51 protein-coding genes, 1 tRNA gene and 2 pseudogenes (2 of these 54 cut by a window edge) are annotated in these 57306 nt (G+C 64.7%); 26 read left to right on the top strand and 28 right to left on the bottom strand.

Annotation, left to right across the window (positions count from 1 at the left end; genetic code table 11):
- The 4 genes from XI02_RS00775 to XI02_RS00760 form a co-directional block, all read left to right on the top strand.
- Positions 1-1081, top strand: partial view of an MFS transporter gene (locus XI02_RS00775; protein WP_172646221.1) — the 3' portion only. The gene continues 548 nt to the left of window position 1, outside the view; 1081 of the gene's 1629 nt are visible here — the last part of the coding sequence; the start codon falls outside the window, past its left edge; the stop codon is at positions 1079-1081.
- 153 nt (positions 1082-1234) lie between these two features.
- The gene (locus XI02_RS00770) at positions 1235-2287 is read left to right on the top strand and encodes a type III polyketide synthase (RefSeq protein ID WP_172648984.1); all 1053 of its coding nucleotides are present in this window, start codon (positions 1235-1237) and stop codon (positions 2285-2287) included.
- Positions 2284-2796 carry an isoprenylcysteine carboxyl methyltransferase family protein gene (locus tag XI02_RS00765; RefSeq protein ID WP_172646222.1) on the top strand — a complete coding sequence of 171 codons (513 nt, stop codon included), beginning with the start codon at positions 2284-2286 and terminating at the stop codon, positions 2794-2796. Before XI02_RS00770 ends, XI02_RS00765 begins: the two co-directional genes overlap by 4 nt.
- A 62-nt stretch (positions 2797-2858) precedes the next feature.
- Positions 2859-4361 (top strand): DHA2 family efflux MFS transporter permease subunit, encoded by a 1503-nt coding sequence (locus XI02_RS00760; protein WP_172648985.1) that lies wholly within the window; start codon positions 2859-2861, stop codon positions 4359-4361.
- Positions 4362-4458: 97 nt separating this feature from the next.
- Here XI02_RS00760 and XI02_RS00755 read toward each other — a convergent pair whose 3' ends face one another.
- The 3 genes from XI02_RS00755 to XI02_RS00745 all read right to left on the bottom strand — a co-directional run bounded on the left by XI02_RS00755 (position 4459) and on the right by XI02_RS00745 (position 7832).
- The gene (locus XI02_RS00755; RefSeq protein WP_057020368.1) at positions 4459-5211 is read right to left on the bottom strand and encodes a sulfate transporter family protein; all 753 of its coding nucleotides are present in this window, start codon (positions 5209-5211) and stop codon (positions 4459-4461) included.
- A gap of 104 nt (positions 5212-5315) precedes the next feature.
- Complete coding sequence (locus XI02_RS00750; protein ID WP_172646223.1) at positions 5316-6728, bottom strand: MFS transporter; 1413 nt, start codon at positions 6726-6728, stop codon at positions 5316-5318.
- Positions 6729-6908: 180 nt separating this feature from the next.
- A complete protein-coding gene (locus tag XI02_RS00745; RefSeq protein WP_194483348.1) occupies positions 6909-7832 on the bottom strand; it encodes a LysR family transcriptional regulator in 924 nt (307 codons plus the stop codon).
- 170 nt (positions 7833-8002) lie between these two features.
- Here XI02_RS00745 and XI02_RS00740 point away from each other — a divergent pair, with 170 nt between their 5' ends.
- A complete protein-coding gene (locus XI02_RS00740) occupies positions 8003-9172 on the top strand; it encodes a CaiB/BaiF CoA-transferase family protein (RefSeq protein WP_172646225.1) in 1170 nt (389 codons plus the stop codon).
- A 7-nt stretch (positions 9173-9179) separates the two neighbouring features.
- Positions 9180-10127 (top strand): hydroxymethylglutaryl-CoA lyase, encoded by a 948-nt coding sequence (locus XI02_RS00735; protein WP_172646226.1) that lies wholly within the window; start codon positions 9180-9182, stop codon positions 10125-10127.
- 108 nt (positions 10128-10235) lie between these two features.
- Here the strand turns inward: XI02_RS00735 and nikR are convergent, their stop codons facing one another.
- Positions 10236-10679 carry a nickel-responsive transcriptional regulator NikR gene (nikR, locus tag XI02_RS00730; RefSeq protein ID WP_069279056.1) on the bottom strand — a complete coding sequence of 148 codons (444 nt, stop codon included), beginning with the start codon at positions 10677-10679 and terminating at the stop codon, positions 10236-10238.
- A 147-nt stretch (positions 10680-10826) separates the two neighbouring features.
- On the opposite strand from nikR, the gene XI02_RS00725 reads away from it, so the two are divergent.
- A complete protein-coding gene (locus XI02_RS00725; RefSeq protein WP_370143871.1) occupies positions 10827-13031 on the top strand; it encodes a TonB-dependent receptor domain-containing protein in 2205 nt (734 codons plus the stop codon).
- Between the two features lie 3 nt (positions 13032-13034).
- Here the strand turns inward: XI02_RS00725 and XI02_RS00720 are convergent, their stop codons facing one another.
- Positions 13035-13916: a YiiX/YebB-like N1pC/P60 family cysteine hydrolase gene (locus tag XI02_RS00720; RefSeq protein WP_244980875.1), complete on the bottom strand. Its 882-nt coding sequence runs from the start codon at positions 13914-13916 to the stop codon at positions 13035-13037.
- A 198-nt stretch (positions 13917-14114) separates the two neighbouring features.
- Here XI02_RS00720 and XI02_RS00715 point away from each other — a divergent pair.
- Positions 14115-15528: pseudogene (locus XI02_RS00715) on the top strand (flavin monoamine oxidase family protein).
- Between the two features lie 268 nt (positions 15529-15796).
- Here the strand turns inward: XI02_RS00715 and XI02_RS00710 are convergent.
- From XI02_RS00710 to pheS, 5 genes are all read right to left on the bottom strand, one after another.
- Entirely contained in the window at positions 15797-16741 is a 945-nt protein-coding gene (locus XI02_RS00710) for an MBL fold metallo-hydrolase (protein WP_172646229.1), read from the bottom strand.
- 35 nt (positions 16742-16776) lie between these two features.
- Positions 16777-17553 (bottom strand): sulfite exporter TauE/SafE family protein, encoded by a 777-nt coding sequence (locus XI02_RS00705; protein WP_172646230.1) that lies wholly within the window; start codon positions 17551-17553, stop codon positions 16777-16779.
- Positions 17554-17795: 242 nt separating this feature from the next.
- Positions 17796-20204 (bottom strand): phenylalanine--tRNA ligase subunit beta, encoded by a 2409-nt coding sequence (gene pheT / locus XI02_RS00700; protein ID WP_172646231.1) that lies wholly within the window; start codon positions 20202-20204, stop codon positions 17796-17798.
- On the bottom strand, positions 20201-20635 hold the full coding sequence (locus tag XI02_RS00695) for an endonuclease domain-containing protein (protein WP_038372709.1): 435 nt from the start codon (positions 20633-20635) through the stop codon (positions 20201-20203). The genes pheT and XI02_RS00695 overlap by 4 nt, the downstream gene beginning before the upstream one ends.
- A 191-nt stretch (positions 20636-20826) precedes the next feature.
- Positions 20827-21909 (bottom strand): phenylalanine--tRNA ligase subunit alpha, encoded by a 1083-nt coding sequence (pheS, locus tag XI02_RS00690; RefSeq protein ID WP_172646232.1) that lies wholly within the window; start codon positions 21907-21909, stop codon positions 20827-20829.
- 207 nt (positions 21910-22116) lie between these two features.
- Between pheS and XI02_RS00685 the strand changes: the two genes are divergently transcribed.
- A complete protein-coding gene (locus XI02_RS00685; protein WP_244980876.1) occupies positions 22117-22527 on the top strand; it encodes a hypothetical protein in 411 nt (136 codons plus the stop codon).
- A gap of 15 nt (positions 22528-22542) precedes the next feature.
- Here XI02_RS00685 and rplT read toward each other — a convergent pair whose 3' ends face one another.
- The 3 genes from rplT to infC all read right to left on the bottom strand — a co-directional run bounded on the left by rplT (position 22543) and on the right by infC (position 24154).
- On the bottom strand, positions 22543-22902 hold the full coding sequence (gene rplT, locus XI02_RS00680; RefSeq protein ID WP_018269297.1) for a 50S ribosomal protein L20: 360 nt from the start codon (positions 22900-22902) through the stop codon (positions 22543-22545).
- A gap of 75 nt (positions 22903-22977) precedes the next feature.
- A complete protein-coding gene (rpmI, locus tag XI02_RS00675) occupies positions 22978-23178 on the bottom strand; it encodes a 50S ribosomal protein L35 (RefSeq protein WP_008539890.1) in 201 nt (66 codons plus the stop codon).
- 436 nt (positions 23179-23614) lie between these two features.
- The gene (infC, locus tag XI02_RS00670) at positions 23615-24154 is read right to left on the bottom strand and encodes a translation initiation factor IF-3 (RefSeq protein ID WP_026192043.1); all 540 of its coding nucleotides are present in this window, start codon (positions 24152-24154) and stop codon (positions 23615-23617) included.
- A gap of 229 nt (positions 24155-24383) precedes the next feature.
- Here infC and XI02_RS00665 point away from each other — a divergent pair, with 229 nt between their 5' ends.
- Both XI02_RS00665 and XI02_RS00660 read left to right on the top strand, forming a co-directional pair.
- Positions 24384-25175 (top strand): carboxylesterase, encoded by a 792-nt coding sequence (locus XI02_RS00665; RefSeq protein ID WP_172646233.1) that lies wholly within the window; start codon positions 24384-24386, stop codon positions 25173-25175.
- Between the two features lie 156 nt (positions 25176-25331).
- On the top strand, positions 25332-25799 hold the full coding sequence (locus XI02_RS00660; RefSeq protein ID WP_016839977.1) for a nuclear transport factor 2 family protein: 468 nt from the start codon (positions 25332-25334) through the stop codon (positions 25797-25799).
- A 121-nt stretch (positions 25800-25920) separates the two neighbouring features.
- On the opposite strand, the gene XI02_RS00655 is transcribed toward XI02_RS00660, so the two are convergent.
- From XI02_RS00655 to XI02_RS00645, 3 genes are all read right to left on the bottom strand, one after another.
- On the bottom strand, positions 25921-26718 hold the full coding sequence (locus XI02_RS00655) for an acyl-CoA thioesterase domain-containing protein (RefSeq protein WP_172646234.1): 798 nt from the start codon (positions 26716-26718) through the stop codon (positions 25921-25923).
- 133 nt (positions 26719-26851) lie between these two features.
- Complete coding sequence (gene queG, locus XI02_RS00650; RefSeq protein ID WP_172646235.1) at positions 26852-28048, bottom strand: tRNA epoxyqueuosine(34) reductase QueG; 1197 nt, start codon at positions 28046-28048, stop codon at positions 26852-26854.
- On the bottom strand, positions 27997-28689 hold the full coding sequence (locus XI02_RS00645) for a glutathione S-transferase family protein (RefSeq protein ID WP_016839974.1): 693 nt from the start codon (positions 28687-28689) through the stop codon (positions 27997-27999). The genes queG and XI02_RS00645 overlap by 52 nt, the downstream gene beginning before the upstream one ends.
- Positions 28690-28952: 263 nt before the next feature.
- Between XI02_RS00645 and XI02_RS00640 the strand changes: the two genes are divergently transcribed.
- Positions 28953-29759: an undecaprenyl-diphosphate phosphatase gene (locus XI02_RS00640; RefSeq protein WP_016839973.1), complete on the top strand. Its 807-nt coding sequence runs from the start codon at positions 28953-28955 to the stop codon at positions 29757-29759.
- A gap of 183 nt (positions 29760-29942) precedes the next feature.
- Here XI02_RS00640 and XI02_RS00635 read toward each other — a convergent pair whose 3' ends face one another.
- Positions 29943-30911: a complex I NDUFA9 subunit family protein gene (locus XI02_RS00635; protein WP_172646236.1), complete on the bottom strand. Its 969-nt coding sequence runs from the start codon at positions 30909-30911 to the stop codon at positions 29943-29945.
- A 146-nt stretch (positions 30912-31057) separates the two neighbouring features.
- Here XI02_RS00635 and XI02_RS00630 point away from each other — a divergent pair.
- Positions 31058-31144 (top strand) — tRNA-Leu (locus XI02_RS00630).
- Positions 31145-31600: 456 nt separating this feature from the next.
- Here the strand turns inward: XI02_RS00630 and XI02_RS00625 are convergent.
- On the bottom strand, positions 31601-32128 hold the full coding sequence (locus XI02_RS00625; protein ID WP_069279045.1) for a flavin reductase family protein: 528 nt from the start codon (positions 32126-32128) through the stop codon (positions 31601-31603).
- A gap of 129 nt (positions 32129-32257) precedes the next feature.
- A pseudogene (styA, locus tag XI02_RS00620) lies at positions 32258-33507 on the bottom strand (styrene monooxygenase subunit StyA).
- Between the two features lie 93 nt (positions 33508-33600).
- Here styA and XI02_RS00615 point away from each other — a divergent pair.
- Positions 33601-34497: a LysR family transcriptional regulator gene (locus XI02_RS00615; RefSeq protein WP_172646237.1), complete on the top strand. Its 897-nt coding sequence runs from the start codon at positions 33601-33603 to the stop codon at positions 34495-34497.
- 57 nt (positions 34498-34554) lie between these two features.
- Here XI02_RS00615 and XI02_RS00610 read toward each other — a convergent pair whose 3' ends face one another.
- The gene (locus tag XI02_RS00610) at positions 34555-35823 is read right to left on the bottom strand and encodes an MFS transporter (protein ID WP_172646238.1); all 1269 of its coding nucleotides are present in this window, start codon (positions 35821-35823) and stop codon (positions 34555-34557) included.
- A 450-nt stretch (positions 35824-36273) separates the two neighbouring features.
- Here XI02_RS00610 and XI02_RS00605 point away from each other — a divergent pair, with 450 nt between their 5' ends.
- The 8 genes from XI02_RS00605 to ptsN all read left to right on the top strand — a co-directional run bounded on the left by XI02_RS00605 (position 36274) and on the right by ptsN (position 46067).
- Complete coding sequence (locus XI02_RS00605) at positions 36274-39057, top strand: autotransporter outer membrane beta-barrel domain-containing protein (protein ID WP_172646239.1); 2784 nt, start codon at positions 36274-36276, stop codon at positions 39055-39057.
- A 230-nt stretch (positions 39058-39287) separates the two neighbouring features.
- The gene (locus XI02_RS00600; RefSeq protein ID WP_016843549.1) at positions 39288-39902 is read left to right on the top strand and encodes a ribonuclease D; all 615 of its coding nucleotides are present in this window, start codon (positions 39288-39290) and stop codon (positions 39900-39902) included.
- A gap of 155 nt (positions 39903-40057) precedes the next feature.
- The gene (gene lptC, locus XI02_RS00595; protein ID WP_018269292.1) at positions 40058-40786 is read left to right on the top strand and encodes an LPS export ABC transporter periplasmic protein LptC; all 729 of its coding nucleotides are present in this window, start codon (positions 40058-40060) and stop codon (positions 40784-40786) included.
- Between the two features lie 5 nt (positions 40787-40791).
- Positions 40792-41514 (top strand): LptA/OstA family protein, encoded by a 723-nt coding sequence (locus tag XI02_RS00590; protein WP_028341725.1) that lies wholly within the window; start codon positions 40792-40794, stop codon positions 41512-41514.
- A gap of 342 nt (positions 41515-41856) precedes the next feature.
- Positions 41857-42843, top strand: a complete 987-nt coding sequence (gene lptB, locus XI02_RS00585) for an LPS export ABC transporter ATP-binding protein (protein ID WP_069279039.1) — start codon at positions 41857-41859, stop codon at positions 42841-42843.
- A 90-nt stretch (positions 42844-42933) separates the two neighbouring features.
- Entirely contained in the window at positions 42934-44589 is a 1656-nt protein-coding gene (rpoN, locus tag XI02_RS00580; RefSeq protein ID WP_016843545.1) for an RNA polymerase factor sigma-54, read from the top strand.
- Positions 44590-44774: 185 nt separating this feature from the next.
- Entirely contained in the window at positions 44775-45374 is a 600-nt protein-coding gene (gene hpf, locus XI02_RS00575; protein WP_016843544.1) for a ribosome hibernation-promoting factor, HPF/YfiA family, read from the top strand.
- Positions 45375-45605: 231 nt separating this feature from the next.
- A complete protein-coding gene (gene ptsN, locus XI02_RS00570; RefSeq protein WP_016843543.1) occupies positions 45606-46067 on the top strand; it encodes a PTS IIA-like nitrogen regulatory protein PtsN in 462 nt (153 codons plus the stop codon).
- A gap of 214 nt (positions 46068-46281) precedes the next feature.
- On the opposite strand, the gene XI02_RS00565 is transcribed toward ptsN, so the two are convergent.
- A complete protein-coding gene (locus XI02_RS00565) occupies positions 46282-46920 on the bottom strand; it encodes a TetR/AcrR family transcriptional regulator (RefSeq protein WP_050383465.1) in 639 nt (212 codons plus the stop codon).
- 329 nt (positions 46921-47249) lie between these two features.
- On the opposite strand from XI02_RS00565, the gene XI02_RS00560 reads away from it, so the two are divergent.
- The 3 genes from XI02_RS00560 (at position 47250) to XI02_RS00550 (ending at position 50873) form a co-directional block, all read left to right on the top strand.
- The gene (locus tag XI02_RS00560) at positions 47250-48053 is read left to right on the top strand and encodes an SDR family NAD(P)-dependent oxidoreductase (protein ID WP_172646240.1); all 804 of its coding nucleotides are present in this window, start codon (positions 47250-47252) and stop codon (positions 48051-48053) included.
- A 36-nt stretch (positions 48054-48089) separates the two neighbouring features.
- Positions 48090-49220, top strand: a complete 1131-nt coding sequence (locus XI02_RS00555; protein ID WP_172646241.1) for a DUF5938 domain-containing protein — start codon at positions 48090-48092, stop codon at positions 49218-49220.
- A 123-nt stretch (positions 49221-49343) separates the two neighbouring features.
- Positions 49344-50873: an AMP-binding protein gene (locus XI02_RS00550; RefSeq protein WP_172646242.1), complete on the top strand. Its 1530-nt coding sequence runs from the start codon at positions 49344-49346 to the stop codon at positions 50871-50873.
- Positions 50874-50992: 119 nt separating this feature from the next.
- On the opposite strand, the gene XI02_RS00545 is transcribed toward XI02_RS00550, so the two are convergent.
- The gene (locus tag XI02_RS00545) at positions 50993-51550 is read right to left on the bottom strand and encodes a cytochrome P460 family protein (protein ID WP_028337528.1); all 558 of its coding nucleotides are present in this window, start codon (positions 51548-51550) and stop codon (positions 50993-50995) included.
- A gap of 287 nt (positions 51551-51837) precedes the next feature.
- On the opposite strand from XI02_RS00545, the gene XI02_RS00540 reads away from it, so the two are divergent.
- Entirely contained in the window at positions 51838-52185 is a 348-nt protein-coding gene (locus XI02_RS00540) for a DUF6665 family protein (RefSeq protein WP_016843537.1), read from the top strand.
- Positions 52186-52257: 72 nt separating this feature from the next.
- On the opposite strand, the gene XI02_RS00535 is transcribed toward XI02_RS00540, so the two are convergent.
- The 6 genes from XI02_RS00535 to ugpB form a co-directional block, all read right to left on the bottom strand.
- Positions 52258-52527, bottom strand: a complete 270-nt coding sequence (locus XI02_RS00535; protein ID WP_016843536.1) for a DUF1150 domain-containing protein — start codon at positions 52525-52527, stop codon at positions 52258-52260.
- A 50-nt stretch (positions 52528-52577) separates the two neighbouring features.
- Positions 52578-53003 (bottom strand): Hsp20 family protein, encoded by a 426-nt coding sequence (locus XI02_RS00530; RefSeq protein ID WP_021082592.1) that lies wholly within the window; start codon positions 53001-53003, stop codon positions 52578-52580.
- A gap of 170 nt (positions 53004-53173) precedes the next feature.
- A complete protein-coding gene (locus XI02_RS00525) occupies positions 53174-54256 on the bottom strand; it encodes a sn-glycerol-3-phosphate import ATP-binding protein UgpC (RefSeq protein WP_172646243.1) in 1083 nt (360 codons plus the stop codon).
- Entirely contained in the window at positions 54256-55104 is an 849-nt protein-coding gene (gene ugpE, locus XI02_RS00520; RefSeq protein ID WP_137478385.1) for a sn-glycerol-3-phosphate ABC transporter permease UgpE, read from the bottom strand. The genes XI02_RS00525 and ugpE overlap by 1 nt, the downstream gene beginning before the upstream one ends.
- Positions 55104-55985 carry a sn-glycerol-3-phosphate ABC transporter permease UgpA gene (gene ugpA / locus XI02_RS00515; protein WP_172646244.1) on the bottom strand — a complete coding sequence of 294 codons (882 nt, stop codon included), beginning with the start codon at positions 55983-55985 and terminating at the stop codon, positions 55104-55106. The genes ugpE and ugpA overlap by 1 nt, the downstream gene beginning before the upstream one ends.
- A 163-nt stretch (positions 55986-56148) precedes the next feature.
- On the bottom strand, positions 56149-57306 hold the 3' portion of the coding sequence (gene ugpB / locus XI02_RS00510) for a sn-glycerol-3-phosphate ABC transporter substrate-binding protein UgpB (RefSeq protein WP_018269285.1). 159 nt of this gene lie beyond the right edge of the window; 1158 of the gene's 1317 nt are visible here — the last part of the coding sequence; the start codon falls outside the window, past its right edge; its stop codon occupies positions 56149-56151.

Below are 57306 nucleotides of genomic sequence, written 5' to 3'. Positions count from 1 at the left end.
CGTGGTGATCGCGCCGCTGATGGGGCTGATGGTCTATCTCGGCACCCCGAACGAGCCGGTCAACCGCGACCTGCTGCACCATGCCGATTGGGGCGGCATGCTGCTGCTCGGCGCCGGGGTGTCGATGGTCTATGCCGGGCTCGATCAGGGCAACCGGCTGGACTGGCTCTCGTCGGGCACGGTGATGGCGCTTCTGATCGGTGGCGGGCTGTTGATCGTCGCCTTCATGATCAACGAGATGGTCGCGCGCCGGCCCTGGGCGCATTTCAACGTGCTGTTCTCGCGCAATATCGGGCTCTCGCTGATCGTCATCCTGCTGTACACGCTGACCAGCCTGTCGAATTCGTCGCTGGTGCCGAACTTCCTCGGCACTGTCGGCGCGCTGCGGCCGGAGCAGTCGGGCGTGCTGCTGTTCACCTACGGCGCGCTGCCGATGTTCGTGCTGGTGCCGATCTCGATTTTGCTGCTGCGCCACCTCGATCCGCGTATCGTCGTGGTGCTCGGCTTCTCGGCGTTCGCGGCCGCCAATCTCTGGGGCACGCAGCTGAGCCATGTCTGGGCGCGCGAGGATTTCGTCGGCATCGTCCTGCTCACGTCGATCGGGCAGGCGTTCACGCTGCTGCCGATCATCATCATGGCGCTGTCGAATTCCGATCCGTCGCGGGCGACGGCGTTCACGGCCTATATCCAGATCATGCGCCTTGGCGGCGCCGAGATCGGCGTCGCGCTGATGGGCACCTGGCTGCGGGTCCGCGAGCAGATCCATTCCAACTACCTCGGACAGCATGTGCAGAACGGCGATATCGACGTCGTGAACCTGCTCAAGCGGCTGGCAGGTGAATTTTCCGGCCACGGCATCGGGACAGCGACGGGGCGCGCCGTCGGCACGCTGGCGGCGCTGGTGCAGCGCGAGGCCAACACGCTCGCCTATATCGACGGCTTCTGGCTGTGCTTCTGGCTTGCGATCCTGGCGCTGGTCCTGGTCGCCTTCATCACGCGCGCGCCGCAGGGCCCTTTGTCGCCGGCGCCGCTTGGCTTCGTGAAGAACGTGATGCGCAGGCTGGGCGCCGCCGCTTCCTGATTTGCGAGGAAGGCGCGGATATCGCCGCCGGGTCAATTTATGCCGGGTCAATTTATAGTGAATGCGGCGCTCGCGCTATGTCGCAGGCGTGTTGAAATATTTTGCTCATCGCGCGGTTCCAAGAGCGGGGGAAATGGAGCCACGATGATCGAAATGAAGCAGACGGCCGCGCTTGTTTCCCTGGCGACGGCGGTTCCACCGCATCTATTCCATCAGGGACAGGTCCTGCAGGCCGCGCGCAATCTCCTCGCCGACCGCTATGCCGAATTCGAGACGCTCTCCAGCCTCTTCGCCAACACCGGCATCCAGCATCGCTACGGCGTCAAGCCGATCGAATGGTATCTCGAACGGCGCGGCTGGCCGGAGCGAACGCGGGCGTTTCTCGAGGGCGCGGAGACGCTGTACGCCGACGTGGCCCGCAAGGCAATTGCGCGCGCCGACCTGACCGGCAGGGACATCGATATCGTGGTCACGGTGTGCTCGACCGGCATAGCCACGCCGTCGCTGGAGGCGCGCGTCGCCGGCAAGCTCGGTCTGCGGACGGATGTGTCGCGCGTGCCGGTGTTCGGCCTCGGCTGCGCGGGCGGTGTGTCCGGCCTGTCGATCGCGGCGCGGCTGGCCGAAGCGCGGCCGGGAGCGAACGTGCTGCTGGTTGCGCTCGAGCTCTGCACGCTCGCGGTCCGGCACGACGAGCTCACCAAGGCAAATATCGTTGCGGCCAGCCTGTTCGGCGATGGCGCGGCCGCGATCGTGCTGCGAGCCGGGGACGGTGGTGCGACGCGGATCGAGGCGACGGGCGAAAAGCTGTGGCCGGATACGCTCGACATCATGGGCTGGACGGTCGATCCGGAGGGATTCGGCGTGGTCTTTCAGCGAACCATTCCGGATTTCGTCCGCAACCATGTTGGTCCGGCCATCGCCGAAATCCTCGCGCGGATGCAGCTGACGGCCAATGACGTCGACCGCTTCCTCTGCCATCCCGGCGGCGCCAAGGTCATCGCCGCGCTGGAGCGGGCACTCTCTCTCGATCAGGGCACGCTCGATCACGAACGCGACGTCATCGCGGCTTGCGGCAACATGTCGGGCCCGACGGTTCTCTTTGTTCTGGAGCGAGCCTGCGCCAAGGGATTGCCGCCGCGCTCACTGCTCACGGCGCTCGGGCCGGGCTTCACGCTCAGCTGCGTTGCGCTCAGGCACGCGGCGTGAGCTTCGCGTCGGTCATCCTCGCGCTGGTCACGCTGCAGCGTCTCGGCGAGCTCGTGCTGTCACGTCGCAACACCGAGCGGCTTCTCGCGCAAGGCGCGGTCGAGATCGGCGCCAATCACTACCCGCTCATTGTCCTGGTTCACGCCGGCTGGCTGACCGCGCTGTGGATCTGGGGCCGCAACCAGGACGTCAATCTGGCCGCGCTGGCGGGTTTCCTAGTGCTGCAAGGCTTGCGGGTGTGGATCCTCGCCGCGCTCGGGCCGCGATGGACCACGCGAATCGTCGTGCTGCCGGGCGCGCCGCTGATCGCATCCGGGCCGTACCGATATTTCCCGCATCCAAACTACGCCGTCGTGGTCGGTGAAATCGCGCTGCTACCCCTCGCGCTGCACCTGCCGCGATTGGCGCTGATCTTTACCCTCGTCAATCTCGCGGTGCTTGCGCTCCGGATTCGGGTCGAGAACCGCGCGCTCTCCGTTTCCGAATGGCCACGCACAAGCACGCCATGAGCAAGGGGGCGGATCACCGAACTGACGGCCCATCGGCTGCGACCTGGACCGGCTTCCTCTTGATGTGCTTCGGCATGTTCATGGCGATTCTCGACATCCAGGTCGTCGCAACCTCGTTGCCGACGATCCAGCGCGCGCTTGCGATCTCGCCGTCGGCGATGAGCTGGATCCAGACCGCCTATCTGATCGCGGAAGTGATCGCGATCCCACTGACCGGCCTGTTCACGCATGCGCTGTCGTTGCGATGGCTGTTCGCGCTTGCGGTGAGCCTGTTCACCGTCGCGTCGGTCGGCTGCGCCCTCAGCGGCGGCTTTGCCGCGCTGCTGGCGTTTCGGGTGCTGCAGGGATTTTCCGGCGGCGTGCTGATCCCCGCAGTGTTCTCCGCCGTGTTCACGCTGTTCCCGGCGCGGCTTCATCCGGCGGCCACCACGATCGGCGGCGTCGTCGCGGTGCTCGCGCCGACCGTCGGACCCGTCGTCGGCGGCTGGATCACGCAAACCTGGTCCTGGCCGTGGCTATTCCTGATCAATCTGGTTCCGGGAACGGTGGCAGCCTCGGTCACGCCGTTGCTGCTTCCGAAGGAAGGTGTGCAGCTTCGCGCGCTCTCCAGACTGGATAAATGGTCGCTGGTCCTGCTCGCAGCGACGCTCGCAAGCTTCATGATCGGTCTGAAGGAAGCGCCGCAACGCGGTTGGGCGTCGATGCCTTGCCTCGGCCTGCTGATCGGAAGCATTGCCGGGATGGTGCTGCTGATTCGGCGCACGCTCCGCGCGGCCTACCCGATCGCGCAATTGACGCTTTTCAAGCGGCGTCCGTTCGCGATCGGTTGCGGACTGAGCTTTTGCCTCGGCATTGGCCTGTATGGATCGACCTATCTGATGCCGGTATTCCTCGGTTTCGTCCGCCGCCATGACGCTTTCGAGATCGGCACCGTCATGCTGGTCACGGGAGTTGCGCAGCTCGTCGCGGCGCCGCTTGCGGCGATCCTCGAAAGCCGCATCGGCGCGCGGCGGCTGACCGGCGCGGGCTTCGCCTTGTTCGCGCTCGGCCTCGGCTGGAGCGCCATTCAGCCGCGTACGGCGGATTTTGCCGAGATGTTCTGGCCGCAGGTCGTGCGCGGCGTCGCGATCATGTTCTGCCTGCTGCCGCCGACGCGCATTGCACTGGGCGCCCTGCCGGAGGCGGAAATTGCCGACGCCAGCGGACTGTTCAACCTGATGCGCAATCTGGGCGGCGCGATCGGGATCGCCCTGATCGATACCATCCTCTATGGGCGAAGCCCGATCTATGGCGAGGATTTCCGCGTGCGCCTGCTGGCGGGGGATGTCACCGCGGCGCAGGCGATCGGGCTCGATCCGAAGTTGCTGATCGATCGCCCGCCGGGTCTGCCGGACGACGCGACGGTGGCGTTCATCCGGCCGTTGGTCGAACGAGCGTCGCTCGCACTCACGGTCAACGAGGCATGGGCGATGCTCGCCTGCGTGGCGATCGTCGGACTGCTGCTCGTGCCCTTCGCAAGCGATCGGGTACCGGCATCGCTGCCGGTGCCTCCGGATACCACCTAGAGCGTTTTCGAGCGAAGTGGATACCGGTTCGCGTGAAGAAAACGCGTCAAAACAAGAATCTAGAGCCCCGTTCCGATTCCATCGGAACGGGAAAGCTCTAGACCGAGGACACGTTGGTTCGCCGCGCCGGCTCGATCAGCTCGCGCCGCGGGCCCGACAGCCGCTTGTACATGTGCACCATGAAGGCCATGCCGAACAGCGGCGTCGCCAGATTGACGATCGGGATCGAGACGAAGGCGGCGATGAACAGGCCCGCGGTAAAGACTGTCGCTGCGTTCTCCTTGCGCATCGCCTTGGCGTCATCAGGCGAGCGGAACCGCATCGCCGCAAGCTCGAAATATTCGCGGCCGAGCAGCCAGGCGGTCGCGAGGAAGAAGATGATGAAGCCCGCGCCCGCGAACAGCACGAACGGCAGCGCGACCAGATAGACCAGGATCGTCAGCAGCGCGGTCTTGACGCCCTCGATCGTCGCGAGCGTGACCGGCAGCGCCACGCCGGGATGGTCGGCCGGATAATGCTCGCGCTCGACATGGTCGGCGACGTCGTCGACAAACAGGCTCGCCACCAGCGAGGTGATCGCGGGCATCAGGAAGATGCCGCCGAGCACGACGCCAAGCCCCGCCGAGATCGAGACGATCCAGGACAGCACGTGCAGCGTGGAATGGAAGTTGGGGCCGAGCATGCCTTCGGCCCAGACCTCGCCGTAGTCGGCAAACCAGCTCAGCAGCCGCTGCAAGCCGATCGCCAGCACGGTGATCAGCACCAGCGCAAGCCCGATCGAGCGCCACAGGATCGAGCGCATCGGCGGCGACAGGATTTGCGAAAGCGCCTTGACGGCGGCGGCTAACATGACCGGGTTACCTCTGCACAAATGACCCGCGAGAGGTAGACACCCAATATGGCTTCGGCAAGTGCCGTTTGTGCCGCGGTGCGAGCGTTTTCGAGTGAAATGCTCTAGGCGTCGAGCGGCCTGCCGCGGACGTTCGGCCCCCAGACACCGATAGCAATGATCACGATGACCATCGCCGCGGTGATCAGGCCGAATACCCCGTCGACGCCGGCCTCCTTCAGCATGAACGCCACGATGAAGCCGGAGAAAGTCGCGCTGAGCCGGCTCATCGAATAGACGAGACCCGCGGCGCGCGCCCGGATCGCGGTCGGGAACACCTCGGTCTGGTAGGCGTGATAGGCGTAGGACAGCGTCATGTTGGCCCCCGTCACCAGCACGCCGCTGGCGATCAGCAGCACCGGCTCGGTGAGCTGCGAGAAGGCGAGGCCGAACACCGAGATCGCGGCAGCCGCGCCGCAGATGATCCATTTGCGCTCGAAGCGGTCGGCGAAGGTTGCGGCCAGGAGCGGCGCGAGCGGATAGGCGAAGGCGATGATGAAGGAATATTGCAGGCTCTTGGTGACGTTGATGCCCTTCTGCACCAAGAGCGCCGGCACCCAGTTGGAGAAGCCGTAGACGCCGAATGCCTGGCAGAGATTGAAGATCATAAACAGCACGACGAGCGAGGCGTAGGGTGGCCTGAACAGGTCGGCATAGCCGGTCTCGGTCGGCGCACGTGCCGGCACCATCGCCGCCGTAGCGGCGGGGCGCGGCGCAGCCGTCGGCGATGCGGCCTCGAGCGTCCGCATGATCCTCTCGGCCTCGGCAGCGCGGCCATGGCGGGCCAGCCAGAGCGGGCTTTCCGGAACGTAGAGCCGCAATACCCAGATGATCATGCTGGCGGCGGCGCCGATCAGCACCACCCAGCGCCAGCCGTCGATGCCATAAGGCGAGAGCGGCACCAGCCACCACGACAGCGCGGCGACAACAGGCACCGCCGATAGCATCACCGCCTGGTTGATTGCGAAGGCCCGGCCGCGCATCCAGCTCGGCACCAGCTCGGTGATGTACGCGTCGATGGTGATGACCTCGATGCCGATCCCGATCCCGGCGATGAAGCGCCACAGCAGCAGGCCGCCCGGTGTGGTCTGGCACGCCATGATCACCGATGCCGCGGTGTAGAACAGCAGCGACCAGGTGAAGACCGCCTTGCGCCCGAAACGATCGGCTAGGAAGCCGAGGCAGAAAGTGCCGATGAACAGGCCCGCAAAGGTCGCCGCGACGAAGGCGCCGATGCCGGAGAAGCCGAAGAACGCCTGCGTCGTCGTGGTCATCAACCCGCTGCGGGCGAGGCCCGGCGCGATATAGCCGGTGAAGAACAGATCGTAGATTTCGAAGCAGCCGCCGAGCGAGAGCAGGATCACCAGCCGCCAGACAAGGCCGGAGGTGGGCAGCGCCTCGAGCCGTCGCGAAATCTGGTCGGGTCCGCTGGTCGTGTTGGCGAGATCGGCGACCGAGCCGAGTTCGACGGCACTCATGATGGTCCTCCCCGAATGGTGCAACGGCCGCCCCTCTTGCGAGGGCGTGCTGGTCGCGCATGTTTGGCAGCCGGGAGCCAGAAATCCAGACGAACATATCGAAGGAATCGTTCGATATTTTCGATGGCGCTGTTTCTGACTTCTTAGCGCGAACCGGCGCTCACTTCGCTCGACAGCGCTTCAGATCAGGAGCGTCGCCTCCCAGGCGCCGCGGCCCACCTGATCTGCGATCAGGGCGCGGATCAGGCGGCACATCTCCTCCATGACGTAGGTCATCGGGCGGTTGCGCAAGCGGCAAAGATAGAGGGTGCGGGTCAGCTTTGGTTCGATGACTTCGCGCGCGACCAGCAGTCGTGCCTTCAGCGGCTCGCTGACGAAATGGGTGGTCGCAATCGTGCAGCCCAAGCCCGCGGTCAGCGCGCCGATCATGCCGCTGGTCGAGTTGAGGTGCATGATCGCATTGGCCTCGAGCCGCTTCAGCAGCACGGGATCATCCAGCAGTGCGCGCGCCGATAGTCCGTACCGCAACAGGATCAGGGGCAGCCGCGTCACCTCCTCGAAGGTGATTGGCGTTTTCTTGCCGATCAGCTTCTCGGTGCCGACGCAGAACATCTGTTCCTCCAGCACCGGCTCGGCGATCAGGTCCTTTCCCGACGGCGGATTGTAGACCAGCGCGAGGTCGACCTCGGAACTCAGCAGATGCAGCAGCGTCGCGCCGGAGAGACTCTCGGTCAGCGACAGCTTCAGGTTCGGATATTTCGTCAGCACGGTCCGCATCAGCGGCACGCCGATCGCCTTCATCCCGGAATTGGCCATGCCGATCGAGATGTCGCCGGCGATCACGCTGGCGCCTTCCTTGATCTCGCGCTCGGCCGCCGCCATCGCGCGCAGGATGATGCGGGCATGTTCATAGAGCCGCTCGCCCGCCGCGGTCGGTTCCATGCCGCGCGGCTTGCGCTCGAACAGTGGCGTGGCGAATTCCGCCTCGAGATTGGCGATGTGGTGGCTGAGCGCGGATTGCGCGACGTTGGCCTGGTCCGCGGCCCGGGACAGGTTGCGCTGCTCGTAAACCGCGATGAAATAGCGAAGCTGGCGCGAATCCATGAGGGTTCAGCGTTCTAGAACCACGAATACACTATTCGACAGATTATATTTTTCAGATAGCGTGCGGAAGCCTAACCTGCGCCGATCACAAAGCGTTTTCGAGCGAAGCGGATACCGGTTCGCATGAAGAAACGCGTCAGAACAAGAGCGCAACGAGCACGGAGAAACCGATGACCGGGAGCGGACTGCCGCTGGAAGGCGTGAGGGTCGTCGAGATGACCCACATGGTGATGGGGCCGACCTGCGGCATGATCCTGGCGCAACTCGGCGCCGAGGTGATCAAGGTCGAACCGCCCGCTGGCGACAAGACCCGTTCGCTCGGCGGCATGGGGGTGTCGTTCTTCCCGCTGTTCAACCGCGGCAAGCGCAGCGTCGTGCTCGACTTCGCCAAGCCCGAGGATCGCGACACCATGCACCGGCTGCTCGCCAGCGCCGACGTGTTCCTGGAGAATTTCCGCGACGGCCAACTCGACAAGCAGGGGCTTGGCGCCGAGGAGCTGCGCCAAAAATATCCGCAGCTGATCATAGCCGGCCACAAGGGCTTTCTGTCCGGTCCCTACGATCATCGGCCGGCGCTCGACGAGGTCGTGCAGATGATGTCGGGGCTCGCGGCGATGACCGGCACGCGCGACAAGCCGCAGCGCGTCGGTTCCTCCGCCAACGACATCATGGGCGGCATGTTCGGCGTGATCTCGATCCTCGCCGCGCTCTATCAGAGGCGCGGCGGTCACCAGAACGGCGCCGACATCCGCATCGGCCTGTTCGAGAACTGCCTGTTCCTGGTCGCCCAGCACATGGTCGAGTACGAGATGACCGGGCGCAAGCCGCGCTCGATGCCGGAACGCGAGCATGCCTGGCCGATCTACGACATCTTCGATGCCGCCGGCGGCGATCGCATCTTCATCGGCGTCGTCACCGAAGGTCATTGGCAGAGCTTCTGCCGCGAGTTCGGCCTCACGGAGTTCGCCGACGATCCGACGTTGCGCTCGACCACGGACCGCATCATGGCGCGCGACCGGATCATTCCGCGCGTCGCCGAGGTGATCAAAGGATGGAACGTCGCCGACCTCTCGGCGCGGCTCGACGCGCTCAACATCTGCTTCTCGCCGATCAACCGGCCGGAGGACCTGCTCAGGGATCCGCATGTGCTGCGTCCCGGCGGGCTGGTCAACAACGTGAACGCCGACGGCAAGCCGTTCCGCGTCCCCGCGTTGCCACTCGAATGGAACGGCAGCAATATCGGCGAAGGCCTGAAAGTGCCGGTGCTGGGCGCCGATACCGAGGCGGTGCGCGCCGAGCTCGCACAACAGACAATTTCATCAACCGGAAACGCTGCGTGAGGCTGACATGACCCGCGTCCACGATATCTACCCGAGCGACAAGGTAACTCTGCGCGAGGTCGGCCTGCGCGACGGCCTGCAACTGGTGAAGACGTTCCCGTCGACCGCGGCGAAAGAGCGCTGGGTGCGCGATGAATATGCCGCGGGCGTCCGGCATTTCGAGGTCGGCTCGTTCCTGCCGGCCAAGACGTTTCCGCAATTCGCCGATGTCCGTGACGTTGTCGCGACCATTGCCGCGCTGCCCGGCGCGCATGGTGTCGCGCTGGCGCTGAATGAGCGCGGCGTCAACGAGGCGCTGGCCTCCGGCGTCGCCGAGATCGCCTCGGTGGTGTCGGCGACCGAGGAGCACAGCCAGGCCAACGCCAACCGCTCGCGCGAATCGGCGATCGAGAACATCAAGCGTCTCTGCGAGCTGCGCGATGCCAGCGCGCACAAGCCGCTGGTCAATGCCGCGATCTCGATGGGGCTGGGCTGCTCGATCGTCGGTCCCGTCGATCCGAAGGAGGTGCTGCGCCTCACCGAGAAGCTCTACGAGGTCGGCGTCGACATGGTCGCGATTGCCGACACCGTCGGCTATGCCGGGCCGAAGCAGGTCGGCGAGCTGACGCGCGGCGCGGTGAAGATCGCAGGCTCCAAGCCGGTCTGCGTGCATCTGCACGACACCCGCGGCATGGGCATCGCCAATGCCTCCGCCGCGCTCGACGAGGGCGCCCGCGTGCTCGACGGCTCGCTCGGCGGCCTCGGCGGCTGCCCGTTCGCGCCGGGCGCCACCGGCAATGTCGTGTTCGAGGACCTCGTCTTCCTCTGCGAGAGCAAGGGATTTCCGACCGGCATCGATCTCGATCGTCTGGTCGCGGTGCGTGCGATCCTGAAATCCGAGATGCCGAATGAGGCGCTCTATGGCGGCCTCGCCCGCGCCGGCCTGCCGCGCGGCACCAAGGCGAGGGCGGCGTAGCGTATTCGCTGCGTAGCCCGGATGGAGCGAAGCGAAATTCGGGAAGCCCTGTCCGCGGGTGCGAGGCCTCGGATTGCGCTGCGCTCCATCCGGGCTACGAAAACGCTCTCAATCATGCCTGTGCCCATGCCCGCGCTTGCGCGGCTTCTTGTCCGGGGCGGTCGGGATCATCACGACGCGGCCGTAACGCACGCCGCGTTCGGCGATGACGTGATCGGCGAGACGGCGGACCTCGCTGCTGGCACCCTTCAGCGCCGTCACCTCCATGCAGCTGTCGTCGTCGAGATGGACGTGCAGCGTCGCCAGCGACAGGTCGTGATGGCCGTGGAAATTCTGCACCAGCCGCTTCGACAGATCGCGCGCGGCGTGGTCGTAGACATAGACCAGCGCGGCGACGCATTGTCCTGACGGCGCGTTCTCCGCGCTCTGCTGCAGGCCGGCGCGTGCGAGATCGCGGATGATCTCGGAGCGGTTCTGATAGCCGCGCGCCTCGGCGGCAGTGTCGATCTCCGCGAGCAGGTCATCCTCGATGGTGATGGTGATGCGTTGCATGGATTATCCGTGGTGGCTCGATTGCCTGGCGGTATGACATTTTTCTTGTAACGTCATACTGTGCTTGCTAGCGTCGCTTTGCCGGGGTTGGTTGGACTGGTGCGGTCGTCGCGTGACTGTAACAGGTATCATGCGGGGGCATGCGCGTTGCGTCGTACTGCATGGCGGATATTTCCCGCCGCCGCATCCATTGCAGCATTGGCGCCGGTCGCCGAAGCGCAGACGCCTCCCGTCGCGCCCGGGCAGCTGCCGCCGGTGACGGTGACGTCGCCCGATCAAGCGCCGCATAAGCGCGCCAAGCCGTCGCGGCGTCCACACCATGTCGCCGCCAGCGGTCGCAGGCCGGCAGCGCCGCAGCCGAGCCAATCCACCGCCGCGACCAGCGGCATCACCAGCGGCTCTGCAACCGTTTCTGCATCGGATCTCCAACCGACCGCCGCCAGTGCGCTGCAGATCAGCGGCGACGAGGTGAATGCGCGGCCGGTCTCGCGCGTCGGCGAAGTTCTGGAGGCGGTGCCGGGCCTGATCGTCACCCAGCATTCCGGCGAGGGCAAAGCCAATCAATATTTTCTGCGCGGCTTCAATCTCGATCACGGCACTGACCTCGCCATCACCGTCGACGGCATGCCGGTTAGCATGCCGACCCATGGTCACGGCCAGGGCTATGCCGACATCAATTTCCTGGTCCCGGAGCTGATCCGGTCGATGGACGTCCGCAAGGGTCCCTACTACGCGGACAAGGGCGACTTTGCTTCCGCCGGCGCGGTCGACATCAACTATCTGAATGGACTGCCGAAGAACATCGCCGAGCTGACCGTCGGCAGCTTCGGCTATCAGCGTGCGATGGCAGCTGGCTCGGCCAAGGCCGGCGATGGAACGCTGCTCGCGGCCTTCGAGGCCAACAAATACAACGGTCCCTGGGACGTGCCGGACGACATCCGCAAGCTCAACGGCGTGCTGCGCTACAGCCAGGGCACCGCGACCGACGGCTTCTCGCTGACCGCGATGGCCTATTCCAATGGCTGGAACTCGACCGACCAGGTCCCGCAGCGCGCGATCGACCGGGGCCTGATCGACCGTTACGGTTCGCTCAATCCGACCGACGGCGGCACCTCGAGCCGCTTCAGCCTGTCCGGCAATTGGGCGCAGTCCAGCGACTACGGGCAGAGCAAGCTCAACGCCTATGTGATCCGCTCGTCGCTGCAGCTCTATAACGACTTTACCTATTTCCTCGACGCCCCCGTCAATGGCGACCAGTTCAGCCAGACCGACAAGCGCACCGTCTATGGCCTCGACGCCAGCCATGCCCTCGACCTTCGCTTCGCCGGCGTCGAGACCCAGACCCGGGTCGGCATCCAGACCCGCTACGATGATATCAATGTCGGCCTGTTCAAGACTGTGCAGCGCGAGATCCTGTCCACCGTGCGCAACGACCAGGTGCAGGAGGGCAGCGTCGCGCTGTGGGCCGATACCACCGCGCGCTGGACCGACTGGCTGCGCACCACGGTCGGCATCCGCGAGGATTATTTCGCCGGCCACGTGCTGAGCGACACGCCGCAAAATTCCGGCGACGCGCAGGCGGCGATGACGAGCCCGAAGGCCGGCATCGTGCTCGGCCCCTGGGCCAGGACCGAGTTCTACGGCAATGCCGGCTTCGGCCTGCATTCCAACGACATCAGGGGCGCGACCATCACCGTCGATCCCAACGACAAGGTGACGCCGCTCGATCGCGTGCCGCTGCTGGTGCGCTCGAAGGGCGTCGAGCTCGGCATCCGCACCAGGGCGGTCGACGGCCTTACCTCGTCGCTTGCCGGGTTCGTGCTCGATTTCGATTCCGAGCTGCTGTTCGTCGGCGATGCCGGCACCACCGAGCCGAGCCGGCCGAGCCGGCGCGTCGGTGTCGAGTGGACCAACCAGTACAAGCTCCTGCCGTGGATGAGTTTTGATTTCGATCTCGCCTATACCCGCGCCCGCTTCACGGATGTCGATCCGGCCGGCAATTTCATTCCGGGTGCGCCGGCCTGGGTCGCCAGCGGCGGCGTCACCTTCGGCCGCGACACCGGCTGGTTCGGCAGCCTGCGCGCCCGCTATTTCGGCCCGCGCCCGCTGATCGAGGACGACAGCGTGCGCTCGCTGTCGTCCTTCATCGTCAACGCCCGCGCCGGCTACAAATTCGACAACGGGATGCGGCTACAGCTCGACGTTCTCAATCTCTTCAATGCGCAAACCAACCAGATCGAATACTACTATTTGTCGCGGCTGCCGGGCGAACCGATCGGTGGCGTCGCCGACCGCCATGTGCATCCCGCCGAGCCGCTTGCCGTTCGGCTGACGCTTGCGGCGACGTTCTGATCGTCACACCTGCGCGCGACCTTCCGCGGTCATTTCCGCAGCCGAAAGCGCCGTCTCTTCGTCAGTCGCTTCAGGAACAAGCGGCGGCGACTTATGTTCTGGAAACACACCAAATTCGCCGGCTACCTCCTGGAGCGGCTTCTGCTTGTCGGCCCAGTGCAGGGCCGTGTAGTCGAAACCGTGCACGATGGTGGGTTTGACGACTTCGAAATAGGGCGAGATGTCGAAGTCGCGCGGCATGTAGAGCGAGGAATCGCGGATATGCAGGATCTCGCGGCGCGCCTTGCGGCTGGCGGCGCGCGTGATCTTGGGCAGGATCGGATAGCGCACGGCGTCGAACGCCTGCGCGATCAGCGCCGAGCAGATGATCTTGGTCGGATCGCCGGAGCCGAACGCGATCATGCGGCGGCGCCAGCGCTGCGGGATCGGCAGCGGAAACAGATAGCGCGCGAGATCGACGATGTTCTTGGTGTCGTAGCCGAAGCCGATGCGGTTGATGGCGTAGCGGCACACCGTGGTGCGGTCCTCGAACGACAGTCCGACCGGACGGCAGAGGCGGGTGTGGTAGGCGAGATATTTCGACAGTGGCGCGGAGGTCACGCCCTCGCCGATATTGGCCTCGATCAGCACATGCTGTTCGCCGTCAGGCTCGAACGCGCCGTCGATCGGTCCGACAAACAGCGCGGCGTGCGACCAGGTCGACTGCGTGAGGTATTTGATGATGCCGGAAATCCGGTTGTTGCCTTCGACCAGCAGCACATCGCCGGGCTGCATGATGCTCCGCAGATGGTCCGGGTCGCTCGGCGTGAACGGCTCGTAACCGGGAACTTCCTTCTGCAGGTACCCCGCGATCCATTTACCGACGGTATCGAGCATTACGCCCATGAATTCCCCCCAGCGGTTCTACGACCGCTTGTGCTGACTTAATCATGGTCGCAAGCCGTTGCAATTTAGTTCATGCCATCGGCGGATCAATCATGATTGATTTACCATGATGGTTGCTGCGGTCGGTGAGATGCGGCACAGTTCGCGAAGCGTTCCCGTTCTCCGCAAGTCCCCGGAAACCATGCCAGAAGCTATGTCATGACAGTGACCCGCCGCGATTTCCTGTCGGCGTCCGCAGCTTTCGCGCTGGTGCCCGCGCTGGGCGGCCGGGTTCTTGCTGCGCAGCCGCCGCCGCGCGAGGCAGACGTCGTCGTGATCGGCGCGGGTGCCGCAGGCATCGCCGCGGCGCGACGGATCGTTGCCGCCAACCGCAAGGTGATCGTGGTGGAGGCGGCCGGCCAGGTCGGCGGTCGCTGCCAGACCGACGCGTCGACATTCGGCGTGCCGTTCGACCGCGGCGCGCGCTGGATGCACAATCCCGAGACCAATCCGATGATCCGGCTGGCCCCGCTCCGCGGGCCTCGACATCGTCACGGCGCCTGCGGGGCAAAAAATTCGCATCGGCCGGCGCTATGCCCGTCCCGGCGAGACCGAGGAGTTTTTGGCGGCGCTGGTGCGCGCCAACCGCGCCATCGACGACGCTGCGCGCAAGGCCGATATCGCCTGCGCCGCTGCGATGCCGAAGGACCTCGGCGATTGGGCCGGCACCGCGGAATTCCTGCTCGGGCCCAATTTCTGCGGCAAGGATCTGAAGGATCTTTCCGCGGTCGACAAGGTGCGCGCGCAGGATCGCAACACCGCGATCGCCTGCCGGCAGGGGCTCGGCGCGCTGATCGCAAAGCTCGGCGAGGGACTGCCGCTGGCGCTGTCGACGCCGGCGCAGCGCATCCTGTGGAGCAATCGCGACGTGATGGTCGAGACGCCCTCCGGCAAGATCACCGCGCGCGCCGCCATCGTCACCGTGTCGAGCAACGTGCTCGCGAGCGGCAACATCAAGTTCGCGCCGGAGCTTCCAAAGCGCGCGCTCGATGCCGCCGTCAAGCTCAGCCTCGGCAGCTACGATCGCATCGCATTGCAGATTCCCGGCAATCCGCTCGGGCTGTCGCGCGACGACGTCATCATCGAGCAGAGCAATTCGACCAAGACGGCGCTGCTCTACGGCAATATCGCGGGCTCCTCGCTGTGCACGATCGACGTTGCGGGTTCGTTCGGTCGCGAACTGTCCGCGCAGGGCGAGCAGGCGATGGCGGCTTTCGCGGTGGAATGGCTGACCAAGCTCTATGGCAGCGAGGTCGGCGCCGCCGTGAAGAAGACCAGCGCGACGCGCTGGAATGCACAGCCCTTCATCCTCGGCGCGATGTCGGCCGCTGCACCCGGCGCACAATTCTCGCGCCGGATCCTGACCGAGCCGATCGGCGCGATGTATCTTGCGGGCGAGGCCACCCATGAAACGCTGTGGGGCACGATCGACGGCGCCTGGGATAGCGGCGAGCGCGCCGCCGACGCCGCGCTGCGCAGGATCGGCGGGGTGAAGGAAGCGACACCGGCGCCCGCAGCGCCCGCCGCAAAACACAAGCGCCGCACGTCGCCTCGCTCCGGTGCGATGAATTGATGATCGTGAGAGGAGACGGTTGAGCGTAGCCGGCCTACCGTGGCGTGTGCGGCGATTTGGTGGCGAGTGCTGCCGCACAATCGGTGTCGTCCCTGCGAAAGCAGGGACCCATACGCCGCAGCAGATGTTGTGATCGGGACTCGTCGTTCCGCCATCGTTCAGCAATAACCATTCGTGGTTATGGGTCCCTGCGTTCGCAGGGACGACACCGAGGATGTTGCGCAGCAGGTGATCATGAATCCGCATTCTCGCGACATGATTTGTCTTTTCACACCGGCAGCTTCAGCTCCATCAGATCCTTGGCCACCACGATGCGGCCGGGATAGTTCTTCTTCACGTCCCGGGTCCAGTCATCGTCGGTGACCTGCCGATCGTCGCCGGGGACGAAGTGGCTCAGCACCAGCGTCTTCACGCCGGCAGCGGCCGCGATGCGCCCGACGTCCTCGGTCGAGGTGTGGCTGTCGAGCAGATGCTTCCTCAGCGTGGCGCCGTTCTTGGTCGTGGCGACCAGGCGATCGACCGCGGGGACGTAGAGACATTCGTGCACCAGCACGTCGACGCCCTTGGCAAACTCGGCGAGCTTCGGGTTGTAGGCGGTGTCGCTGGAGAACACGATGGTGCCGTCCGGCGTCTCGAACTTGTAGGCGAAGTTATCCGTGATCGGCGGATGCGGCGTGCGGAACGCGGTCACGGTGACATCCGATGTCTTCAGCACCACGCCGTCGTCGCTGATGTCTTTCGCGATCAGCAGCTTGCGCGGATCGGGCCGGCCTTCGTCCTCGATCCGGGTCTCGACGTCGAACTTGTTCAGCTCCCAATATTCCTTGGTCATCGCCTCGATGCCCTTGGGACCGAACGAATGGATCGGCGTCGAGAGGCCGGCCGCCCAGGCGTTGTAGAACAGATTGCCGTATTCCAGATTGTGATCGGAATGATGATGGCTGATGAAGATGTACTTGACCTGCGGGATCGGCACGCCCGCGCGCACGAGCTGGCGGCTGACGCCCATGCCGCAATCGATCACGAACGGTGTGTCGTTGACGACGACGAGATTGGCGGGGTTCGAAGCGCCGATGCCGACGCGTGGCCCGCCCTTGGTGCCGAGGAACACGATGCGGGTCCGCGCCTTGTCGGTTTGCGCGCGCACGTGAGGCGCCGCGAGCACGGCGGCGCTGCCGAGCGCCAGTTTCAATGCATTGCGGCGATCGATCATCGGTGTCTCCCTGGTCTCTTTTGAATGCTGCGACCCTAGCCGCCGCGCAAGATGCCATCAAGCGCCGGCAGGCCGACGATGACGGCAGCCGCGATCAGCGCGTAGCAGATCGCGCGAAACACCTTTTCGCTCGCCTTGCCGAACAGCGTGGCGCCGAACCAGACGCCGACGCCGTAGATCGGGCCGACGATCAGCGAGAACTTGACCGATTCGATCGTGATCAGGCCGGTGAACCAGTAGCTGACCAGCGAGAAGAAATCCGAGGCGCCGAAGAACAGCACGATGTTGGCGCGCGAGATCACCGACGAGATCGGGCGTCCCAGCCAGTAAGCGACGATCGGCGGGCCGCCGGTCTGCGCGAGGCCGCTGCAGAAGCCGGAGAGGCCGCCGACGCCGACGGAGAGGGCGACGTGCTCCTTGCCGTGGTAGCGCCAGCCCGACAGCAGCAGTGCGAGCAGCGCCGCGACAAAGCAGGAGATGATCCAGCGCGTGGTGACAGGCTCGAGCACGGTCAGGAAATAGGTGCCGATGGGAACGCCGACCAGCGCGCCGGCGACCATGACTGCGGTCGCCTTGCGATCGGCGTGGGTCCAGGCGTTCGGCAGCAACGGCGTGGCAGCGATGAAGTCGATGACGAGCAGCAGCGCCGCCACCAGCCGCGGCGCCGCGACGCTGCTCGCGAGCGGCATGAAGATCAGCGCCGAGCCGAAGCCGGAGAAACCGCGCGCCGTCCCCGACACGAAGGCGATCGCACAGATCGCGAGCGCGATGCTGGTCGAGATGTCGGAGGGGATCAGGCTGAAGGAGGTCATGCGGGAGGCTGGAAGTGAGGTTCGAATTGCTGTCCGGCGTGCCCGCCCGCACTACGGTTCTAACGTAACTGCACTTTTGTCAGACCGTCATCCCCGCGCAAAGGCTTCGCCTTTGTCGCTGGAGGTGCGAGCGGAGCGAGCCCCGAAGGATGAATCGGCCACAGCCGGGCCGTCGACCCTTCGAGACGGCCGCTACGCGGCCTCCTCAGGGTGACGGTGCAATGGACCGCCTGTGGTTCACATCACCCGCGCAGCGTGCCGCCGGTCTTCTTGGTCACCTCGGTGACGACCTTGGCCGCGACCGCGTCGATCTCCTGGTCGGTCATGGTCTTCTCGCGCGGCTGGATCGTTACCGCGATCGCGATCGACTTCTTGTCGGGATCGATGCCCTTGCCTTCGTAGACGTCGAACACGGTCACATCGGTGATCAGCTTCTTGTCGACATTCTGCGCCGCGCGGACGATGTCGCCCGCCTTGACGCTGCGATCGACGATGAAGGCGAAGTCGCGCGACACCGGCTGGAATGCCGAGAGTTCCAGCACCGGCTTGGCGCGCGTCGCCCGCTGCTTGCCTTGCGGGATGCGCTCGAGGATCACCTCGAACACGATCATCGGGCCGTCGGCGCCGAGCGCCTCGGCCGCGCGCGGATGCAGCTCGCCGAAAGTGCCGAGCACGTTCTGCGGGCCGATCTGGATGGTGCCGGAGCGCCCCGGATGCAGCCAGGCCGGACCGCCGGGGACGATCTGCAGTGCCTGCATCGGCGCGCCGGCGGCCGCCAGCACGGCGAAGGCGTCGGCCTTGGCATCCATCGCATCCGCCACGGCCGAGCCGGTCCAGTGCCGTCCGATCCCCTTCGACGAGGCGAAGCCATGGCGCACGCCGGACGCGGCGACCAGCTGGTCCTCCGGGCGGTCGCCGCGGAACACCTGGCCGACCTCGAACAGCGCCACGTCAGGATAGCCGCGGTTGATGTTGGCCTGAACCGCCGCGACGAGGCCGGGCAGCAGGCTCGGCCGCATGTCGGAGAGATCGGCCGCGATCGGGTTGGCGAGCACGAGCTCGCTCTGGCCGCCGCCGAACAGTTTTGCCGCGTCATTGGTGATGAACGACCAGGTCACGGCTTCCACCATGCCCCGCACGCCGAGCGCGCGTTTGGCGCGGCGGGTGCGCAGCTGCATCGGCGTTAGCACCGGCTTGCGCGGCTCCTCGCCGCGCTCGAACGGCGTCATCGGCACCTTGTCGACGCCGACGATGCGCACGATCTCCTCGACGATGTCGGCCTTGCCGTGCACGTCGGTGCGCCAGGACGGGATCGCGATCTTCACCACGGGGCCGTTGCCGGCCAGCATGAAGCCGAGCCGGGTGAGGATCAGCTTCACCTCGACCAGCGGCACCTCGATGCCGGCAAGGCGCTTCACTTCGCTGAGCGGGAAATCGATGACGCGATCCTCGCCGAACTGCTTGCCGACCACGACGTTCTCGGACGGCGTGCCGCCGCACAGCTCCAGCACCAGTCTGGTCGCGAGCTCGAGCCCGGGCACCATGAAGGCCGGATCGACGCCGCGCTCGAAGCGATAGCGCGCGTCCGAATTGATGCCGAGCTTGCGGCCGGTCTGCGCGATGTTGATCTCGTTCCAGAGCGCCGATTCGATCAGTACGTCGGTGGTGTTGTCGTCGCAGCCCGAGGCCTCGCCGCCCATGATGCCGGCAAGCGATTCGACGCCGTGCTCGTCGGCGATCACGCAGATATTGCTGTCGAGCGTGTAGGTGCGGCCATCGAGCGCGAGCAGCGTCTCGCCGTCCTTGGCGCGGCGGACGGTGAGATTGCCCTGCACCTTCTTGGCGTCGAACACGTGCAGCGGGCGGGCGCGGTCGTAGGTCATGAAGTTGGTGATGTCGACCAGCGCGTTGATCGGACGCAGGCCGATCGAGGTCAGCCGCTTCTGCAGCCATTCCGGCGACGGGCCGTTCTTCACGCCGCGCACCAGCCGCAGCGCGAAGCCCGGACACAGCGTGGCGTCTTCCACCTTCACCTCGACCGGGCAGGGGAATTCGCCCTTGATCGGCTTGATGCCGGGGTCTTTGAACTTGCCCATGTCGGCGGCGGAGAGATCGCGCGCGATGCCGTGCACGCCGGTGCAGTCCTGCCGGTTCGGCGTCAAATTGATCTCGATGGTGGGATCGCCGAGCCCGGCCCAGTCGGCATAGCCCTTGCCGAGCGGTGCGTCCGCCGGCAGCTCCATAATGCCGTCGTGGTCCTCCGAGATCTGCAATTCCGCCGCCGAGCACAACATGCCGCGGCTCTCGACGCCGCGGATAGTGCCGACGCCGAGCGTGATGTTCTTGCCAGGGATGTAGGTGCCGGGCGGCGAGAACACGCTGATCAGCCCGGCTCGCGCATTCGGCGCGCCACACACCACCTGCACCGGCTCAGCCCCGTCGCCGGTGTCGACCATGCAGACGCGCAGCCGGTCCGCATTCGGATGCTGCTCGGCCGAGATCACGCGCGCGATGGTGAACGGCGCCAGCGCCTTCGCCTTGTCCTCGATGTTCTCGACCTCGAGCCCGATCATGGTGAGCTTGTCGGCGAGCTTGTCGAGCGGCTCGTCGGTCTCGAGATGTTCCTTCAGCCAGGAGAGGGTGAACTTCATGACGATGATTTCTCTTGTCCCCTCTCCCGCTTGCGGGGGAGGGTTAGGGTGGGGGCTCTCTCCGCGATGGCAGCGGCGATTGTTTCAAGGACGCCTGCACGATTTGTCATGACGTCGAGATTGCTGAAGCGAAGGACTTTGAAGCCTTTGGTCTCAATGACGGCTGAGCGTGCGGCATCGGCGCGTTCGCCTTCGTCCGAAAAGTGCTGACCGCCGTCGAGTTCGATCACCAGCTTTGCCGCGTGGCAGACGAAGTCGGCGACGTAATTATCGATGGGTACCTGACGGCGAAAGGTTGCGCCGTTCAGGCGATTGCCGCGCAGCTCCGACCAGAGGATGCGCTCCGCATCAGTCAAGTTACGTCTGAGCGCACGCGCATTTGCGCGCAGTCGAGTGGATACCTTCCAGTCCGGATGTTCAGGATCGACCATGAGCAACTCCGGTGCTGAGAGACCCCCACCCCAGCCCTCCCCCGCAAGCGGGAGAGGGAGTTCGACTGCTTGAGGTGAGGGGGTTTTCGTGTCCATTCGAGACCGGTGAGCACACTCCATCCATTCCCTCTCCCGCTTGCGGGGGAGGGTCAGGGTGGGGGCTCGTGCCGCATCGGGGCACTCAACGAGACTCACGTACTCAGCCCTCCCGCGATCGACGGGATGTCGAGCGGCTTGAAGCCGTAGTGGCTGAGCCAGCGCACGTCGCTGTCGAACAATTGGCGCAGGTCGGCGATGCCGTATTTCAGCATTGCGATGCGGTCGATGCCCATGCCCCAGGCAAAACCCTGGTAAACGTCGGGATCGAGGCCGCAGGCACGCAGCACGTTGGGGTGCACCATGCCGCAGCCGAGAATCTCCAGCCAGTCCTCGCCCTCACCGAAGCGGATCTCGCCCTTGTCGCGGCGGCACTGGATGTCGACCTCGAGCGACGGCTCGGTGAACGGGAAGAACGACGGCCGGAACCGCATGTTGATGTGGTCGACCTCGAAGAACGCCTTGCAGAACTCGTGCAGGATCCATTTGAGGTGACCGAGATGCGAACCCTTATCGATCACGAGGCCCTCGACCTGATGGAATTGCGGCGTGTGCGTCGCGTCGGAATCGATGCGATAGGTGCGGCCCGGGCAGATCACGCGGATCGGCGGCTGCTGGGTCAGCATGGTGCGCACCTGCACCGGCGAGGTGTGGGTCCGCAGCAGCATGCGCGAGCCGTCTTCCTTCGGGTTGAAGAAGAAGGTGTCGTGCATCTCGCGCGCCGGATGACCTTCGGGGAAGTTCAGCTTGGTGAAGTTGTAGTCGTCGGTCTCGATGTCGGGACCTTCGGCGACCGCAAAGCCCATGTCGGCGAAGATCGTGGTGAGCTCGTCCCAGACCTGGCTCAGCGGATGAATGCGGCCGGTCTCCGCCGGCGATTCGCGCAGCGGCAGCGTGACGTCGATGGTTTCGGCGGCGAGGCGCGCATCGAGCGCGGCTGCTTTCAGCACGTCGCGCCTGCCCGCGAGCGCCTGCGTCACCGCATCCTTGGCGAGGTTGATCTTCGCGCCCTCGGTCTTGCGCTCCTCCGGCGACATTTTTCCAAGGGTCGCAAGGAGTGCCGAGATCGAGCCCTTCTTGCCGAGCGCCGAGACGCGGACCGCCTCGAGGGCGGCCTCGTCAGCGGCTGAGGCGATCTGGTCGAGGATGGATTGTTCGAGCGTTGCGAGGTCGGACACGGTCAATTCCTGCGCTTGAGCGGAGCATGATCTGGTGGGAAGTACCGCTACCCGAACCGGTACCATGCGCCAAAATTCGGCTGGGTTGTCGCCGCCCGAAGGCGGTAACGTCAAGCAAAAAGCCGGTCATTTCGGGCCGATGGCCGGCAGCATTGAACCCCGCGCGGAGGCCGGGCTACCCAAGGGGAGTTCAAGGAGGCCCACGCGATGTTGCTGCGATCTTGCCTGGCTATGTCGGCGGTGCTGTTGATGCTCACCACGGTGCATGCCGCAACCGAGGAATGCCCCGCCAAATCGACCCAGATGGACGACATCATCGCGGAGCTTCAGAAGGCGCCGAGCTGCAACCGCGCGATGAAGATCTTCGAGGCGTGCGAGTACGGCGCCAGCGGAGACGTCCAGTTCGGCACCGTGGTCGAGAAGAGGTGCGAGGGGGACTTCCTGTCCGGCCTCAGAGCGCCGCAGAAGAAGGCCTATGCCAGCCAGCTCAAGCGCTGCGACCACAAATACGACAACGAAAGCGGCACCATGTACCGCTCGTTCACGGTGTTCTGCCGGGCGATCGTCGCCCAGCGCTATTCGCAGAAGGCGCTGAAAGCGGGCCCCAAATCGCGTTAGGGCCGCCCGCCAGGATCAGGCGGCCAGCGCGGCCTTGGCCTTCTCGGCGATCGCCTGGAACGCAACCGGCTCGTGGATCGCCAGATCCGACAGCACCTTGCGGTCGACGACGACGCCCGACTTGGAGAGGCCGTTGATGAACACGCTGTAGGTCATGCCGAACGGACGGACCGCGGCGTTGATGCGCTGGATCCAGAGCGCGCGGAAAGTGCGCTTCTTGCGCTTGCGGTCGCGGAAGGCGTACTGGCCGGCCTTTTCGACGGCCTGCTTGGCGACGCGGATGGTGTTCTTGCGGCGGCCGTAATAGCCCTTGGCGGCCTTGTAGACTTTCTTGTGCTTGGCGTGAGCGGTCACACCGCGTTTGACGCGAGACATGACGGAAATCCTTGATCTGGAAGAGGTGACGGGGCGCCGCGCAGCCGCGGCGAGGGTTCAAGCGGATCAGCGCGATCAGGCGTTCGGCAAGAAATACTTCTTGACGTTGTCGCCGTCGGTCTTGAACAGCACGCGGGTGCCGCGCAGCTGACGGATCTGCTTCTTCGTCCGCTTGATCATGCCGTGGCGCTTGCCGCGCTGGGCGTGCATGACTTTGCCAGTGGCAGTCACCTTGAAGCGCTTTTTAGCGCCCGACTTGGTCTTCAACTTGGGCATTTGGCTCTCCTGTCGCACAGCACGAAAATCGCCCCGAGAGGCGTCCGGCCGGCTAAAATGCTCGTTAGAGCGTTGAAAGTGCTAAGGTTTTTTCCGAATTGAAAGAACCTGCACCAGACGTCGCCACGGCAGCCCTTGATCAGCCGGGCGGCGAAGGCCCGGCTTATGACAGAGGATCGGCGGTTTTGCAACGTTTGCGGCGGGAAATCGGGGTCGGATGGGCCTGCTCCTTCCCCCTGAAAGGGGGAAGGTCGGGATGGGGGTCAGCCGCAGACGCCGGCGCTCGTGGAGAGAAGATCCCCACCCGCTTTGCTCTTGCGAGCAAAGCGACCTCCCCTTTCCAAGGGGAGGTTGGCACCATCCGGGCTACGGAAACGAAACAGCCCGCCAGATCGCCTGACGGGCCATTTCATTTCAACAAAGCGACAAATTCGAACTAGCGCGGCGCCAGCACCATCACGACCTGGCGGCCCTCGAACTTCGCGTCCTGCTCGACCTTGGCGAATTCGGCGACGTCGGCCTTCACCTTGTCCAACAGCTTGGTGCCGATCTCCTGGTGCGCCATCTCACGACCGCGGTAGCGCAAGGTGATCTTGACCTTGTCGCCTTCCTCGAAGAAGCGCTGCATCGCGCGCATCTTCACGTCGTAGTCGTGATCGTCGATCATCGGGCGGAGCTTGATCTCCTTGATCTCGACGACCTTCTGCTTCTTGCGAGCTTCGGCAGCCTTCTTCTGCGCGGAATACTTGTACTTCCCGTAGTCCATGATCTTGCAGACGGGAGGGCTGGTATTCGGCGAAATCTCGACGAGATCCATGCCGGCTTCCATGGCCATCTTGATGGCCACCATGGTTTCGACGGTGCCCTGATTGACACCTTCCGCATCGATCAGCTGGATCTGTGCGTTGCGAATCTCATCATTGGTGCGCGGCCCTTCTTTGGCGACTGTGGGCGGGGCTCTATTGGGACGGCGAATGGGTAACTCTCCAAAGTTGTGAAAGGGAAGGCGGATATTTTGAAGCAAGATGCTGCGACGGGCAAGCGAACTCGCTTCTTTAAGCGGCAAAACCGCCAATTGCGAGGCATTTTGGCCACGCCCGGCACATATAGCGGGCGCGTCTGCTCCGCAAGGCGGGGCTTACAGCCGTTGACCGCTGCCGCGCGACAATTGAAAAGCAGATGTCTGACACGCGAGTGACCGAACCATGAGCCAAACCGCCGCATCGGAACAGGAACCTGCCTTCATCGAGGTCGGCGAGGGCAGTGAAGCACGCCGGATCGCGGTGCGGGCCCGTGCCGGCGGCGGCCCGGGACTGATCTGGCTCGGCGGTTTCAAGTCCGACATGGCCGGCACCAAGGCGCTGGCGCTCGACGCGTGGGCCGCCGAGCACGGCCGCAGCTGCGTCAGGTTCGACTATTCCGGCCATGGCGAATCCGGCGGCGAGTTCGCCGACGGCACCATCGGCCGCTGGCTCGAGGAGAGCGTGGCCGTGTTCTCGCAGTTCTGCAGCGGGCCGCAGGTCGTGATCGGGTCCTCGATGGGCGGCTGGATGGCGCTGCTGCTTGCGCGGGAGATCGCCAGGCGCGGGAACGGGAAAGCACAGCTCGCCGGCCTCGTGCTGATCGCGCCGGCGCCCGACTTCACCGAGGAGCTGATGTGGAAGGCCTTCTCGCCGGAGGTCCGCGCCGAGATCGAGGCCAAGGGCATGTGGCTGCGTCCGTCCGAATATGGCGACGGCACGCCCTATCCGATCACCCGCAATCTGATCGAGGAGGGCCGCAACCACCTGCTGCTCGGCAGCAAGATCGACGTCGGTTGCCCGGTGCGCATCCTGCAGGGCGCGCAGGATCCCGACGTGCCGTGGAAGCACGCGTTCGCGCTGGTGCACCGCCTGCCGGCCGAGGACGTCGTGCTGACCATGATCCAGGACGGCGACCACCGCTTGTCGCGTCCGCAGGACATCGCCCGGATCATCGCCGCGGTGGCGGAGATCTAGCCACGCCCCGCCCTTCGAGACGGCCGCTTCGCGGCCTCCTCCAGCGACAACGGCTTCGCCGTTGCGCGGGGGTGACGGCTACGGAAGCAGGCGTCATCCTGAGGTGCGAGCAAAGCGAGCCTCGAAGGATGGTCACAAGCACCGGAGAGAGACGTCATGGAAACCACAACGATGCTGCGCGCGTTCTGCGACGCGGTCGAAGCGCGCAACGGCAAGGCCTTTGCAAATCTCTTCACCGAGGACGGCGTCTATCACGATGTGTTCTACGGTGCCTTCAAGGGCCACGGCAGAATCGCCGAGATGATCGACGACTGGTTCTACCGGACCGCGACCGATTTCCGTTGGGTGATGCACGATCCCGTCAGCGACGGCACCACGCTCTACGCACGCTACACGTTCAGCTACCGCTCGACCTTGCCGGAAGCCAAGGGGGCGCGCGCGATGTTCGAGGGCGTCGCGATCATGCGGCTGCGTGACGGCAAGATCACAGAGTACCACGAGGTCGCCAACACCGCGCCGGCTTTCGTCGATTTGAACTTCGCGCCGGAGCGCATCGCCAAGATCGTCGGCAAGCAGGGCGCGGAGCTTAAGGCGCGGCCGGAGATGCAGCGGCATCTCGTTTAGTGCTGTCATTCCGGGGCATCGCGCAGCGATGAACCCGGAATCTCGATCGATGATTTCTGGATTCCGGGTTCGATGCTGCGCATCGCCCTCAGGTGCGCAATTGCGCACCTGGGAATGACAGTCACGGCGGCGGCGGATTGGTCATCGGCTTGCGCTGGGCGAGCGCCGCCACGGTGGAGGTGCCGATCGGGCCCTTCTCGTCATAGAGCCAGCATTCGCCGATCGCGATGCCGTCCGTGGCGTGGTGGTTGACGACCTCGAAGCCGATCCAGTTGGTCACCGGCAAACGATGCAGATAGATCGTGACGTCGCTGTTGATGTAGCCGAGCCCCTGGTCGCCGGCATTGGCGAAGGGGCTGGCGAAATCCGCGCCGGTCGCGACATGGACGAACGGCGTCATCTTCACGCCCGCGACGAGCTCGCGCACCTCGCTCATCCACAGTCGTCGCTCGCCGAGCGAGCCCATATGGCCGACGATCGGCCGCGTCTCCCATTTGCCGTTCATGCCGAGCCTCGGATCGGTCGGCTTCGGAATCTCGGCCGGTGCCGGCACTTGCCAGTTCGGCGGTGACCATACATTGCCGGGTGCATTTTCCGTCCTGCGCAACAATTGGCAGGAGGCGCGCGCCATGCTGGTGCCGCCGGAGACAAACTCGGCCTCGATCATCTTGATGCGCATGCCGTCACGCACGAGCTTGGTCGTCACCTCGATCGGCGTCGTGATGTTGGGCAGCCGGAACATGTCGACCGTCAGCCGCGCGGGGACGAAATCGTCGGAGCCGTGGCGCTCCTCGATGACCAAGGCGAGCAGGCCGATCACGACGCGGCCGTGCAGGGATTCCGGACTCCACGGTCCGTTCGCAACGGGTGTCGGCATGAAGCCGTCGCCGTGCCTGGTGAAGAAGGGCTGGTTTGTCATGGCGCGCGACCATGACGGGAATGGCGTGCTGAAATCAAGACTCTTCACCCTCATGGTGAGGAGCCGCGTAGTGGCGTCTCGAACCATGAGGCCCGGTCTGTGGCCTCATCCTTCGAGACGCGCTGCGCGCTCCTCAGGATGAGGGGACGGAGCCCATGCGCCACTCCTGCTGCACCGTGACGTCGAGCTCGCCGCCGGCGCGCGACGCCAGCGCCGCGAACGCATCGCGCGTGATCAGTTGCGACAGCGCCCACACCGCGGCGCCGCGCACCAGCGGGCTCGCATCGTCGAGCAAACGCCGCGCTTCAGCGGCAAGGCTTGCATCGCCGGAGTTGCCGATCGCGATCAGCACATTGCGGATGAAGCGGTCGCGGCCGATACGCTTGACCGGCGACTTCGTGAACAGCGCGCGGAAAGCGGCATCATCGAGCCGTGCGAGATCGGCAAGCGCGGGCGCACGCAACGCATCGCGCGCGGCGAGCTTCTGCTCGCGTCCCGTTTGCGCGAACTTGTTCCACGGACACACCGCGAGGCAATCGTCGCAGCCATAGATGCGGTTGCCGATGCTCTTGCGGAATTCGTGCGGGATCGGACCCTTGTTCTCGATCGTCAGATACGAGATGCAGCGCCGCGCATCGAGCTTGTAGGGCGCGGGAAACGCCGCGGTCGGGCAGATGTCCTGGCAGGCGCGGCAGCTGCCGCAATGATCGGCCTCGGCATCATCGCGCGGCAGCTCGGTTGCGGAATAGATCGCGCCGAGAAACAGCCACGAGCCGAATTCGCGCGACACCAGATTGGTGTGCTTGCCCTGCCAGCCGATGCCGGCCGCCTGGGCGAGCGGCTTCTCCATGACCGCGGCGGTGTCGACGAACACCTTCACCTCATCGCCGGTGATCGTGGCGAGCCAGCGCGCCAGGACCTTCAGCCGCTTCTTGATCACGTCGTGATAGTCGTCGCCCTGCGCATAGACCGAGATCGCGCCACGCGACCGGCGCGCAAGGATATCGAGCGGGTCCTCGTCGGGCCCGTAATTGACGCCGAGCATGATGATCGAGCGCACGCCGCCCCACAGCAGGCGCGGATCGGTGCGCCGCTCCGGATTGACCGCGAGCCAGTCCATGTCGCCATGGCCGCCGGAGCCGAGGAATTCGAGGAAATATTTTCCGGCCTCGCTGGTCGCGTCAGGCGCGGTGAAGCCGATGGCATCGAAGCCGAGCGCATGCGCCTCGCGCTGAAGCGCTGCCTTGAGATCGGAAGGGGAGAGCCTGACTGCCGGATTCAGAAGTCGAGGTCCACATAGGTGCGCGACGCTGGCACCCCCGCCAGCCATTCGCTGAGTAGCGGGCGGAACGACGGGCGGGACTTCACCCGCGCGTACCACGACTTTGCCGCGTCGTCCTCGCTCCATGGCACGTCGCCCAGATAGTCGATCGCCGAGAGATGCGCCGCGGCGGCGAGGTCCGCGTAGGTCAGGCGGTCACCGGCGAGATAGTTCCGCGTCTTCGCCAGCCAGCCGATATAGCTCAGATGATAGCGCACATTGACCTTGGCGGCGCGCATGATGTCGGGCGCCGGCGGGCCGCCGCCATTGTCCTCGCTCATGAAGCGCTTGTAGATCCGCTCGGTCACCAGCGGGTTGGAGGCTTCCTCGAAGAATTTCTCGTTGAACCACGCCATCAGCCGGCGCACCTCGACGCGCTCGGCCGTCGACGTCGGCAACAGCCGCCGGTCGCCGGCATCGAGGCCATGCGCTTCGTCGACATATTCGGCGATCACGGGTGCACCCGGAATCGGCGGAAAACCCTCGGCGATCAGCACCGGCGTCGTGGCCGCCGGATTGAGTGCCAGGAACGCCTCGCGCCGCTCCCACACCCGTTCCTCCACAAGGCGCAAGTCGAGCCCATACTCGCCGAGCACGAGCCGAATGAAGCGCGAATGCGGACAGAACGGATGGTGATACAGCGTATACATGAAGCCCTTGGTAGTTTCGCGGCGCTTAAGAAATCATCAACCTGTGCGGCCTGGACCTGTGCTTTGGCCAGACCAGTTCCGGTCGTCTCTATGTCGCGTCAGCACGCAAACCGGTAGCCATCCCCGCAGATGGTGCGGGTCACAAAAACGCTATAGCTCAGCAAATCGGCCGGGTAACCCATTGTTTGACGATTTTTTGCGATTGCGGCCAATGTGCGAATAAGCGAGAAGAATCCCGTTTTCCACACAGGGCAGGCCACAACATGATGACGGATATGCTGCGGGCGGTGATTCTCGGCATCGTCGAGGGCGTCACGGAGTTCCTGCCGGTCTCCTCGACAGGCCACCTGCTGCTTGCGGAGCGCTTCTTCAATCTGGGCGAAGGCAATTTCTGGAAGAGCTTTGCGATCCTGATTCAGCTCGGCGCGATCCTCGCGATCGTCGCGCTCTATTTCGTCAGATTGTGGCGCGTGGCGCTCGGCATGTTCACCAATCCCGACGACCGCCGCTTCGTGATCGGCGTGCTGGTGGCGTTCCTGCCCGCGGTCGTGATCGGCCTGATCGCCGGGAAATACATCAAGGAGTTCCTGTTCAATCCGTGGGTGGTCTGCTTCACGCTGATCGTCGGCGGCGCCGTGCTGCTGTGGGTCGATCAGCTCGATCTCAAAGTGTACGAGGACGATGCGACGCGCTTCCCGCTGCTGATGTATTTCTGGATCGGCGTCGCGCAGTGCCTGGCGATGATTCCCGGCGTGTCGCGCTCGGGGGCCAGCATCGTGGCGGCGATGCTGCTCGGCGCCGACAAGCGCTCGGCGGCGGAGTTCTCGTTCTTCCTCGCGATCCCGACCATGGTCGGCGCGTTCGCCTATGATTTCTACAAGAACCGGGCTGACTTCACCTCCGACAATCTCAGCGTGATCGCGGTCGGCTTCGTGGTGTCGTTCATCACCGCGATGATCGTGGTGCGGGCCTTCCTCAACTTCGTCACCCGCCGCGGCTTCGCCTTCTTCGCCTGGTGGCGCGTGATCGTCGGCACGCTCGGCCTGATCGCGCTGGCGATGGGACGGTAAGGAACAGCTCTCACCGCGTCAGCGGTCTTCACCTCTCCCGCTTGCGGGGGAGGTCGGATTGCATCGCAGATGCAATCCGGGTGGGGGCTCTTTCCACACCAAGAGAGTCGTTTTGCGGTGAAACCCCCACCCCAACCCTCCCCCGCAAGCGGGAGAGGGGGCGCAGTCTTTCCGCGGTAACGCCTACGCGCTCTTCTTCTGGAACTGACCCGCCGCGCGGAAGCGCCAGAGATATTGCGGGGCGATCGCTTCCATCGAATCCGGCGAGATACCGAGGCCTGCGAAGGTCAGGCCGGCGGCCTTGGCGGCGTCGGACACCACATTGTCCGAACGCAGCATCGCGACCTGGTCCGGCGTCAGCGTGAACGGCCCCGGCGCGAACTGCAGGAAGTACGACTGGAACTTGGCGAGGCCGAACGGCAGCGGCGCCAGCAAGCGATCGCGCTGGATGATCTTGAGGATGATCTGCATCACCTCGCGCATGGTCAGCACTTCCGGCCCGCCGAGCTCGTAAGTTGCGCCCTGCTTCGCCTTGCCGTCCACGGCATCGGCCACGGCGTTCGCGACGTCGCCGACATAGGCCGGCTGCACGGTATTGACCCCGCCGCCGACCAGCGGCAGCACCGGCGACATCCGTGCCAGCGCCGCAAACCGGTTGGTGAACTGATCCTCGGGCCCGAACAGCAGCGACGGCCGCATGATGGTGGCCTGTGGCAAGGCCGCCAGCACCGCCGCCTCGCCCTCCGCCTTGGCCCGGAAATAGCTCGAGGGCGAATCCGCGTCGGCCCCGATCGCCGAGACATGGACCATCCGCCCACCGGCAGCAGCCGCCGCCTTGGCGATGGTCTCGGCGCCCTTCACCTGCACCGCATCGAAGCTCTGCCCGCCGCCCTCGGCCAGGATGCCGACCAGGTTGATGGCAATATGCGAATCACGCATCGCCGCCTCGACCGAGGCCGGGTAGCGCACATTGGCCTGGACGGCATGGATCTGTCCGACACGGCCGAGCGGCTGCAGGTGGCCGGCCAGTTCAGGCCGCCGCACCGCGACTCGGACGCGGTAATCGCGCTTGCAGAGCGCCCGGACCACGTTCCGCCCCAGAAAACCCGATCCGCCGAAGACCGTGACGAGCGTGTCCAGGTTCGATGCCATGGGGTGATTCCTGTGGGATTCGAGAGCGATTGACGTGGGTTAACCGTCTGGCGATACGCCATCGGCCTTATCCTGTACAGGGTATTTGAATTTCCAATCGCGAATTTGACAAGCGCGCAACCGATCCTTACTAAGCCGCTCCACATGCCCAGGTGGCGGAATTGGTAGACGCGCTGGCTTCAGGTGCCAGTGGCTTAACGGCCGTGAAGGTTCGAGTCCTTTCCTGGGCACCACCCCCTTTTTAAGCGATTGAAATCGCTCAGTATCCGGAGGGTGGGTGCGGCGAAGCCGTCACCCAGCGAGGGTAGAGGCGAGACAGCGATTATACCGTTGGCCCCCATTTCTCGTCGTTAGACGCGACGGACGTAATCTCGTTCGATCCAAATCGAGTGCATGTAGCTGGACTCCTCGACCTTCGAGTTCGACCAGGCGTCCTCTGAGATCGACGATCGGAAAAATGGCGGCCGAGGCACTTCACGAATAACGCCTGCCTCTCTATGTTTCCGGCAGCGCTTTTGGAATTGCTACGACTTCGACTCTGTTCCCGATCTTCATTCCAACACCTTTGAACGGGCTTTTGAGACGAGCTTAGCGCATCCTGCTCAGCTGGCGCTCGTCGGCCGCCGCTCCAGTGCGCTGCAATTTTCGGGTGCTCCAGGGGTCGTCGAGCAAAGCCTTCGCGCTTCGCCTTAGATCGCCCATCCGTCGGCGGGATAGGCGACGGTCTCCGCGGGCATGATCGCCGCACCGAGCCCGTTGCAGAATCGGCTGGAATAGAAGGCGAGCGGGGAACCGTCTCGCTGCCGGCACCAGCGGACCTCGCCAATGAACAGCGTGTGGTCGGCGACGTCGATTGATCGGACCACGTCGCAAGCGAACTGGGCGATCGCTTGCGACAGGACGGGAAATTCTTCCCGTTTGACCAGCGATGGCGAGCCTTCGGCCCGCGGCCCGCCGGAGAAGTGCGCGCAGAGTGCGAGATCTTCCGCGTGAAGCACATTCACGGCGTAACGCTTCGAATCCATGATCGCCTGCCAGGTCCGCCCTCGCATCACCGACACCAGCACGGTTGGCGGTTTGGTGGAGACGGTTGTGAAGCTGTTGGCCGTCATGCCGACCGGAGTGCCGTCGCGGTCGATGCTCGCCACGACTGTCACGCCTGTGGGGAATCGCGCAGCGGCCGCCCGGAAGCTCGCCGGATCGGGATGCGGGTTCATCGATGGCGCTCCATGGCGAAACGGCAAGAGGTCGCGCCTTTCGGCGTGTGGCTCGAGAGATGGTTTGTCGGCACGCAGCCGCTGCCTGGTGCAAGTGGACCGTACGGCCGGCTCGCGATCATTGTTGCGTCAGGCGGCGAGCGGCGCGCGCCTGTCGATCCAAGCGTGGATGCGCTTGTCGGTCGCGACACGATCCCACTGACGTTCCGGGTAGTTGAAATTATCGGTGAACTCGTCGCAGAGTTCTCGGTCCTGCGCCATGGTGAGGATCAGCCGACCCATCGCCTCGGACGGCGGCCGCAGCATCAGATTCGTCCAGCGCGCAGCCGCGAACACGCGATTTTCGCGGGCGCGATCCACCTCCTCAATGAAGCGAGCGTCGAAGGCCACCGTTTCCACGATCGCCTTGCCGAGTTCGAAGGCGGCGTAGGAGGCGATGTTGGCGCCTTGGCCCATCAGCGGGTCGACCACTGAGTGGACGTCGCCCAGCGCGACGGCGAATTTCTCGCCATCGAAGGCGACCGACGATTGCCGCACGGTCGGCACCACCGCACTTGCAGCAGGTCGAGCGGCTGGGCAAGCCCGAAGCGATGGGTGTCGATCCGGTCGTAGGTGTGCGGATGATGCTTTTCCAGCTTGTCGAGAATTGTCTGGCGGAAGGCTGCGGGGTCCGCGTCGTAGCTCAGCGAGACCAGATCGGCCATGTCGCCGCCGGGAATGTTCTCCATCAGGAGCGCCGTCTTCATGCCGTTGAATGACAGCGTCGGAATGACGATCATCTCGCCATGTCCGGGCGACACCGAGAGCGTGACACCGCGCGGGTCGTCACCGTCCGGGCTGCCGTGATCGACGCCGTCAAAGAGGCCCACGCAGAGCAGGCGCTGTGGCTGGCTGTAGGGGGACAACTCCGGCCGATGGGTGAACATTCGCCCGAGCGCCCCCTTGCCGGTCGACACGACGAGAAGGTCAAAGCGTGAAACCAGAGCCGGGATGTCGTCGTCCTGGATGCTGGCATATTCGATGCTGCCGCCGCGATCCTCGAAATCCTTCATCAGCGCGGGCAGGTACATGCGGTAATCCACTGCCCGGCTCGGCTTCTTGAACGCGCCGCGAAACAGCAGCCCGTTGCCTGGGAAGTTAAAGAAATGGTCGTGGTGGTGGTAGATCGTGGCCGCGTCATCCCAATGGTTCACGCCTAGCTCGTTCTCACGCGCGATGGTGACGCTGTGGTGGGCGACCGTGTTCATCAGCCGTGCCGAGGCGTACTGCTCCGGAGTGCGGTCGGTCAGCACCGTCGCCTGGATTCCATGCTGTTGCAGATAAAGAGCCAGATGCAGGCCGCCGATCCCGGCGCCGACGATCCCGATCGATTTGTTCATTGTTGATCCTCCCTGGTTGCCGAGAAGCTAGACCGGATCGACTGTGTTCTTGTAGGGAATGATAAGAATATTACAAATTCCTGGGAGGAATGCATGGATCGGATCGATGCGCTGCAAACCTTCATTCGGGTGATGGAGGCCGGCAGCTTCAGCCAGGCCGCGAGCGATCTGGGCCTCGGACAGCCGGCCATCAGCAAGCGAGTGGCGCTGCTGGAGGCGGAGTTCGGCTGCCGGCTGTTTGTCCGCACCACGCGCAAGGTTCGTCCGACGCCGGAGGCCGATCGCGTGCTCAAGCTCGCCAAGGATATCGTCGCGCTGTTGGAAAGTGCCAGCACGCCGGCGCAGAGCCGGGTTCGCAGTCCGTCGGGGACCTTGCGGATCACTGTGCCGACCTCGTTCGGTCGTTATTTTTTCCGCGGCATCTTCGCAGAATATCTTTACCGCTATCCCGACGTGCGGCTCGACGTGAGCTTCACCGAGCAGTTCGTCGACCTGGTGGAGACCGGGACGGAGCTGGCAGTTCGGATCGGAATGCTGAACTCCAGCTCGCTGGTGGCGCGGCGGGTCGGCACCATCAAGCGCCTCCTGGTGGCGGCCCCTTCACTGCTCGCACGGCATCAGGCCCCGCTCCTCCCCGACCATCTGCGCCGCATGCCGAGCATAACGTATTCGCGCTTGTCCCCGCGGAATCAGTGGACGTTCGAAGCCGAGACCGGCCGCCATGTGGTCGAGATCGCGCCGTCCATGAACTGCGACGACGCCGACGTGATGACGCTCGCGACGGTTGAGGGGCTCGGCGTCGCGGTGCTGCCAAGCTGGTGCGCCGTCGAACACATCGCCGCGGGCCGGCTTGTTCATCTGCTGCCGGATTATGCGGTACCATCGCTACCGATGCATCTCGTCTATCCTGACCCGCATTGGATGTCGCATCGCGCGAGACTATTCCGCGATCTGATCATTGAGCGTGCCGACATGTTTGCGATTGGCTGAACACGTCGGCCGATGCTTGGAATTTGAGAGCGCTGGCGATCGCCGCCGCCCCTGCCGTCACACGATCCGCCGGCCCGCGCGTCGCGCGATCGGCCGCTGGACGAAATACATCGCGATCATCGAAATAATGGTCGTTGCGACGACGATATAGCCCAGCCGGTCGAAATGCAGCAGCGAACCGTCGGGATCTTCCGCGATGATCGCCGCCGCAAAGACCGAGCCCAACCCGCCCGACAGCTGCTGCACGGATGCCGAGACCGCGCTGAACGATCCGCGCTGGCTGGCGTCGGGGATCGCCGACATCAGCGCCTGGGACGGGATCATGCGCGAGAAGATGCCGATGAACATCAGCACGTTGACCACGATCGCGGTGAGCAGCGAGACGTGGCCGAGGTTGGTGTAGATCAGCACCATGATCACGGTCACCACGCAGCCGAATGCGAAGGTCGGATATTTGCCGAACGCATCGCTGGCGCGGCCGACCAGCGGCCCGATGATGATGCTGAACAGGCCCGAGACGAGATAGATCGTCGGCAGGTGGACGATGTCGATGCCGAGATTGTGCACGGTGAAGGCGCTGCCGAACGGCATCAGCATGAAGCCGCCGGTCGCGAGCAGCGTGGTCACCAGGAAGGCCAGCGTGTAGCGCGGCTGCCCCACGGTTGCGATCAGATGGCGGAACGGATTGCTGTCGTGCTGCAATTTGAGATGGGCATCGACCGGCTGCATCGCGATCGCAATCGCCGCGATCGCGACAATCGACAGGCCGACGATGGCCACGAAGCAGATGTGCCAGTTCCAGTGATTGGCCAGGAACAGCCCGGCGGGGACGCCGAGCACCTGGCTCGCGGCGAACGCCGTCTGCAGGACGCCCATCGCGCGGCCGCGCTGTTGCAGCGGGAACAGGTCGGTGACGATGGCAAGCACGACGGAGCCGATCACCCCGCCGAAAACGCCGGTGACGATGCGGCCGAGCAGCAGCACGTGAAAATTCTGCGCCAGCGCGCAGAGCACGGTGCCGAGCATGAAGCCGACATAGAAGAACAGCAGCAGCTGCTTGCGGTCGAAGCGATCGGCAAAGCCGGCGGCGAGGACGCCGGAAATCCCGGCCGCGAACGCGTAGGCCGAGACCGCGACGCCGAATTGCCCGGCCGTGATGTTCAGCGACGGCATCAGGATGGCGCCGAGCGGCGACATGATGATGAAATCGAGGATCAGCGTGAATTGCGTGAAGGCCAGCAGCGCGATCAGGAACGATTGGTAGCGCGAAAAGCCGCGCTCCTGCTGGTCGTCGTCGATCGGCGCGGCGATGGTCTGGTCGGACATAAGGTTCATTTCATTGGGGAGGCCGGTGCTGGCCGGCAACAGATAGGGAGGGCGCGGTCGGATTTCATGGGGCGCGCGGGCAACAGTTCCCTCGAAATCGAACGCGCGGCGGCAATGACTTGGCCGACTTGGCCGCGTGCCCACGTCGAACTTGGCGAGAAAATGGGGACAGCGGCGCACCCGAGACGCCATGGCGATTGTTTCCAGTTGTGTCGGCCGATAACTGCAACGGGTGAATGCTGTACTTCACAACCTTGAAAGCGTACGCACGTCAAGGATGTGAATCGTGCTGATGCATCTCACGGTTCCGTCTGTGGCGACCGCGCAACAGGTCGCTGCAAATCGTTTCAAGCTTGAACGGAGCGGATCAGCGGAAGCTGAGAGCGGGGCGGGGGTAGCAGATGGCGCGAGGCCGGGGGCTCGGCTTCACGCCGACGGTGGAGTAAGGGCATGGTTTCCTCGCGGCTCGCGGCGATCCTGTCGTGCACGGCCTTGGGGGGCGGTTGTCTGTTGTCCGCTTCGTCGGCGTTTGCGGCCTGCGACAGTCTCGCGCCAGCAAGCGGACAGACGGTAACCTGCTCGACCGCCGCGCCGAATCCCTCGCCGACCGGCGTGCAGGCCGCTGCCGGCAGCTCGAACGTCACCGTGAACGTGCTGCAGGGCGCCGGCATCACGCCGGGCGCCGGAGCGACCGCGATCGGCCTTGTCTCCGGCAGCGCCGCCACCAACAACGGCACGCTGACCATCAGCGGTGGTGGCACCGGCATCTTCGGCAGTGGCGACGGCAATGTCTTCACCAACGCCGCGTCGGGCGTGATCACGACCTCGGGCGCCGGCAGCAATGCGATCGCCGCCAGCAGCAACGGCAACACGCTGATCAACAACGGCACGATCACGACGCAGAACGGCACCTCGCGCGGCCTTGCCATCACCGGTCTCACGCAGCACAACAACAACACGCTGATCAATACCGGGACGATCACCACCCAGGGCCCGCAATCGCACGGCCTTTTTGTGCAGACCGGCGACAGCAACACCTTCACCAATAGCGGCACCATCACCACGGCCGGCGCAGGCGCCCGTGCGATCTTCTCCGCCGGCCAGTTTGCGACCATCACCAATACCGGCACGCTGCTGACGACCGGTGGCGATGCGGGCGGCACCGCCAACAACACCGTGTTCATGCAAGGCAATGCGGGCGTCCTGCGCAACAGCGGCACGATCGAGGCGCGCGGCGTCAATGCCGACGGCGTGTTCTCCAACACCGCCGGATCGTCGTTCACCGCACGCATCGAGAACCTCGCCGGCGGCAAGATCATCAGCCAGGCGGGACCCGCAATCCGCACGCTCAACGGCGCCACCACCATCGTCAATGCCGGCCTGATCGCCGGCAACGGCGGCACGGCGCTCGCGGGCGGCGGCGGCGTGGTGACGATGATCCTGCAAACCGGCTCACAGATCGTTGGCCTTGCCGACGGCGGCGGCGGCGGCAACCAGGTGCGGCTGCAAGGCAGCGGCACGGTCGACAATGCGTTCGCGCGATTCCAGACGCTGACGATGGAAGGCAATGACTGGACCTGGGCCGGTACCGGCACCTTCGCCAACACCTTCATCAACAGCGGTTCGCTGACGCTGCAGACGTCGCTGACAGGCAATGTGTCGATCGCGGCCGGCACCAGCCTGCTGGCGGGCAACGGCGCCAATCCGTCGATCACGCCGTTTCCGGGCGGACCGCCGATCACCGTCACCAATGCCGGCGTGATCAATCTGACCAATGGCGGCGCCACCGCCGCGAACAGCCTGACGATCGCGGGCAACTATGTCGGCAATAGCGGCGGTCTCTATCTGCGCACCGTGCTTGGCGGCGACGGGTCGCCGTCGGATCGGCTCGTCATCTCCGGCGGCAATGCGTCGGGCTCGACCGCGGTGACCGTCACCAATGCCGGCGGCGCGGGCGCGTTGACCACCGCCGACGGCATCATGGTGGTGCAGGCCGTCAACGGCGGCACCACGGCTGCGGGCGCATTCGGTCTCTCCAACGCCGTCGTGGCGGGCGCGCACGAATATCTGCTGTTCCGCGGCGGCGTTTCCGCCGGCAGCGCCAACAACTGGTATCTGCGCTCGACATTGTTGCCCGGCACGGCGTCGCCTGCGCCGCCGGCTGCGCCTGCACCGGCGCCGCCTTCATCGCCCAATGTGGTGCCGCCGCCTCCGGGGCTGCCCGCGGAGGATCTGTCGTCGCTGACGCCGCCGCCGGCAGGCGCCGCGCCGGTCCAGCTCTACCGCGAAGAGGTGTCGGTCTATTCGGCGTTGCCGCAGGTGGCGCAAAAGCTCGGGCTGGCGACGCTCGGCACCTTCCATCAGCGCCAGGGCGATCAGGCCTTGCTGACCGGCGGCGGCGAACAGCCGGCGGCGTGGGCGCGTGCCTATGGCTCGCACAGCTCGCAGAGCTGGGCCGGCACGGTCAGCCCCGCCTTCGACGGCACCATGGCAGGCGTGCAGGTCGGCGTCGACATCCTGCGCTTCCAGTCCGCGCCCGAGCATCATGATCGCGCCGGCTTCTTCTATGCGTATGGCTGGGCCAGCGGCACCATCAACGGCTTCGCGCTCGGCCTGAACGACATCCGCACCGGCACGCTCTCGATCGACAGCCAGAATATCGGCGGCTACTGGACCCATGTCGGCCCGTCGGGCTGGTATGTCGACGCCGTGCTGATGGGCAGCTTCTACGGCGCAAGCCCGCAGTCGGATCGTCAGGTCGGCGCGCGGGTGTCGGGCACCGGCGTCGCTGCATCGCTGGAAGCCGGCGCACCGATCCCGCTCAACAGCTTTCTCGCGATCGAGCCGCAGGCGCAGCTGATCTGGCAACGGCAGTCGTTCGACAGCTTCAGCGACATGTTCTCGAGCGTCGCGCGCGACAGTGCCGATACGCTGACCGGGCGGCTCGGCGTGCGCATTCCGGCAACCTTCGTCGTCGGCACGGCCGAACTGCGTCCCTATCTCGAGGCCAATCTCTGGCACACCGCCGCGAATGACCGCAGCATCGCGTTCGCGACGACGGACCTGATCGGCGTGCAAAGCCGTGGCACCGCCGTCGAGATCGGCGCTGGCGTCTCCGCGCAGCTCAATCGCACGATCAGCGCCTATGCGAGCGCGGGCTACACGACCTCGGTGGATAGCCTCCATCGCGAGGATATCACCGGCCGCTTCGGCCTGCGCGTCAGCTGGCAGTGATGGCGCGCCCTCGCGGGGGCGCGCGGCGGTGATAGCAACCCATTGTCTCCGCTGCACGATGGCGGTACACCCTGAACTATCTGTGCCGGAACAATTGAGGATTCCCGCTGCCCGTGTCCGGTCCTGACCGGCCCCGATGCCGGTGCGATCCGAAGACTGGCGCATGCTCGCCTGTCGGCGGATTGGACGGTAGTTTATTCCGACGGCGATTCGACGAGGTTTTTGACAGCATGACCATCCGCCTGCATCGCGGCGACCTGCCCGATCTGTCCCGCTACACCGACTCGGTGGCGATCGACACCGAGACCATGGGATTGCATCCGCACCGTGACCGGCTCTGCGTGGTGCAGATGTCGAACGGCGACGGTACCGCCGACGTGATCCAGATTCCGAAGGGCCACACCGATTCGCCGAACCTGAAGGCGCTGCTCGCTAATCCCAAGATCACCAAGATCTTCCATTTCGCACGGTTCGACGTCGCGGTGCTTTACAACACGTTCGGCGTGATGCCGACGCCGGTCTATTGCACCAAGATCGCCTCGCGCCTGTCGCGTACCTACACCGATCGCCACGGCCTGAAGGATCTGGTGCGCGAGGTGCTGAACGTCGAATTGTCGAAGCAGCAGCAGTCGAGCGACTGGGGCGCGCAAAGCCTCAGCGAGGCCCAGCTCGCCTACGCCGCCTCCGACGTGCTGCATCTGCATGCGCTGCGCGACAAGCTGAATGTCATGCTCGCGCGCGAGGGACGGACAGATCTCGCCCAGGCCTGCTTCGACTTCCTCCCCACCCGCGCCAGGCTCGATCTCGACGGCTGGGAGGCCGAGGACATTTTCGCCCATTCATGATGTGCGCCGAATTCGTCGCGGCCGGGGCAGTTCCGCCCCGTTTCGGCCAAACTGTTCACGCGTGGTCCGGTGCGGGGGGCGCGAGGCGAGGTCCGGGCTGCATATTTGGGCGGCTCCGGCTAGAATAGGGGCAGTTTCGCGCCTCTGGAGCTCAGGTGAATTCGGTTCAGAATCCAGCCTATGTCACGGGCCTCGAGGCGCGCTTCGCCGCCGCCGCGCGGCACAGCCGCATGGTGCGGATCCTGCGCGTCGCGGTGCCCGCGATGGTCGGGCTGGCGATGGCCGTGATCATCTATATCGCGCTGTTCAATCCGTTCCACGACCTGATCCCTAAGCTGCCGCTCGAGATGGATAACCTCGTCGTGTCCGGCACCAAGATCACGATGGAAGCGCCGCATATCGCCGGCTTCTCCAACGACGGACGGCCTTACGAAATGTGGGCCAAGGCGGCGATCCAGGACGTCACCGATCCCGACCATGTCGAGCTGAAGACGATCCGCGCCAAGGTGGCGCAACAGGATCAGTCAACGGTGACGATGGACGCGCGCACCGGCTTCTTCGACAACAAGAAGCAGCTGCTCGACTTGCGCCAGGACATCTTCCTGCAGTCGTCCACCGGCTATGAGGCCCGGCTGACGCAGGCCTTCGTCGACATCAACAAGGGCAACGTGTCGTCGGACGAGCATGTCGACGTCAAGCTGCTCGACGGCACGCTCACCGCCGACAGGCTTCGGATCTACAACAGCGGCGAGCTGGTGCGGTTCGAAGGCAATGTCGTGATGAATCTCGACAAGCTCGGCGACAACAATGCCGCCCCGCCGGCCGAGCCCGCTCCACCGCCGCCGCCGTCACCGAAGCCGCGCAAATCCGCCAACACGAAATGATTTTGATGATGAGACGTTTTCCGCACGGCATGGCAATTGCGGCGTTCCTGTTCGCTCTTTTCGCCGCGAGTGCTGCGTTCGCGCAGGGCTCGATGAGCGGCGTGCCTAACGCCATGCAGGGCTTCTCGCAGAACCGCGACCAGCCGATCCAGATCGAGGCCGCCTCGCTGGAAATGCGCGACAAGAAAAAGGAGGCGACCTTCGCCGGCAATGTGAAGGTCGTGCAGGGCGACACCACCATGACGTCGAAGACGCTGGTCGTGTTCTACGAGGATAAATCGACCCAGGCGCCGGCGCCCGCCCCGACCGGCACCAAGGGTGCAGCCGCCAAGGGCGCCGCACCGATGCAGTCGGCAACGCCCGGCCCCGGCGGCGCCTCCTCGATCAAGCGGCTGGAGGCGAAGGGCAATGTCGTCGTCACCCAGAAGGACCAGGTCGTCACCGGCGAGACCGCGATCTTCGACACCAAGACCAATTTGATCACGATGCTCGGCGGCGGCGGCAGCCAGGTGGTGCTGACCCAGTGCCAGAATGTGCTGCGCGGCGACCGCCTTTTGGTCGACATGACCACCGGCGTCTCGCGCGTCGAAGCCGACAATGGCAAGGTACAGGGCCTGTTCATCCAGTCGCCGGGCGGACAGAGCGGCAAGTGCGGCACGCCGGCCGCCCCCGGCTCAGCCCCGGCCCCGTCGCCGCTGCAGCTGATTCCGGGCGGCAAGTCCAAGTAAGCCTCACGTAAGGTCAAGCAGAATCAATTGGTTAGATAATATTCTGCGGCCGCGAGGTTGAAGCCGGCGGGGCGAGACTGTATCTACTGCAGCGGCCCGGCCGAACAATGCGCCTCGAGGGGGATTATGTCGGCCGGGACAGGGGCATCCATTCATTCAAGGCGCGGGTGATCGCGCTTTGCCGTGTTGTTCGAGCATGATCTCCGCGCAAACGCGTCCGCTTTTGTCGCGCGGGAAGGCCGGTATTCCGATTTCCGGCTCATGCTTGCGGCTTCGCATGCGAATCGATCGATGCGCAGGCAAGGTCGCGGGATCACCGTGAAAGGCTGAAGCGAAGCGGGGATGGTGGATTTTCTCGGCATGTTCCGGCGGCGCTCTGCGAAACGCAGTACCGGATTTGCGCGCTCGCATGACGACATCACGGCGCTCGGCGACGAGTTCGGCGAGATGCTGACGTCTCCGGTGCGTGATGCGCCGCCGATGGCGCGCGCCGCGTCGGCTCCCGGCGTCGAGCTGCCGCGATCCCAGCCGGCAGCAGCGCCCGCACCGGCGCGTGCGAGGCCGGCCAGGAACAGCGCGCCCGCCGCGCCGCAGCTGATCAAGCGGCCGGGTTATCTGGCTGTGCATAGCGTGGAAAAGAGTTTTGGCAGCCGCCAGGTCGTGCGCGGCGTCAGCATCTATGTGCGGCGGGGCGAAGCGGTCGGCCTGCTCGGGCCCAACGGCGCCGGCAAGACCACCGTGTTCTACATGATCACCGGGCTGATCAAGGCTGATCGCGGCGCCATCGAGCTCGACGGCCACGACGTCACCAAGCTGCCGATGTACCAGCGCGCGCGCCTCGGCATCGGCTATCTGCCGCAGGAAGCCTCGATCTTCCGCGGCCTGTCGGTCGAGCAGAACATCCGCGCCGTGCTCGAGGTCGTCGAGCCCTCGAAGAAGAAGCGCGAGCACGAGCTGGACTCGTTGCTCGACGAGTTCAACATCACGCGGCTGCGCAAGAGCCCGTCGATCGCGTTGTCCGGCGGCGAGCGCCGCCGCGTCGAGATTGCGCGCGCGCTGGCGACGCGCCCGAATTACATGCTGCTCGACGAGCCGTTCGCCGGCATCGACCCGATCGCGGTCGGCGACATCCAGGACCTCGTCCGCCATCTCACCAACCGCGGCATCGGCGTGCTCATCACCGACCATAACGTCCGCGAGACGCTCGGCCTGACCGACCGCGCCTATATCGTCTATGCTGGTGAAATCTTGACTGAGGGAAGCCCGGAGGAGATCGTTAATGATCCCGATGTCCGTCGGCTTTACCTTGGCGAGGAATTCCGCCTCTAGCGCTATTTTCCGATCCGTCAAGCCGTGTACAAGGGCTTCGGACTAATATAAGCAAGAATCGAGCCAACTTTTAAGGTCGATCTTGTCTCCATGGCGCTGACGCAAAGACTAGAGTTCCGCCAGTCGCAGTCGCTGGTGATGACGCCGCAGCTGATGCAGGCGATCAAGCTGCTGCAACTGTCGAACCTGGATCTGTCGGCCTTTGTCGAGGAAGAGCTGGAGCGCAATCCACTGCTGGAGCGGGCGGCAGACGGACCGGAGCCGCCGGTGGCGGGCGAGCCGGCCATGGAGCGGCCGGATTACGGCGATTCCGATGGTTCCAGCAGCTATGGGGACGATGGCGACGCTTCCGACATGGCCGCAGGCCCAGGCGGCGAGGCCGCCTTCGAGCCCGGCCAGGAGGAATGGCTGAACCGCGATCTCGGCAGCCGCGCCGAGATCGAGCAGACGCTCGATACCCGCCTCGACAACGTGTTTTCCGAGGAGCCGGCGGAAGCGGCGGCGCGCGCCGCTCAGGATGCACCTCCGTCGGTCTACACCGAATGGGGCGGCGGCGCCTCCAGCGACGACGAGTACAATCTCGAAGCTTTCGTGGCCGCCGAGCTGACGCTTGCCGACCACCTCGCCGAACAACTCGCGGTGGCGTTCTCGGCGCCGGCGCAGCGCATGATCGGGCAGTATCTGATCGACCTGGTTGACGACGCCGGTTACCTGCCGGCCGATCTCGGTCAGGCCGCCGAGCGGCTCGGTGCGTCGCAGCAAGCGGTCGACGAGGTCGTCGCGGTGCTGCAGAAATTCGACCCGCCGGGCGTGTGCGCGCGAAACCTGAGCGAATGCCTCGCGATCCAGCTGCGCGAGCTCGATCGCTACGATCCGGCGATGCAGGCGCTGGTCGAGCATCTCGATCTGCTCGCCAAGCGCGACATCGCGGCCTTGCGAAAGCTCTGCGGCGTCGACGACGAAGACATCACCGACATGATCGCCGAGATCCGCCGGCTCGACCCGAAGCCCGGACTGAAGTTCGGCACCGCGCGGACGCAAACCATGGTGCCTGACGTCTATGTGCGCCCGGGTCCCGACGGCGGCTGGCATGTCGAGCTCAACAGCGACACTCTGCCACGCGTGCTGGTCAACCAGTCCTATTACGCTGAGCTGTCGAAGACGATCCGCAAGGACGGTGACAAGTCGTACTTCACCGACTGCCTGCAGAATGCGACCTGGCTGGTCCGCGCGCTCGATCAGCGCGCCCGCACCATCCTGAAGGTCGCGACCGAAATCGTCCGCCAGCAGGATGGCTTCTTCACTTATGGCGTCGCGCATTTGCGGCCGCTCAATCTGAAGGCGGTCGCGGATGCGATCCAGATGCATGAATCGACGGTGTCGCGCGTCACCGCCAACAAATACATGGCGACCAATCGCGGCAGTTTTGAATTGAAGTATTTTTTCACCGCCTCGATCGCGTCGGCCGACGGTGGCGAGGCGCATTCGGCCGAAGCGGTGCGTCACCACATCAAGCAATTGATCGACGGCGAGGCGCCGTCGGCAATCCTGTCCGACGACACGATCGTGGAACGTTTGCGCGCCTCGGGCATTGATATCGCCCGCCGCACCGTCGCGAAGTACCGCGAGGCGATGCGGATACCATCCTCGGTGCAGCGACGCCGTGACAAACAGAGCATGCTCGGTAATGCCCTTTCGGCCCCTGCCTCCTCATCCGACCGGTCGCGCGATACGGCCCCCGTTTAGGTTACTTCTTGAGCGTGACCCCGTCCGGGTACGGACTGGGCCATGCGCTCGTTGCGTTCGCGCCAAATCGGGATAGTCTCAATCTTTCCAGGTCGAGCGTCGTCCAGAAGGGGAGGTAACCGGAAGCCCAGCAAGCATCATGCTCCTGCAAGAGTGATCGCGGCATCCAGCAATTGAGGCATCAAATGACCCTTCGAATCTCGGGAAAGAGCATCAGCATCGGCGAGGCGCTTCGCGCGCGCGTCAGCGAGCGCACCGACGAGGTCCTGCGAAAGTATTTTGATGGCAACTATTCGGGTCACATCACGCTGAGCAAGGATGGCTTCGGCTTCCGAACCGATTGCGCGCTGCATCTGGATTCCGGCATCACGCTGGAAGCCGAATCCAATGCCGCCGACGCCTATGCCAGCGCGGACGCCGCGCTCTTGATGATCGAGAAGCGTCTGCGCCGCTACAAGAGCCGGCTGAAGGATCGTTCCGCCCGCAAGACCTATGCCGCGACTGCCGCGCTTGCCGAATTGAACGGCGTCGGGCTCGACGCGCCGAGCTACGTCATCGAGGCGCCCGAGAACGAGGACGAGGTCACCGAATACAGCCCGGTGATCATTGCCGAGGCAACCACCGCGCTGAAGCGGCTGTCGGTCAGCGAAGCCGTGATGGAGCTCGATCTGACGGGCGCCTCCTGCCTGGTGTTCCAGCATGGCGGCAGCGGCCGGTTGAACATCATTTACCGCCGTACGGATGGCAATGTCGGCTGGGTCGATCCGCCGGCGGTGAGCCCTTGAGGATAGTTGGCAGATGGCATTGACGTCCGAAGCCAGCCCTGCTTATGGTCCGCCGCCTCCAGGAACAAGGGAGGCGGAACAGGGTTCGCAGGTGTTGGCACCGCCGATACGTTGGAGTAGAAGCCCTGCCAACCGGACCCGGGCTAAGCCCGCATCCCACCTCATCTTCTTGACGCCGCCGCTGTAAAGCCTATTTCGCAACCTGACGGTCATTCACCTCGGAACGTCCCAATGCCGATTACCGATTTGGTCGCACCCGAGGCGATTCTCCCGGCTTTGAAAGTCATCAGCAAGAAGCAGGCGCTGCAGGAACTTGCCGCGCGTGCCTCCGCTCTGACCGGGCAGAATGAGCGCGCCATCTTTGAGGTGCTGCTGCAGCGCGAGAAGCTCGGCACCACGGCGGTCGGCTATGGCGTCGCCATTCCGCACGGCAAGCTGCCCAAGCTGGAGAAGCTGTTCGGCTTCTTCGCCCGCCTCGAGCGCCCGATCGATTTCGAGGCGATGGACGGCCAGCCGGTCGACCTGATCTTCCTGCTGCTGGCCCCCGAAGGCGCCGGCGCCGACCATCTCAAGGCGCTGGCGCGGATCGCCCGCCTGCTGCGCGACCAGGACGTCGCCAAGAAGCTGCGTGCCTCGCGCGACGCCCAGGCGATCTACTCGGTGCTCGCATTGCCGCCGGCGAGCGCGGCGTAATCATCCGAATCCGCGAATTCGTTTTCGCGCCATTGTCATCAGAGCGCAGCCAGTGCGTCACGCGCTGGCGTGCGCCAATGCGTTGTCGATCGTTCAGGCCCCGTAGCCCGGATGAAGCGAAGCGCAATCCGGGGCTACTCTAACCGCGGATAGTTCAGTCCCGGATTTCGCTTCGCTCCATCCGGGCTACGAAGCTGCATGCTTCGCAAGTCTCTCAGCAGATCGTCGGCAGCAGACGGCGGACCTCGTCGAGCAGATCGGGGATAGCCTTCTCGTCATTGGCGAGATGCCGGAGCAGCGCGCTCTGGAACAGGCCGTCGAACAGCGCGTACAGCGCAGCCGGTGACGATGCCGGCCGCTTGTTGCCGAGCTCGGCGTAGCGCGTGGCGATGCGCCAGATCATCGCTTCCAGGCTCTTGTCGATCTCGAGCACGTCCTTGCGGAACGCGGGCTCGAACATTGCCTGCGAGCGCAGATCGTACCAGAGCCGATGCATGCGCGCTTCGTTCTCGAGCGTGGCCGCGAGCTTGGCGAGGAAGCCTTCGGTCAATTCGTCGCGGCTGCGTGCTGTCGTCACCACCTCGTCATAGCGCGTCACGCATTTCGCCTTGTAGTGGCGGACGCAGCAGCAGATCAGGTCGAGCTTGTCGCTGAAGTAGTAGTGAAACACGCCGTGCGTGAATGCGGAGTTCTGCGCGATCTCGCGCAGGCTGGTGCGTGCGAAGCCGAGCTCGCCAAGCGTTTCCAGCGCGGCCTCCGCGAGCTCGACGCGCCGCGCGTTGAACTTCTCGTCGCGCAGCGCCTCGGCCGCCACAGCCACGCGTTGGGCCGCCCCTGTCGCTTGCCGCGCCATTCCGTGCCTTTCCTCTGCTTCTTCCCTCGAACAACTATACCGCGGCGACCGCGGCGCACTCCATCTCTTCACAACCATCCTCTTTGACACTTGTCAAATTCAGACTTGACAAGTGTCAAGTTCCTGGACGAGGGTTGGCGAAATAATTTGGACAACCGTCAAGACGGCTGACCAATCGACAAACCAGGAGGAAATGCACCGCCGGGGCGCGCCAACGCTGCGCCCTGCCGACGCCGGCCGCGACCATCAATGCGCTTCAAATGCGCAGGCCCCCGGCCCACGCTGCCTCAGCACCACCATCAATCGGCAAGCAAAGGGAGGACTACGTCATGAGTGGGAAGAGCCTTGAAGGCAGGAAAGCCCTGGTCACCGGCGGCGCCCGGGGGATCGGCGCGGCGATCGCGCAGGCACTGGCGCGGTCCGGCGCCGCGGTCATGATCGGCGATATTCTCGACGACGCCGGCAAGGCCAGCGCTGCCGAGATCGCCAAGGCCGGGGTGAAGACCGGCTTCGTCAAGCTCGACGTCACTGACGATGGGCAATGGGAAAGGGCCGCCGCAGCGACGGTTGAAACCCTCGGCGGCTTCGACATCCTGATCAACAATGCCGGGATCGAGATCACCTCGCTGGTCGCCGACATCAAGGCCGAGGACGCGCGCCGCATGTGCGACGTCAACATCGTCGGAACCGTGCTCGGCATGAAGCACGCCTTCCGCGCGATGCGGCCGGGCGGCGCAGCGGGCAAGGGCGGCGCGGTCGTCAACATCGCTTCGGTCGCGGCGACGATCGCCTTCCCGAGCATCGCGGTCTATTCCGGCACCAAATCCGCGGTCGACCGCATGACGCGCGTCGGCGCGATGGAAGCCGGCAAGCTCGGCTACGGCGTGCGCGTCAACTGCATCTATCCCGGCCTGATCCCGACCGACATGGGCCTGCAACTCGCCAATGACATCGTGAAGATCGGTCTCGCGCCCGACGTCAACGCAGCGGTCGGCTCGGTGGTGGAGCAGACGCCGCTCGGCAAGCTCGCCGAGGTCTCCGACATCGCCGACGCCGCCGTGTTCCTGTGCTCGAACGATGCGCGCTTCATCACCGGCATCGGCCTGCCGGTCGACGGCGGCATGGGTATGTAGCAACAAGGCTGACAACAAGCATTTCGGAGGATCGCAATGAGCGAGAAGAAGCCCGTCATCGTCTATGGCGCTTCCGGCTACACCGGCCGGCTGGTCTGCGAATATCTGCGCGAGTACAACATCCCCTTCATCGCCGCTGGCCGCAGCGCCGAGAAGCTCAACGCCGCGATGAAGTCGAACGTGGCCGGCATCGAGGCCGCCGACTACGAGGTCGTGTCGGTGCCGCACACCGTGGCCGCGCTGACCGAATTGTTCAAGGGCGCGTCGGTGGTGCTCAACACTGTGGGCCCCTTCGCCAAGTTCGGCGGCGAGGTGGTACAGGCCTGCCTGGCTGCCAGGTGCCACTATACGGACACGACCGGCGAGCAGGACTGGCTGATCACGCTCGAACATGAGTTCGGCACGAGGTTCGCCAATGCCGGCCTGCTGCTGGCGCCGGGCATCGCGCAGATGTACACCACCGGCGAGATCGCTGCGCAGCTGTGCCTGGAAACGCCCGGCCTCGACACGCTCGACATCGCCGTGTTCTGGGGCGGCAGCCCGACCATCGCCTCGACGCAGACCATCCTCGTCAACGCCGCGATGGCCAAGGCGTACTACCTGGAGCAGAACAAGTACGTCGAGCATCAGGCCGATGCCGGCCTCTACAACCTCGCCATCCCCGGCCAGCACGAGCTGGCGCTGGCGCTGCCGTGGGGCGGCACCTCGCACCCGGTGTGGTTCAAGCAAGATCCGCGCGTGGCCAATGTGAAGGTGCTGGGCGGCGTGTTCAATCGTGCGCTGATGCTGGGCGTGCCGCAGATCGTCGCCGCCGCCCTGGAGGCGACCAAGGACATGAATCCCGACGATCGCTACGCCGCGTTGGCGCAGACCGCTGCCGGCGTGATGAACACCATGCCGCCGCGCGAGAACCCGCGCGTCAACAAGTCGCTGGATTCGGTGTATGCCTCCGGCCCGCTGGGGCGCGCGCACTGCGTCATCTACGGCAACAGCAACTACAAGCAGACCGGCATGCTGCAGGCCTATGCTGCCGCGCACCTGCTGCAGCAGCCGCCCAAGCGCGTAGGCTTCGCCTCCGGCTGTCAGGCGTTCGGCCATCGCGAGCTGCTCGGGCAATTGCGGAGTTTTGGGCTGGTCGGCAAGCCAGTCCTGACCGTGCATGATTGAGCTCGAGCCCCGCTCGGATCGGGGCTCAACACTCCGTTCCCTGAAGCGTTTTCGTTTTGCTCGAAAACGCTCCTTCCGCGGGTGACGCGTAGCGCGTCACCCGCCTCTTGCGCGAGACCTGCCATGCGCTTCATCGATTATCTCGACAAGGGTGCCTCGCTCGGCACCGACGCGCCGTGTCTCACGATGGATGGGCGCGACCTCAGTTACGGCGAGGTGCAGCGGCTGAGCTATCGCATCGCGCGCGGCCTCGAGCGGTCGGGCATCGCTCCCGGCGAGAAGGTCGCGATCCTGTCCGGCAACGATCCGCTCGCTTTCGCCTGCGTGTTCGGCATCTCGCGTGCGGCCGCCGTGTGGTGCCCGATCAATCCACGCAACGAGGCGGCCGAGAACAAGTTCATTCTCGATCAGTTCGATTGCAGCCTGCTGCTGTTCCATTCGAGCTTCGCGCCGATGGTCGACGCCGTCAGGCAGGATCTGCCCAAGCTGCGTACGCTGGCCTGTCTCGACGCCGAGCTGCCGTTCGCGCCGTCATTCGAGCGCTGGCTCGGCGGCCTTACTGATGAAGTCTATCAGCGTGAGACGATCGACGATCTCGCGATGATCCCGGGCACCGGCGGCACCACCGGCAAGCCGAAGGGCGTGATGCTGTCGGGACGCAACATCGAAGCGATGACCGCGCTGACCCTGATGGGTTACCCGTTCAAGGGCCGTCCGATTTATCTCGCGCTGGCGCCGCTGACGCATGCCGCCGGCGTGCTCTGTTTTCCGATCATGACGCTGGGCGGCCGCGTCGTGATCATGCACCACCCTGACATCGGCGAGTTCCTGGCGCTGATCGAGCGCTATCGCGTCACCCACACCTTCCTGCCGCCGACCGTGATCTACATGCTGCTCGATCATCCCGGGCTCGACGCGGCCGATCGCAGCTCGCTGCAATGCTTCTGGTACGGCGCGGCACCGATCTCGGCGACGCGGCTCGCGGAAGCCCTGAAGCGGATCGGGCCGATGGCGCAGCTGTTCGGCCAGACCGAGGCGCCGATGATGATCTCGATGATGCCGCCCGCCGATCACTACAATCCGGACGGCACCATCGCGATGGAGCGACTTTCGTCGGCCGGGCGGATCGGCCCGCTGGTGCAGGCCGGCATCATGGATGGCGACGGCAAGCTGCTGCCGGCGGGATCGCGCGGCGAGATCGTGGTGCGCGGATCGCTGGTCATGGAAGGCTACTACAAGAACCCCGAGGCCACGCGCGAGGCTTCGGCGCATGGCTGGCACCACACCGGCGATATCGGCTACATCGACGGCGACGGCTATCTCTATATCGTCGATCGCGCCAAGGACATGATCATCACCGGCGGTTTCAACGTGTACTCGATCGAGGTCGAGAACGCGTTGCGCGCCCACGAGGCGGTGCAGGATTGCGCCGTCATCGGATTGCCCGACGACAAATGGGGCGAGCGGATCGTCGCCGTGGTGCAGCCGCGCGCCGGCCACACCGTCGAGGCGACCGCGCTCGCCGCCTTCGTCAAGCAGCAGATCGGCAGCGTCAAGACGCCGAAGCAGATCGAGGTCTGGGACGATCTTCCGCGTTCCAAGGTCGGCAAGGTGCTGAAGCCGGACATCCGCGCGCGGCTGGTGCAACGCTAGAGCTTTTCCCGTTCCGATGGAATCGGAACGGGGCTCTAGATTCTTGTTTTGACGCGTTTTCTTCACGCGAACCGGTATCCACTTCGCTCGAAAACGCTCTAGCCCGCGCGATCCGGTGTCTACCTCTTGCCGTACTCGGTGAAGACGTAGTCGCGATTCTGTACCACGGTGTGGCACGCATAGCCGCACTTCGCGTCGTTTTCCTGGGGCGGATTGTCCGCCGTGGTGGCGGGCCTGAACACATCTGACGCCGCGTCATACTCGAACGCGCCGTATCCCCATCCGCCGCTGTCCGCGAACCTCTTGCTGTCCTTGACCATGAAGTCGACGTCGTGCTGCGCGCCCGGGACTGTCGGCTGGCCGGGATACGCCTCCTGCTTCTTCGGGATCCAATGGATCTTCGCCATCTTGGCGCCATCCGGGAACGGCTTGCCATTGCCGGGTATGCCTTCCCGGAATGCGCCGATCATCGCCGGATTGCCCAGGATCGCGGCGATGACGCCTTCGTTCTCGCTGATCGCGATCACGGGCCAGTCCTCGTATCCCCTGAACTCGGAGAACGCGAGACCATTGGGCACCTGCAGGCTGTACTTGTCCTGCGCGGAAATCGCGACACCAGTCGCGAGGACGGAAATCGACACCGAAGCAACGAGATTGATCAGCGAGCTCTTCTGCATGGTCGCATCTCCTTATCGATTTGGCGGCGAATGAATCTTGCTGGAAATCCCCTTATCGCGACGTTGCTCTCTGCAAAGCTCGGGACTGCGCTGAACGCTGGTCGCGGGAACTGATAACAGCACGGAATTGCGACGAGCGAAATGGAGCCGCCGTCCCAAGCGACGCAAAGAACGGTTCAAATAGAGCCGGCCGCGACCGGAGGAATTGAGAAGTGTGAGCGCCTATTGACAAGCGGCCGGTCACGCCAGAAGACGAACACGCGCAATATCGAACCAAGGGATGACTGATGTCCCGCGATTTTCGCCTTGATCGCGTTCCCGTCGACGTTCTCGCTTACGAGCTCGCCGAAGAGAGGGCGAGTGCGCTCGGCCGCATGGGCCGCGCGCTGGAACAGGCGCTCGCCAGGCTGCGCGAGTTCGACGCCGCCCATCCGCGCGCTGAAGCACCGGCGTCCACACAACAGGCACGGCGCCTCCTGGTGCGGGAGGCCGGCCATGCGCTCTGGATGTTCGTGGTGCAGCGGGAGGCCTGCGGGCTGCGCAACAACCGCATGCTGATGCGCGATTACAACGTGCCCGGCGAGGTGCAGCTCAGCATGGGCCCGCTGCTCGCCACGTCGACCACATCGCCATAAAAAACGCGCGGGCCGCCTCGGTGTCGAGGCATGCCCGCGCATTGAATTCGCGGATGCTAATTCAACCCTGCGTCAATGGACGCTGACGGCCTGCAGCTCGTTGCTCCACGCATTCGCGACCGCGGCTTCGCGGCTGTCGGTCAGCATGATCGGCGTGCCGTCGGCGGCGTGCAGTGCGAACAGTTTGAGGCCCGGCGCGATCTTCGGCGCCTGCGGAAAGAGATCTGGCACGTCCTCGGAGCGGACCTGCTTCACATAGGCGATATGACCTTCGCCCAGATGGGCCAGCGCTTCCGGCGTGACGCTCTCGGATTCGATGGTGGTGGTACTCAGTTCACTCATGGTCTCGACTCCTCAGTCAGATAAGCGGTCGAGTCCGCTCGTTGTTTCTATTATTCGTGCTCATTGATAGCGATTGTCTTAATGACCCGTTCAGGTTCCGGCCTGGCCAGATCAATCGACAACAACCCGTTCTTCAGATCCGCGCCCAGCACCTGCATCCCCTCCGCCAGCACGAAGGTGCGCTGGAAGTGGCGCGCGGCGATGCCGCGATGGATGTATTGCCGAGCCTTGTCGTCCTGCTGGCGGCCGCGGATGACGAGCTGATTTTCCTCAATAGTTACATCGAGTTGGTCGCGGGTGAAGCCCGCCACCGCCAGCGTGATGCGCAGCCGTTCAGGCTGCCCGTTGGTACGGTCACACCGCTCGATGTTGTACGGAGGATAGCCGTCGGCGCCCTTCACGACGCGGTCGAGCGCACGCTCGATCTCGTCGAATCCCAGAAGGAACGGACTGGACAACGATGGAACACGAGACATTACAAAGTCCTCTCGAAGCGACTTTGAGGGGCCCTTGCGGCGCCCCATGCAACCGGCGGGCCGTCTGGCCTCCGGTCAGTGAAGGATATGGGGGCGATCTGGATAGCGTTCAAGCAGCCCCGAAACCAGCCTAAACGCCCGCAACATGAGGGTAAATTCTTCCCGATCGGTTACTCCCCGACGCGCTTGCGGCCGTCGGCGGTAAAAAGATGCAGCTTGTCGCGGGGGGCGACGGCCCGGATCCGCTCGCCGATGGCGGGACCCGAGACACCGGGAACCCGGACGATCACCTCGCCGGGCGGCAGCTCGCCTGGATTGGCGGCAACGCCCTGCTCCTCGCGCTGGCGGCTGCCATAGACGAAGGTCTCGGCGCCGACATGCTCGATCGCCTCGACCGTGAGGCCGAGCGCGACGCCGCCCGATGCGGTCTCGCTCGAGATCACGAAATCCTCGGGCCGGATCCCGACAATGCCGGCGCCGTCGGCGCCCGCGATCTGGGACTTCAGCTCGTCCGCGCGCAGCGGCATCAGGTTCATCGGCGGGGCGCCGATGAAGGAGGCGACGAAGGTGGTCGCCGGCTTCTGGTAGATGTCCAGCGGATTACCGACCTGCTCGACCTGGCCGCCGTTCATGACGACGAGGATATCGGCGAGCGTCATCGCCTCGAGCTGGTCGTGGGTGACGTAGATCGACGTGGTGTTGAGCCGGCGCTGCAGCTTGCGGATCTCGACCCGCATTGCGATGCGCAGCTTGGCGTCGAGGTTCGACAGCGGTTCGTCGAACAGGAACACTTTCGGCTGGCGCACGATGGCGCGGCCCATCGCGACGCGTTGGCGCTGGCCGCCGGAAAGCTGGCGCGGCTTGCGCTCCAGCATCGGCGACAGCTCGAGGACGCGCGCGGCTTCCTCGACGCGGGTTTTGATCTCGGCCTCGGCCATGCCGCGGTTGCGCAGGCCGTAGGCCATGTTGTTGTAGACGCTCATATGCGGATAGAGCGCGTAGTTCTGGAACACCATCGCGATGTCGCGATCGGCGGGCTCGACCTGGTTGACGACGCGGCCGCCGATGTCGATCTCGCCGCCGGTGATGGTCTCGAGTCCCGCGACCATGCGCAGCAGCGTGGACTTGCCGCAGCCGGATGGGCCGACCAGCACGCAGAATTGGCCGTCGCCGACGTCGACATCGACGCCCTTGATGGCCTCGAAGCCGCCGGGATAGGTCTTGCGGACGCTGCGCAGCGTGACGTTAGCCATTACTTTTCCGTCTCCACCAATCCGCGCACGAACAGTTTCTGCATCACGACGACGACGAACACCGGCGGCAGCATCGCGAGCAACGCGGTTGCCATCACGATCGGCCATTCGGTCAGCGCATCGGTCGTCGTGATCATCTTGCGGATGCCGACCTGGATGGTCTGCATGTCGTCGCGCGTCGTGATCAGAAGCGGCCAGAGGTACTGATTCCAGCCGAGGATGAAGAGGATCACGAACAGCGCCGCCATGTTGGTGCGCGACAGCGGCAGCAGCGTATCCCAGAAGAAGCGGAACGGGCCTGCGCCGTCGATCCGCGAGGCCTCCAGCAATTCATCCGGCACGGTCATGAAGAACTGGCGGAACAGCAGCGTCGCGGTCGCTGACGCGATCAGCGGCAGCGACAGGCCGGCATAGCTGTCGAGCAGATGCAGATCGGCGACGATCTTGTAGGTCGGATAGATGCGCACCTCGACCGGCAGCATCAAGGTGATGAAGATGATCCAGAAAATCGCCATCCGGAACGGAAATCGGAAATAGACGATCGCGTAGGCCGAGATGATCGAGATCGCGATTTTGCCGACCGCGATCAAGAGCGCCATGATCAGCGAGTTCAGCATCATGTGGAGCACCGGCTCGCGGGTCGAGCCGCTCGTGCCGACAAACAGCGTCTGGTAGTAGGTCTCGAGGAAATGGCCGCCGGGCAGCAGCGACATCTGGCCGTTGGCGATCACGGCGTTGTCCTGGGTCGAGGCGACCAGCGCGAGATAGACCGGGAAGGCGACGATCGCGATCCCGATCCACAGGATGACGTGAGCCAGATAGCGCTGGAAGCCTTCCTCCTCGACCATCAGTAGGTCACCTTGCGCTCGACGAAGCGGAACTGGATCGCCGTCAGCATGACGACGATGACCATCAGGATGACCGACTGCGCCGCCGACGAGCCGAGATTGCCGCCGAGCAGTCCGTCCGTATAGACCTTGTAGACCAGCGTCTCGGTTGCCTTGCCGGGACCGCCGCGGGTCATGGTGTCGATGATGCCGAAGGTGTCGAAGAAGGCGTAGACGATGTTGATGACCAAGAGGAAGAAGATGGTCGGCGACAGCAGCGGGAAGATCACGGTCCAGAACCGCCGCATCGGGCGGGCGCCGTCGATCGCGGCGGCCTCGATCACGCTCCTCGGGATGCTTTGCAGCCCGGCGAGGAAGAACAGGAAATTGTAGGAGATCTGCTTCCAGGCCGCGGCGAGGATGATCAGGGCCGCCGCCTGGTCGCCGTCGAGCAGCGGATTCCAGTCGACGCCCATGCCGCGCAGATAGCGCGACAGCACGCCGAGCGAGGGGTGCAGCATGAACACCCAGAGCACGCCGACCACCGGCGGGGCCACCGCATAGGGCCAGATCAGCAGCGTGCGATACAGCGTCGAGCCGCGCAGCGGCCTGTCAGCCATGACCGCGAGCAGCAGCGCGAAGGACAGCGAGGAGACCGCGATCGCGAACGAGAACACGAAGGTTCGGACGATCGCCGCGAAATAGGCCGGCTCCTTGAACAGATCGAGATAGTTCTCGAACCAGACGAAGCTGGTGGAGAGGCCGAAAGCGTCCTGCAGCAGGAAGGATTGGATCACCGCCTGCACGGCCGGCCAGTAGAAAAAGATCAGAACGATCGCGAGTTGCGGGGCAACCAGCGCGTAAGGCAACAGCTTTGATTGGAAAATCGCTTGCTTTTGCATGGGCTCGGAAGAAGGGCAGGCAGCGGATGCGGCCTGCCGGTTGATGGCCCTAAAGCGCGATGAGATGAGGTCGGATCGTCATCGCGCTTTAGCTTGTCGTCAGGGCATGATCTTTTCGGAAAACCGCTGCGCGCTTTTCCGGATCATGCCCGAAGGCATCATGTCAGCGGACGGCGGTCTTTTCAAACTGCCGCAGCATCTGGTTGCCGCGCTCGACGGCGGCGTCCAAAGCCTGCTTGGCGGTCTTCTTGCCGGCCAGCGCCTGCTCGATCTCCTCCGACCACATGTCGCGCAGCTGCACCATGTTGCCGAGGCGCAGGCCGCGGGAATTCGCGGTCGGCTCCTTGTTGGTGAGCTCGAGCAGCGGGGTCTCGAGATAGGGCTGGTCCTTGTAGAAGCCCTCTTCCTTGGCCTTGGCATAGGCGGCCTTGGTGATCGGCAGATAGCCCGAGGCCTTGTGGATCCAGATTTGGCGGTCGGTGTCCGAGAGGAAGGTCAGGAACTTGGCCACGCCCTTGTATTCCTCGGCCGACTTGCCGCCCATCACCCAGAGCGAGGCGCCGCCGATGATCGAATTCTGCGGCGCGCCCTTGGCGTCGGGATAATAGGGCATCGGCGCCGCGGTGAAGTTGAACTTGGCCTGCGCCTTGACGTTGCCGAAGAAGGCCGACGAGGTCAGGTAGATCGGGCATTCGCCGGAGGTGAAGCGGCCTTCGCCGGTGTTGGTGCGGCCGGCATAGTCGTAGGTCTTGTCCTTCTGCAGCTCGACGAGGTTCTCGAGATGCTTGACCTGCAGCGGGCCGTTGAATTCGAGCACGGTGTCGAAGCCGTCGAGGCCGTTGGCCTTGCTGGCGAGCGGCACATTGTGCCAGGCCGAGAGCTGTTCGAGATTGACCCAGGTGACCCACGAGCCGGAGAAGCCGCAGGTGGCGTAGCCGGCCGCCTTCAGCTTCTTGGCGTCGTCGAACACTTGCGGCCAGGTCTTCGGAATCTCCGCGATGTTGGCCTTCTTCAGCGCATCGAGATTGACCCACATCACCGTCGACGACGAGTTGAAGGGGAACGACAGCATCTCGCCCTTCGAGGTCGAGTAGTAGCCGGTGATCGCGGGCAGATAGACGCTCGGGTCGAACTTCTCGCCGGCGTCGGCCATCAGCTTGTAGACCGGTTTGACGGCGCCGGTGGCGGCCATCATCGTCGCGGTGCCGACCTCGAACACCTGCATGATATGCGGCGCGTTGCCGGCGCGGAACGCGGCAATGCCGGCGTTCATGGTGTCGGCGTAGCCGCCCTTGTAGGTCGGGATCACCTTGTAGTCGGA

The sequence above is a fragment of the Bradyrhizobium sp. CCBAU 21365 genome (assembly GCF_015291305.1).
Lineage (GTDB): Bacteria > Pseudomonadota > Alphaproteobacteria > Rhizobiales > Xanthobacteraceae > Bradyrhizobium > Bradyrhizobium elkanii.
Note: the sequence above shows the minus strand (reverse complement) of the source record. Positions and strands in the feature narration are given on the sequence as shown.

Coding starts and splice junctions, on each gene's coding strand:
- XI02_RS00770 (WP_172648984.1), top strand. CDS start 1,235: ATGAAGCAGACGGCCGCGCTTGTTTCCCTGGCGACGGCGGTTCCACCG.
- XI02_RS00760 (WP_172648985.1), top strand. CDS start 2,859: ATGTGCTTCGGCATGTTCATGGCGATTCTCGACATCCAGGTCGTCGCA.
- XI02_RS00755 (WP_057020368.1), bottom strand. CDS start 5,211: ATGTTAGCCGCCGCCGTCAAGGCGCTTTCGCAAATCCTGTCGCCGCCG.
- XI02_RS00750 (WP_172646223.1), bottom strand. CDS start 6,728: ATGAGTGCCGTCGAACTCGGCTCGGTCGCCGATCTCGCCAACACGACC.
- XI02_RS00745 (WP_194483348.1), bottom strand. CDS start 7,832: ATGGATTCGCGCCAGCTTCGCTATTTCATCGCGGTTTACGAGCAGCGC.
- XI02_RS00740 (WP_172646225.1), top strand. CDS start 8,003: ATGACCGGGAGCGGACTGCCGCTGGAAGGCGTGAGGGTCGTCGAGATG.
- XI02_RS00735 (WP_172646226.1), top strand. CDS start 9,180: ATGACCCGCGTCCACGATATCTACCCGAGCGACAAGGTAACTCTGCGC.
- nikR (WP_069279056.1), bottom strand. CDS start 10,679: ATGCAACGCATCACCATCACCATCGAGGATGACCTGCTCGCGGAGATC.
- XI02_RS00720 (WP_244980875.1), bottom strand. CDS start 13,916: ATGGGCGTAATGCTCGATACCGTCGGTAAATGGATCGCGGGGTACCTG.
- XI02_RS00710 (WP_172646229.1), bottom strand. CDS start 16,741: ATGATCGATCGCCGCAATGCATTGAAACTGGCGCTCGGCAGCGCCGCC.
- XI02_RS00705 (WP_172646230.1), bottom strand. CDS start 17,553: ATGACCTCCTTCAGCCTGATCCCCTCCGACATCTCGACCAGCATCGCG.
- pheT (WP_172646231.1), bottom strand. CDS start 20,204: ATGAAGTTCACCCTCTCCTGGCTGAAGGAACATCTCGAGACCGACGAG.
- XI02_RS00695 (WP_038372709.1), bottom strand. CDS start 20,635: ATGGTCGATCCTGAACATCCGGACTGGAAGGTATCCACTCGACTGCGC.
- XI02_RS00685 (WP_244980876.1), top strand. CDS start 22,117: ATGTTGCTGCGATCTTGCCTGGCTATGTCGGCGGTGCTGTTGATGCTC.
- rplT (WP_018269297.1), bottom strand. CDS start 22,902: ATGTCTCGCGTCAAACGCGGTGTGACCGCTCACGCCAAGCACAAGAAA.
- rpmI (WP_008539890.1), bottom strand. CDS start 23,178: ATGCCCAAGTTGAAGACCAAGTCGGGCGCTAAAAAGCGCTTCAAGGTG.
- XI02_RS00665 (WP_172646233.1), top strand. CDS start 24,384: ATGAGCCAAACCGCCGCATCGGAACAGGAACCTGCCTTCATCGAGGTC.
- XI02_RS00660 (WP_016839977.1), top strand. CDS start 25,332: ATGGAAACCACAACGATGCTGCGCGCGTTCTGCGACGCGGTCGAAGCG.
- XI02_RS00655 (WP_172646234.1), bottom strand. CDS start 26,718: ATGACAAACCAGCCCTTCTTCACCAGGCACGGCGACGGCTTCATGCCG.
- queG (WP_172646235.1), bottom strand. CDS start 28,048: ATGGCTGGCGGGGGTGCCAGCGTCGCGCACCTATGTGGACCTCGACTT.
- XI02_RS00645 (WP_016839974.1), bottom strand. CDS start 28,689: ATGTATACGCTGTATCACCATCCGTTCTGTCCGCATTCGCGCTTCATT.
- XI02_RS00640 (WP_016839973.1), top strand. CDS start 28,953: ATGATGACGGATATGCTGCGGGCGGTGATTCTCGGCATCGTCGAGGGC.
- XI02_RS00635 (WP_172646236.1), bottom strand. CDS start 30,911: ATGGCATCGAACCTGGACACGCTCGTCACGGTCTTCGGCGGATCGGGT.
- XI02_RS00625 (WP_069279045.1), bottom strand. CDS start 32,128: ATGAACCCGCATCCCGATCCGGCGAGCTTCCGGGCGGCCGCTGCGCGA.
- XI02_RS00615 (WP_172646237.1), top strand. CDS start 33,601: ATGGATCGGATCGATGCGCTGCAAACCTTCATTCGGGTGATGGAGGCC.
- XI02_RS00610 (WP_172646238.1), bottom strand. CDS start 35,823: ATGTCCGACCAGACCATCGCCGCGCCGATCGACGACGACCAGCAGGAG.
- XI02_RS00605 (WP_172646239.1), top strand. CDS start 36,274: ATGGTTTCCTCGCGGCTCGCGGCGATCCTGTCGTGCACGGCCTTGGGG.
- XI02_RS00600 (WP_016843549.1), top strand. CDS start 39,288: ATGACCATCCGCCTGCATCGCGGCGACCTGCCCGATCTGTCCCGCTAC.
- XI02_RS00590 (WP_028341725.1), top strand. CDS start 40,792: ATGATGAGACGTTTTCCGCACGGCATGGCAATTGCGGCGTTCCTGTTC.
- lptB (WP_069279039.1), top strand. CDS start 41,857: ATGGTGGATTTTCTCGGCATGTTCCGGCGGCGCTCTGCGAAACGCAGT.
- rpoN (WP_016843545.1), top strand. CDS start 42,934: ATGGCGCTGACGCAAAGACTAGAGTTCCGCCAGTCGCAGTCGCTGGTG.
- hpf (WP_016843544.1), top strand. CDS start 44,775: ATGACCCTTCGAATCTCGGGAAAGAGCATCAGCATCGGCGAGGCGCTT.
- ptsN (WP_016843543.1), top strand. CDS start 45,606: ATGCCGATTACCGATTTGGTCGCACCCGAGGCGATTCTCCCGGCTTTG.
- XI02_RS00565 (WP_050383465.1), bottom strand. CDS start 46,920: ATGGCGCGGCAAGCGACAGGGGCGGCCCAACGCGTGGCTGTGGCGGCC.
- XI02_RS00560 (WP_172646240.1), top strand. CDS start 47,250: ATGAGTGGGAAGAGCCTTGAAGGCAGGAAAGCCCTGGTCACCGGCGGC.
- XI02_RS00555 (WP_172646241.1), top strand. CDS start 48,090: ATGAGCGAGAAGAAGCCCGTCATCGTCTATGGCGCTTCCGGCTACACC.
- XI02_RS00550 (WP_172646242.1), top strand. CDS start 49,344: ATGCGCTTCATCGATTATCTCGACAAGGGTGCCTCGCTCGGCACCGAC.
- XI02_RS00545 (WP_028337528.1), bottom strand. CDS start 51,550: ATGCAGAAGAGCTCGCTGATCAATCTCGTTGCTTCGGTGTCGATTTCC.
- XI02_RS00540 (WP_016843537.1), top strand. CDS start 51,838: ATGTCCCGCGATTTTCGCCTTGATCGCGTTCCCGTCGACGTTCTCGCT.
- XI02_RS00535 (WP_016843536.1), bottom strand. CDS start 52,527: ATGAGTGAACTGAGTACCACCACCATCGAATCCGAGAGCGTCACGCCG.
- XI02_RS00530 (WP_021082592.1), bottom strand. CDS start 53,003: ATGTCTCGTGTTCCATCGTTGTCCAGTCCGTTCCTTCTGGGATTCGAC.
- XI02_RS00525 (WP_172646243.1), bottom strand. CDS start 54,256: ATGGCTAACGTCACGCTGCGCAGCGTCCGCAAGACCTATCCCGGCGGC.
- ugpE (WP_137478385.1), bottom strand. CDS start 55,104: ATGGTCGAGGAGGAAGGCTTCCAGCGCTATCTGGCTCACGTCATCCTG.
- ugpA (WP_172646244.1), bottom strand. CDS start 55,985: ATGCAAAAGCAAGCGATTTTCCAATCAAAGCTGTTGCCTTACGCGCTG.